Origin of the sequence: Bombella apis, assembly GCF_018221685.1 — a bacterium.
GTDB classification, from domain to species: Bacteria; Pseudomonadota; Alphaproteobacteria; order Acetobacterales; family Acetobacteraceae; genus Bombella; species Bombella apis.
Genome location: NZ_JAGJTM010000004.1, coordinates 784,316 through 839,043 on the forward strand (window position 1 = coordinate 784,316; position 54,728 = coordinate 839,043).

Genomic DNA, 54,728 nt, shown 5'->3' on the forward strand with positions numbered 1-54,728 from the left:
CGTGGCTAGTCAGCATGACCGGCTTGAGGGGCCGAATGTGCTTTCAGTCCGTACAGCCATGCATGATGTTACACCGGCCCGTCTGGAAGAAGCTGGCAAGCTGTGGAAGGATCGTATCCGGGCAGGGGCAGAAAAGGTGTTGGGGGTGCTTCTGGGGGGCTCCAATGGGCGGTACAGGTTGGAAGAGGCCGAAGCTGCGGTCCTGTCGGAGAAGCTGGCCGGTTTCATGCAGGTGACTGGTGTTCGCTGCGTGCTGACACCATCCAGACGGACATCACGGCAGGCTTTGGAGGTGCTGCGGGAGCGCCTGATGCCTCTGGGGGGTGTCGTGATGGAAGGAAAAGGGAATGAGAATCCTTATATGGGACTGCTGGCCTGCGCTGATGCTCTGGCTGTGACGCAGGACAGTGTATCCATGATCTCCGAAGCAGTGGCGACGGATCGCCCTGTCTGTATTCTGCCATTGCAGGGCCGGTCTTCAAGGCTTGAGAGGTTCGTCAAGATACTTGAAAAAGAGGGACGTGTGCAGTCTTCTTTAAGAAACGTTTCGTTTTCTCCTTGTAAAAGACTTGACGATACTTCTCTGGCAGCAGAAGAAATACATCGCCGTATTCAGTTCAATCAGGAAGGATGACCCAATGCTGGATATCAAGACATTTGGCCCGCAGGGGGGGAACGTCCTTTATAAGGCTTTGTCTCACCCTCTGGTTGTAGAGGGAATGAAAGAGCTGGAGCAGACGCTTCAGCACTGCTCTCTTGCTGTTTATGACCCGGAGGGGTACCTGCCGACAGTATGCGGGCTGTATCCTGCTCTTCAGCCTTCCGTCATCCTGACGCATGATAGCGAGCAGGTCGGGCAGCCTGATGGATTTGGCGGGCAGAAAAAGGCTGTCGTCCACATTGCCGAGATTGATGCGGATGCGGTCCTGGCCCTGTCTTTTGATGATGCCAGGATGCGGTCCCGTCTTGGGGGATTTCTCGGAGGGAAGCCTCTTCATACTCTGGGGGATGCGCGGTTGCCGGATAAATTTCTGCCTTACCGGCGGCCTTATCTGGACAAATGCAATTTTGCGACCAATTTTGCCTTTTTCCGGGAAACTGAACAGTTCAGCACCAGGCTGGTTACGGCGAATTATTGGTCGAATTATGGTGCAGAAACAATCCGCTATTGGTTGCGGCTTTTTGATGTTACTGGTCACGTTCTGGCTGAATGGTTTGAGGAGGTGGAAGAGGCTGATGCGGGTGTAGTGATTGACAGCCGCACGGTGAAGAAACAGTTTGGCCTGCCAGATTTTGTTGGACAGCTTTTCATTCATGTCATCGGGGCGAAAGGCCATGATGTCGTGAAATATGCGCTGGACAGTTTTGGCCGGAATGGTGATCCCAGCCTGTCTGTTACCCATGATGCCAATGCCTGGCCTTCCATGCGCTTTGCCACATTGCCAGCTCCAGACGACGAGGAGACGGTCCGCCTCTGGATACAGAACAGTCATGGCACGGCCATTCCGTCAGGGGCGATCACGCTGAACCCGATGGGCGAGGAAGAGCATCGTGCGGTAAGGCAGGTTATCGGACCTTATGAGACGGTCGCTGTTGATGTGGGAGCGTTGTTTCCTGATCTGGAATGGCCAGCCCAGCTTGAACTTCGTTCCGGGCAGCATCTGGTGCGGCCCCGCTACGAGGTTGTGCAGAGGGGCCGGACCCGTATTGCCCATATGAATGTTGAGCGTGCCGACCTGCTGCCGGACCCGGCAATCCGCACGATGTCCCCGTTGCTTGGGCGTGGTTTCGTTCTGCCTTTTCCGGTGCCGGACCCGGCCATCTATACGAGTTTCGTCCAGCCGACCCCCATGTCGGAAGCCCTGGAGAGCCTGCCGATGAGGCTGGATCTGTTTGATGAAGCAGGCCAGAGCTGTGGCAGTCATTTTCTGGGTAATCTGCCCCGGAATCATCAGGGAGCCGTGGCCCTGCATGAACTGATGAATCAGCCCGGTCATGCGGAGCTGGTCTATGATTTCCGTGATGGGGGGGAGGGAGATGGCTGGCCTCATGCGCTGATGCGTTATCGCCATATCGGGACAGATCATGCCGCCGAAACCAGTTTTGGCGGACATATTTTCAATACCATGATGACCTGGCGGAATGAGCCGCAGTCCTATGCAGGTCCACCGCCGGGCCTGACCACCCGGCTGTTCCTGAAGCTGGGGCAGAAGCTTGATGGTGTTACCCTGAAAAGCTTCTGCCATCTGATCTATCCCACGTCCCTGCGGGATGGGCGTCAGCCTTCCAGGACCTGTCTGCATCTTCACGCTGCCAATGGGGCTGAAGTGGCGCAGGAGACCATCAGTATTCAGCCTTCCGGTTCCTGGCTTCTGAAGCCTCATGAGCTTTTTGATGCGGAGCTGTTACAGAAGGCAGGAGAGGGGGGGTATGTTCTCATAAGGGACCTGACCTGCCGTCTGTTCGGGTATCATGGGCTGGAGAATGGCGTTGGGAGTTTCTCTCTGGATCACATGTTTGGTTTTTGAGAGGGTTATTGAAATAATCTGTACCGTTCTCCCTTATTGCTCTTGCAAGCGTTAGGGGAGAGCGGTATAAGGCGCTCATCCAAAGAGACGGATGCGTAGCTCAGCGGTAGAGCACTGCCTTCACACGGCAGGGGTCACAGGTTCAATCCCTGTCGCATCCACCATGGATTTCCCGGAAAACTGCCGTTTTTGACCGTTAGTAGCGGCAGCTGCGTCGTTCGTCATCGTTCATGAATGACCGTAAAAACGTGCGAGTCGTCATGAGAATTGGCACAAAACTGACACAGCGTTTTCAGGGATTTTTCCCCCAGCAGGCCGCATTTTCCCGCAGGGCATAATCGAGATCAGCCACCTGAATACGGAGGTTTTTCAGTTCAGGGTGGGCGATCAGCTCGGCATAGGCTCCCTGCTGCTGCTCAACTGTGGGCGTCCGCAGGTTCAGGCATTGCTGGCGGATGCGGACCTCGCTGCATCCTCCCAGCAGGGAGATGCCACAGGCCAGAACCAGAGTGCATGGGATGTACAGCCAGAGCGGGCTTTCCTTTTTCATCACTGGCCCTCCTTTCCGTCCCTCAGCTTTGCCAGCAGCTCGTCATCCGTCTGTGGCGCACTGGCTGCGGCCTCGTTCATGCGGGCCATGGTGGCGTTCTGGGCATTGGCCTCAGTCACGTTCTGCTGTTCAGACCGTACACGGGCGGCGTTGCGTCCGGCCCGGTACAGAACCCAGCCGAACAGGGTGAGGGCGGCGATTGCCGCCACCCCCAGCCCAGCATAAAGATACATCATGCCCGTTGCCTTTTATTTCCAAGGCCAAGGTCCGGCTGACCATTTAGCACTGCATCATTGTGCAATTTGATGATATGCCGCCCAATGCCGTCCATATAAGGGCGGGCCAGTTCGGCAAGGTAAAGCCATGTGCCCGTGCGAGCGCAGCGATGACAGACAATTCCCTTCTGCTTGGCAAGGGCAGATAATGCATTGCCGATTTTTCGGCGTGGTCCGTTGCGGCCTTTCTGGGTCAAACCGTATTCCTCGCACCATTCCTTGGCCGTCTTATCCGTCACGGCCGCCGTGCCAGCCTGATGCGTTACGACCAGATTGGTGATCCGACTTTCCATCTCGGCCAGCTCTTCACGCATCTGGGCACGGGAGATGCTCTTTATCATCCCGCCCAAGACCTTGCGGGTATCGGCAGAGAGGGAGGTCCCGGCAATGGCATACCCGCCCGTCTTGCGGATGGTGGGGATGACCTCGGAGGTCAGCCACTTCTTGAACCGCTTTGCCTCTGGCTTCCGGCTGGTGAGAACGAGTGACCACAGGCCGGACTCATTGATGATGGTCCTGTCAGCGTTCAGGTTTCCACTGTTGTTAATAACCACAGTGGATTTTTCATCATCATCGAGCCGTTTTGCAGCTGTTGGGGTATGAGAGATATCCAGAACAGCGCAAACATCCGCCAGCATCCACCACGGTTCATTATTCTGCTCGATGACCCGAACTTCATGCCCCTCAAAGGAGAATGGTATAACGTTGCTCATGCTGCTTCTCCCTTGCCAGAGAGAATATCCAGAACGCTCGGTTTCCATTTGAGCTGCTGCTGGCTGCCTGTGCCATGCTTCCGGGTTGTGTCGAACATGCGTCCGTAGGCTTTCCCGGCTTCCGTCATCGTCCAGTTGCTTCCGGTGGCGGAACCCGGTGTGCTGGTTTGCAGACCAGCTTCCGCTAGCATCTGATTGACCCGACGGCCAGACAGGCCCCCCAGTTTTTCACCCAGTTCAGTTGGCGTCAGGTAGTTGTCATTGTCCGGAGCGGCGAGAGAGGTCATCCCCATCATCTCCACCGGGCTTTCTCCGCACTTGTTCCGGCAGTAACGGTCGCCGTAGATCACGGCCTGATTTTTGTCGTAGCCCAGATTGAGTGCAATCTTGTAGCCAGTGTTGAAGGTGGACAGCACTGCCGGACGGCGTTTGCGAGCCGGTGTCGTGGTGCGGGTATGCGCCGCCTCTGTTTCCAGTTCCAGCCAACGATCAACAATTTTCAGTCGTAGGTCAGCCCGGTATCCTGCAATTAAGGTAATGGTCAGGTTTTTGGGGAGATTGTAGCATTTCCGCCGCTCTCCCTTGGCATCTGTGTACGTCCCAGCCAACCGGCTCAGATTTGAGCCGGTTAGATTGCAGTCGGTTGCCATTTTCTCCACGTCACGGACAACGTTCTTGTGCTGCTTCCCCGTCAGCTCCGCAATCTCACGGCTGGACATGGTGAGGGGAGTGTTCAGAAGGTTGCTCATGCCACTTCTCCTGCTGCGATGCGGATTTCCTGGACGAACTCGGCATGTTCATCGGTCTGATGCGCCAGAACCATCTGAATGAGGCCGGAGAGCGTCACGCCGTCATTATCCCGGTCAGGGATGGCGTCATCCACGATGTTGAGGGTGCAGCACAGCCGGTTAAGGTTTTGCTCCATTCGGCGGCAGGTAGTCAGAAGCCGGGCGAGCCGATCTTCTGGCGTTGCAACAGGAGAGGTGTTAGATTTGGCATCAGCCATGTCGAAAGTTCCTTTTTCGATTTTCGGTTAGGGCGGCAGCGGAACTCTCACCTTCCGTTGTCGCCTGTCTCTGGTGATATAACCATTCGCTCTTGCCTGCAAGAGGTAAAATAGGTTATTTCACCATTATGGCGATCAACAAAAAAACCACCGTTCAGAAATTGATAGCAATGCCACGATCTTTGGCAGAGAAGGTCAGTGAGTATCGTTACGATAATCGGCTTCCATCTGAAGCCGAAGCCATCCGCCGCCTCATCCAGCGGGGGCTGGAAGCGGAAGAAAGGGGGTAGCCATTTTGGCACCCCCTTGTTCCGTCATGTTGCGGAGCTGCCCTGCGCCGCATTCGGTACAGGTTTCTTCTCTTTCAGAGCAGCCAGCACATCATGGATGCCCCCTTCCACTTCGGATAGCCCACTCTCGACACGGCTGATGCCAGCAAAGAGGGCGGAGGTGTCAAAGCGGTCTGCCAGAAGAGAGGCGGCTTCATCGGAGATACCGCCAAGAATGGTGGAGGCCAGATGCAGCCGTGTTTTGGTTTTCACGCTCTCGCTGTCGCCCATTGCGCCCTCGATGAGGGAGAACAGGCCGTCAATGACGGAAGAGGCAGTGTTGGTGTCAGACATGGTGATTTCCTTTTCTGTGAGGGATGGGATGGCCGGGTTCAGTCAACCCGGCTTGTGAGGCTCCTTCCCGGCCATGGCGCTCTTTTCCAGAGCATCAACGGCGGTTGGAATGGCAGCTGAGGCGATGGCCCGTGCCGTGCTGTTGTCTGGCAGCAGCAGCGGGATGGCAGCCCCGATGAGGGTTGTGGCAAGGCCGCTGCTCAGCGCTCCTGTTCTTGCTCCGGCCAGACCGGCAATGATGAGGGACAGGCCCTGAAGCGTTGTCGGCTGGCGCAGCCAGTGCAGGGGCTTCATGCTGCGGCCTCCTGCACTCCGGCCACCCTGTCGACCAGCGGGCCATAGGGATTTTTCCCGTTTTCCATGAGAATGATGGCCCTCATCAGACCCGCCACGAGATGTGGCGTGAAGGGTCCGAGCTTCTGGTCCGGTGTGACGCCGAGGGCATGGGACACGCCTTCAATGTAGCTGGCCGTGTCGTTCTCGCTGGGAGGCGCCCATTTGCCGATGATGCCCGCCACCGTGTCCAGACCATCCCTCTGGTTGTAGCGCAGCAGCTGGCCTCGCAGGGCCATCAGCCCGGATTCAGGTGTGGCGAACACGGCAAAGCGTGGATGAACGCCCTTTTCGAGATGCGCCCCGGCCTGTCCGACATAGTTCAGATTGCCCGGATTGTTGTTTCGGATACCCCGTACTTCCATGGGTTTTACCCTCCGATGTGGAAAATCTTCATGATGATGGCAAGGATGATCCCTCCCGCTCCTGACCCACCGGCAATGAACATGCTGCGCCATGAGTTGCCGTGCCTGACCTGGGACAGTATCTGTTCCAGCATCTGCTGCTGGCTGGCCTGCCTGTCCTTGATGACGGCAATGTCCATTTCAGCCGCCCGAATATCCTGTTTAATCTCCAGCCCTTCGGCACGGGTCAGATACTGGTCATTCATGGATGTTTCGCTCCAGTCCCGGAGGCATCCACCCATGCACTTCCATTGAAGAAGACGGGCTGACCCGTCCCGGCGCAATCCGTGCAGAAGAAGGCCGTGCCAACTGGTACCGAAAGAGGCAGGGCGGAATAGGGGCGGGCGGTCAGGCTTACCCCACCAGCTGCCCCAAAGGTCATGATACCCCGAGCCGCCGGTGGGAGCTGGCCGCCATCAAAAATCCCATGCTGGGCAGGGGGAATGGCAATGCTGTCTGCAAAAGCCGTTCCAGCCATCAGGGATGCAAGAAGTGCTAGTGTGAAGCGCATGAATGTCCATCTCCATCATCATGACGGACAGATCATCATGCGTTTGTAATTCGGGCGTGTCTTCAGCGCCCATAGGGGCTCCATGTTGGCGATACGAGGAAGCCCTGCCCCTGATTGCGCTGGACAAGCTTTTCATAACGGGCCGTGTAGCCGGGATTTATCATGTCCTGCAGGCGGTAGATCACGCCATATTTCAGGGCTGCATTGATGCCCGGGAGATTGCCGAACGGTATCTGCCCGGAGGCAAAGCGGACGAGATCGGCCAGATAGGTGCGGGCCTTCTCGGCATCTGGACTACCTATCAGCTCATCACGGGTCGAGAAGAAGATGCCAGCCAGTTTCGTCAAGTCGGAAAAGGTCGGACCCGCCAGTGTTTCCAGCACCGTGTTCCCCATGCGGCTCATCTGGCCGAAAAGGAAATCCCCATAAATCCCGGCACCCCCGCCCTGGGCCATGGCCGACATCCATGTGCGGACATCACCTGCATCCCGTGGTTCTTTCCCGGCCAGTATGGCCTTGGCCTGCATGGCGACATAGCCCAGCACGGTCGTGGCGGCGATCATGTGGATGACACCGGGCAGGTCCAGCCCGTTGCGCTGTACCTCACGCTGATGGAAGCGGCGGATATGTGAGGCCGGGAAGCTCTTGAACTGGAGCATAAGCCGTGCAGCCTGTCCGAGTAATGGATTGATGTCATCAAGTCGGTTGCTGATGCCCCGGAAGGTCGCCTGCGTGCGGACATCGGGTTCCGTCATGCCCTCCCGGGTCTGGTCGGTGATGTAGGCATAGAGCTTTCGGGTCAGGCTGTCCCGCACGTCATCGGCTGTCTGGCCTTTTTCGATGAGGGGAGCCACGGCATCGTCAGACAGGCGTCCCATCTCGCTGGGCAGGATATGGTCTTCTCCAGCGGCTGTCCGCACGGCCTGCCGCATCACGTCCCATTCCGGCCGGGTGATGCCGAAGCGTTGCAGGCTGGCCCGCAGCTTTCCATCAAGGGCCTCATGGGACAGACCGGCATTCCGCCCCAGATTGTGGGAGAGCATCAGGCCGATGCCCTCGGACAGGCTGTCCGTCCAGTATTGCAGCCCGTTGATGCGGTAGAATTTGTTGATGAGGTCGCTCATCTTTCCCAGAGGGGCATCATTGGCGGAAAAGCGGCTCATGACGGATCCAAGATGCCCCTGCAGCCCCACACCCAGCAGCCGGGCGATCTCTTTGCGCTCTGCCGGGTTTTTGCTGCTCAGGCCCGGAGCAAGGGCTTTCAGGCTGTTCCAGTAGCTTTCCAGCAGCGGGACGCCATTGTGTCTCAGCACGGCGGCATTGATGGCCAGATCGGGCAGGGAGGAGATCATCACGCCGCCCAGTTTCGTAATCTGGTTCCACGCATGGGCGTAGGCCCCGATGGTTTCTACCGTCTTGTTGGCCGGCTGTCTGGCCCGGCCTGTCACGATGTCCAGCAGGGCACTGCGCTCCAGCCTGCGGAGCCTGTCCACCATTCTGGCATCAGCCCTCTCACGGGCGGCCTGCACGCTTTCCTCGATCATGCTGCGGAACATGTTCTCAGGGTTTGTGCCCAGATCGCCCATCACGGCAGCATTGCGTGCCCCGCTGATGAGGCCCTTGAAGATGCTGTCCACCACATGGCCCTGGCCGAACTTCCTGTTATAGGCCAGCCAGCCGTCAGCATCTTTGAAGTGCAGCACACGGTTCTGGCTGACCTTCTTGGCTTTGTTGGATGTGCCTTTGAAGCCGGAAAGCCAGTCCCGCCCGTTGGCATTGTCATGCTCCCCGGTGGAGAGGTTAAGCCAGACATTGCGGAGGAAATCTTCCTTCGACTGCTTGGCGGGCATCATCTCGAAAGTACGGTCATCCAGCAGGGGGAGGATGGTGTCCCGCCAGTTCTGGTAGGCCCGGTCCGACCCATCGCCCCGTATCTTCCACATGTCATGGCTCTGGCGGGTGACGTAATGGTCAGCCTTGCCAATCCAGGCGCCCTGCCTGTTCTGCATCAGTCGCACTGTGTCCTGATATTCAGACAGGATGCGGGCGGCCTCAGCAGCCAGCCTGTTGCCCGTTGGTGCCCCGGATTTCGGGTCATCCAGACGCCACATCTCACGGGCCACATCGGCATCAAACTGCTCATCACGCTTCAGCAGTGCCTTGAAGACGCCTGCCTTGTCCAGATCGTGCATGAGAGGACCGAGAAGCTGGGCAGTGCGGGCGTGGCTGCTGGCATCCACAGAGAGGGCGGCGCCATTCTCACCGGTCTGCTTCCCGGCAAGGATGCCTTCAAGGGATGCTGCTTCATCGCCGGGCACGATGCGGCGGCGCAGGGCAGCCCGGACGATGAGGTTCTTCTTGCGGGCATTGGCCTCTATGATGGCAGCCAGACGTTCCTCATCGGCCATGCGGGCACCGGCCTTCTCCAGTGCTTCCCGTGGGGACAGGCCCTGCTTCATGTAGCGTCCGGCTTCCTTCTCCAGCCGCCCGAACATCTCGTCAAGCTCTGCCTTGGACATTTCACGGCCAGCGGCTTTCTCGGCTTCGTTGTAGCACGGGTTCTCGTGGGTCATGGGGCTTTCCTTGTAAGGCAGGCGGCGGCGGAGGTGAGGGCATCGGCATTGCCATCGGAGAGATCCTTTTCACGGCGGATCTCTGCCAGCTCTTCGGGGCTGATCTGATCGCCCAGGGCGGCAAGCTGCCGGTCGATCTGGTCGGAATAGGACTGTGCTTCGGTGATTCCATGTCCAGTCTCTGGATCGGGGGCGTCCTCCCTCTGGGCTGCAAGACCGGCACGGCTCTGCGTGACCTCATGATCTTCATGACCATGGAGGTTTCTCATGATGGCTTCTGCCGCATCCTGCTGGATGGCATCGAGCCGCTGCCTTGCGTTCTGATAGGCCTCTTCCACATGGCCCTGCCAGCTGGCGTCGTGGCCTTTTCCCCGTTCTGCCTCGATGAGGCGCAGGGCCTGCTCCACGGCATCTTCCGGGCTGTCCTTCTTCAGGATGGAGCCAGCGAGATCGTAAAGGTCCAGCCCCTCAAGGCCTGAATCAAGATGCTGGGCATAGCGGCCCAGACGCTGGCGGGTGAGGGCATGGAGAAGCTCCTGCTTTGCCCCGATGCGCTCCATGTGGGTGGCACGGCCATGGTCCAGCATGTCCGCATACCGCTCCCATGTGGCATGGCGAGACACCCGCAGGGCATCCTCCATGGCGGCATCGGGGTGCAGGCCGGACAGGATGGCCTCCGTGGCATGGGCATGCTCTTCCGGTGTGAGGGTGATGTCTGCCGCCCGGGCAGCTGCATCAGCATCATCGGCAGCCTGTTCCCGGTGATGTTCCTCCAGGGCGGCAGTATCCGTTCCGTTTTCGGCCAGCCTGCCATCAGGGAACACCTTGCGCCCGTGGCTTTCTTCCACCATGGCATCCAGAAGGTCGCTGATGTCGGCATCGGGCCTGAGATAGCCGTGCTCTATGGCCCGTTCCCGTGCCGTATCCAGAGACATGCCCCCATTGCGGCGCACAAGGCCGATGCGCTGGCGGTGGATGTCATTGGCCTTCAGCTCGCCGCCTTCATCCAGCACCCCACCGTGGCGGGTCAGGAAGGTGAAGAGGGATGGAGCTGATGGCGGCTTCCCGGTCGGCATGGCAGGCTGGGGCGCAGAAGCATCTGGCGGCTCCGGCTCATCATCGGGACGCTCATACAGGGCCGCCTCATCCAGCGTGTCAGCATGGCTCTGCCGGAGCTGGGACAGGTCATCAGCAATCCTGTCCCGCAGGGGAGGCAGAGACACCGTTTCATCAGGCTCGGCACCATGCCCGGCCATGGTGCGGTCAAGCCCGTCTCTGGCGTTCTGGACCTCATGGATGTTCAGCAGGCTCTCGGCATTGCCGGGACTGTCGCTGGCCATGGAAGCGAGACCATCGGCCAGTACCTGCCCCCTGGCACTGGTTCCGGCCCGCTCGAGACGCCGGCCAAAGGCATGGCCCAGACCATGCAGGCCACCCCCCATGATGCTGCCGAAGCCGATGTCCCGGAGAGCCTGACCCATGCTCCAGTCATTGTGCTCGTCACGGTCCAGATACATGTTGAGCGGCTCGAGGGCCGCCATGCCGATGGCTCCCTGGCTGGCACCCTGCACCACACGTCCCGGAAGGCTGCCGGAGAGGGCTGCCCCGGCACGGCGGTTCAGCCCTTCGGCACTGAGCAGGCCACCTGCCACACGCTCCATGCCCAATCCCTCGGCACGGGCGGCGGCACTGCCAAGGGCGAGACCGATGCGCTCCTCCCCAAGGCCGGGGATCAGGGCGGCGGCATAGTTGATGGGGTCCAGAAAGGCAGGGGCAGCCCCGGCCACGGTATTCAGGGTGCCGCTGATGATGCCGTCAGGCCCGTTGCGGATGGTGTTCTGCCGGATGAGGTCAGCCTGCTTCTCATCATTGAGGGTCTGGGCAAGTGCAGAAGAAACAGGCCTGTCGAAATTGAGAACACCCCTGATGCCATAGCGGGCATTGGCATCTTCCGGGCTTAGGGTATCGCCTTCGGTGCTTTTCGTCTCATGGCGCAGCCAGTCACCGATGCGGGCGACCGGCATGTCATTGATACCCGCCATGACGGATGCACCAAGCGACTGTTCAAGGGACGACTGCTGCCCTGCCAGTCCTTCATCCTGAACGCTCCTGAGCGTGTTCAGTCCGCCTGAAAATAATGACATATGCCCTCCCTGTGGCGGGAGAGCATGTCAGGGGTTTGTAATTCTGGTGTATCTCAGCCCCCCAGCTCCACGTCCACGCTGATGCTGGTGACGGTCACGGGGAGAGGCTGGTCGGTCTGGAGGATGAAGCTGCCCTTCTGGGTCCAGTTGGGCGTTGGTATCCGCATGGTCAGGCCGGAGATGAGCGCAGGGCTGGTATCTTTCTTCTGGTAGGGATTGGGTGCTGACGGCCCGGCAGCGGCACCCTGACCGTCCAGCCCATGGAATGTCTTACCTCCGTCGGTGGAGACGCCCAGGCCGGAGCTGTTGTAGAGCGAGGCATAGACCTTGCTGACACGCTTGCGCCGGGCGAACTGTGGAGGGTTTCCGAGATCCAGCGGCAGGGTGGCGGCCCGTGCATGGATGGGCAGCCCGACCGTGACCACGCTGCCAGGCCGTGGCAGGGTGAGGGTGCCGTCATTCCCCACCGTCAGCCCCGCGAATCCCCGCCCGTCAATGCAGGCTGACACGGTTGCTCCTGCCAGATGCCCCAGCCCGGAGACGGTGCCGGTTTCCTTCCCCTCATAGCGCAGGCCGCAGTCCACGAACCATGAGCGGGTGATGTCGTCATTCTCCATTCCCAGTTGGCGGGACTGGATGCGCTCGATGGTGTAGCTCTGCCGCCCGGCAAGGCTGCGCTTCACCACCACATAGGGCGTATCCTCGATGGCACCGTAGCCATTCTCCTCCGGCACGACCGCAACGGACTGGAAGGCACCGCCCTCCGTCCTGTGCTGGTGCCATGCCATGACGTTCTGTTCCTTCAGGTAGGTCATGCCGAGCATCGTGCCGTCAGACCTCACGGCCCAGATCAGGTTGAAGGGGAACTGGGCGAAGGACCAGTCTGATATCGTGTAGCCATAGAAGAGATGGTCAGCCAGGACGGAGAGGTCATTGCCCTGATAGATCTGTGCGTACCAGTCATATTGCAGGTCACGGATATGGCTGCCCTTGTTCTCGATGAACAGCACGTCGGTATTGATGGGCAGGGGCTGCACGTCCGAGCTTCCCACGAACATCTGCGGTATGGCGGTGAAGTTGCTGGGCGTGATGGGCGTGCCGGTCTGGCCGCCGGAGATCTTCCAGATGCCCGTTCCGGTGAAGGCCAGAAGGTCGGCCATCGGCACCAGATGCTTGATTGTGTTGACCTGCTGGCTGGCGATGGTGGCCGTTATGGCATCATCGGAGACGACCGGCGTGTGGATGTCGAAATTGGTGTAGTTGGCAGAGCGGCTCATCCAGACGGTCTGGGGATAGGCGAGAGACCCGGCAAAGACACGCCGCTGCTGGAAATAGGTGACGGAAACCGGGTTGTTGCTGCCATCAAAGGGATTGCGATGGGCAGGCGGCCCATTCTCTGTATCGGGTGCATAATTCACGTCATCGAAGCTGAGGGACGTGGTGTTGCCAATCAGCCCCCACTGTCCGGCAAAGCGGCGATAGACGTTGTAATAGTCCGCTCCCGTCACGGCAGGCCATGAGAGCGTGTTGTAGTTCCCGTAATTCGTGTAGTAGCCGATGTTGTAGTTGGTCACGAACCTGCCGACCTCGACCGGTACCTGCGACGTGACCGTACTGGTTTTGCCAGTCACAGGGTCAGTGACGGTCTGGGTCTGGGTGGTTATTTCCGTCTGGGACGGTGCCAGCGTGGCGTTGCTCTCCGTGTTCCTCTCATTGGAGACGGAGGTTACGGCATATTCATATGTCACCTTTGATACGCCGGGTGTCGTGCCCGTATTGGCGGCATTGCCTTCCACGGCAGAGGCCAGAAGTGATGAAGGTGCCTCTATCCCGGCACTGTAGGAGATCACATCCAGCGTCCAGTCCAGCTCCCCATGGCGGGAGAGGTTCATGGCCGGATAGCCGGAATGGGTCAGGGTCATCACGTCGGCAGACTGGGCATGGCGCAGCCAGAAGGCATCCCCGATGCTGTAAGGTGTGGCCAGCTCGTAGGGGCTGCCATCGGCATTGGCCAGATAGGCCCCGTTGCTGATGAAGCGGAGATAGTGGTCGCCAAACTCCAGCACATAGGACTGGGTATTGTTGTAGATGAAGGCGATCAGCTTCGGTGGGGGACCTGAGGCATCGGCCTTTGACGTGCCGACATACTGTGTGCCGGGGCGGTTTGAGATGCCGCCCTGCACATGCACGAAGAAATTGGTCAGCTCGGCGGCACCGGAATGCCATTTCTCCATGTCGGCCCTGTATCCGACCAATGGAGCCATCACGCCGCCGCTGAAGGAGCTGAACCATGTCAGCCCGACCTGCGGGCCAGACGGAGCCTGTGACATCATGGTCTCCATCCGTAGAGGCTGACATCCTGCCCGGGGAAGACGACCCAGACCCGGTGCACACCTGTCGGGGACTGGATGATCTGTGTCTGGCTGCTGTCGACATTCCCGCCCTTTGACTGTGGCACGGTCAGCCTGGCCAGCACGGGTCCGTCCTGCCTGTCGAGACGGAACTCCATCACCCCGCCATGCTGGCTGTATGTGACGGCGGCCAGGGATGAGACGCCCTGTCCGAAGTCGATGCCATCCCAGTAGATGCTCCTGCCACAGCAGCCATGCACGGTTGCGGCCACACGCCCTCCCATGCCGTTGGGTGACCATGAGGGGGTACCGCCCCGGATGAGGTCACTGGCGGTGCCGTCCAGCGTCCAGTCCGTCCGGTTTTTCAGGGTGTTGCCCTCGACCCACGCAATGCCACTGGTCTTGAGGGACGGAATGGTGAACGTGGCCGTGTAGACGGGGTTGCCGAACCCGTCACTGCCGGACGTGCCCACGCTGTAGGAGAGGGGCTGCGGGAATCCATGATTGTAGTCCGGTGCGGCATACCATGCCTGCCCGGTCGGCCTGCCGCCATAGAGCTGCATGGTGACCCGGATGTTTTTCTGCTCGACCGGGCTGTGGGTTCCATCCGGGTCGTCGATGCGGTTGTCCTTCAGCCCGACCAGATTGGTCAGGGAGACACCTTCCGCCACGCCGGCCCTATCCCACGGGTGATAATAGACTTTCCCGGCATTGCCATCGGATGCCCCGATGTTCTGGCCGGAGCTGTCCGAGATGAAGACGATGTCCGGCGTGTCCACGGAATGGCCCCGCAGCAGGTCCCGGAAGGCGACGAACCAGTTGTAGTAATCCGCCATGAACTGCTGGAGGTCGGCTCCCATTTTCAGGGTAGGGCGGGGGAAGAAGGGTCCGGGGATGAGGTGGTCGATGTCCCCCAGCATCAGCTCCGACGCCCCCGAGACGGCGACCTGCCCCAGAAGGAGCTCGATGCCGGGACTGCTGGCCGGGCAGACCTTCTGGCCACCGTCATCCTCCGGGTTGCAGAAAGGCACGGTGTCGCCACTCAGGGCCTTGTCCGGTTCCAGGGATCCGCTCATGACCTGCTGGGGGTAATAGGCGACGATGAGGGGACGGCTGGTCCATTCATGCGCCTGCTCCATCAGCCCGTTGAAGGAGGGGAAATAGGCATTGTCTCCGAACTCCGGGTGAGGCTCGACATAGAGGTTGCAGCTGTTGCCCCGCACGGCCTCGTCCTGAAGGTTCCATGTGGATACCTGGTTGATGTCCGTGCAGACACCCGTTGCAGCCTGGACCTGATTGGCGAAGTCGGCGAGGTAGCTGCCGAAATCGTCGATCCGGCGGCCTTTTGCGTCATGGGCGGGCATGCCCGGGTCGCCGAGCGTGTCCAGATGGACCCCGTCAAAGCCCCAGCCCTTCAGGGCGGCGAGATACTGGCTGGTGATCCATTTCTGCCAGCGGCCATTGGCCGGGTTTTCCTGCACGATCCCGTCGATGGCCCAACCCCAGTCTTTCCAGTTGCCGCCGATGCTGATCTGGTCGGCGACCGTGCAGGTGCCTTTCAGGCCGCACCGGTTCCGGAAGGCACCCATGCCGATGGTGACGTTGGGGTTCCGGGAAGGCCAGTCCGCATAGGCTCCGTTCCAGAGGGTATAGAGCTGGGAGAAGATGCCATGTCGGCGGAAGGCCCCGACCAGCCCGGCCGTTTCCTCACGGGTGACGGTGACGTTCTGGAGGTTCCGCCATGAGGCTGCGTCGGTGTAGGGGGCATCATGGCGGGAACCCCAGTCATAGAACTGGACGATGTTGATGTGATACTGCGCCATGTTGCGGGCGACGGCTTCGTAATCGGTGACGGACTGCATGGCCTGCGGATCGACGAAGCCCTCGATGGGATCATCCTGGGCATGGTTGGCCACGTTGATGGCACCGCTTGCGACATCGACCGGGTCTGAGGAAGAGCTCCCCGTCCCTGTGCACATGGCGTACCCGCTGTCGGAAGCCTGGAGGGCATTGATGGAGAGCTGGTAACCGTTGGCCACGAGGGATGGCACCGTGATGGTGAAGGTTTCCGTCTGGCTGGCTCCATCCGGGATGCTGACATTGTGGGCGTCGATGGCCAGCAGATGGCCACGGGAGCATGTTGTGAGGTTGAGCTTGCCGTTGAAATCGGCTCCCGTGGTGTTGGTCATCTCGATGCTGATGGTGGCCCTGTCTCCGGGCTGATAGAAGGCCCTGTCATCAATCACCCTCCTGATGAGGGGGCCGCTCAGGATACCGGCATGGGCGGACCCGGCCATGCCCAGCAGCAGGGCCGTGGCGGTCAGTGTCTTTTTCATCAGTCTTCATCCTCAATCTGATACCAGCCGGACAGGCTGATGGAGGCGGCATCCTCCACGTCACGGTCCGTCACGGCGTTGGCCGGTTCACCGGTGTCCTGTCCCTTGAAAAACGAAATCACGCCGCCATTGAGGACGGCAGTCAGGCCCCGCCCGTCCGTGTTGACGCCGGTGGTACTGACCACCGTCACGCCAAACCGGGCATTGCCGAGAGGGGGCGGAGGAGGGCCGGTCAGCGTCATCACGCCCTCTGCTGTTCCTCGGGCTGTCAGGCTTGCTGTGATCCACCAGTCGCAATGATTTCCCAGCACCCTGTATCCCCCGGGACGGGTGCTCATCTCCTGCCCGGTACTGGCCGCCCCGAACAGAAGGCTCGGCGCCCATTCCTGCCAGTCCGGCATGATGAGTTGGTTGAAATATGACTGTAATGAAGTCTTCGTTTCACTCTCAATATCCTGCTTCAAGGCCAGCAGGGATGACTTGATCTGTTCAAATTTTTCAGAGATGTTTTTCTCGGAAGAGACTGTGTATTCATCAAAAAAATCAACAACCCAGTCCTGATCACATTTGATTGACCACCAGAACAGCCATTCATCGCAGGTTGGTATGTAATCATCCCTCCACTTTGGTCGCCTGAAGGGGCCTTTTGCCATGCTCATCGGTCATATTCTCCGGAAGCATCATCAGCATTCGGATTGATGGTGGTGGTGTGATAGGGGCGCCGCCAGCCGACAGGGCTGCGGCCAATGGTCAGGATGCCGACCCTTCCGTCAGGAGTATCCGCCGGGATGTATTGATGGTCACCTTCAGCAATATCCCGTGCGGTCAGGCCAGTGGGGATGACACCATTTGGCCCCATGGGCGGCGCATAAGGAGCCGCAGTCGGTGAAGGTGGCTGACTGCCACCCGCTACATAGCCAACAGCCATGGTATTGCTGGTCTGATGAATGTGATGCCCATAGCCAAGACCAGAGAAGCGTACATCCAGCCAGTCCGGCATGGTCTCGGTACTGACGACATCCACACGCTGGTCAGCCAGGCAGGCCCGTTCCACCTCACGGCTGGCCTCCTGCTCTACGGCAGCGATAGTATTGCCATCAATGCCGAGCGTGGTGGCGATGGCAGATGCAAGACAGAGCCAGAAAGCCCGACGGAAGGCGGCTGGCCAGTAGTCGATGTCCACGTTCCGGGTGATGTAGGTCACGCTGACGGTCTGGCTGTCCGTCAGGATGACAGGGCGCAGCACTGTGCCCCCAGCCTTGCCCATGCCCTCGCCAAAACTGTCCCGCCGGTCGAACATTGTCATGCGCTGGTCCACGGGCCTGACGGTCTTTCCGTCATCGACCCGCAGAACCCGCACGCTGTCCTCCGGCATGAGGATTTCATACCGCCATAAAGGGCTGTCACTGGCCACAGCCGTGCCTGTGCCCACGCAGCGGGGCCACTGCCATGTGTAGGCTGGTCCGCCAAAGCTGGCCGGATGGGCCAGAAGGCCGAGCAGCACGTCGTCATAATAGGCGGCGCAGACACTGGCCTCCACGGACCCATCATCAAACGCCGTGATGCCGCTCTGCGTGCCGAGGCGCATCAGTGCCCGCCTGCACAGGTCAATGGCTGTCGTCACTGGCCTTACCCTTTTGCGACTGTCTTCTTGCCAGCCTTCTCATCGGCAGCCGGTTCATCAGCTTTGGCCGCAGGCAGGTCTTCCTGCTGGGGTGGCGCACCGTCAGGGCGTGTCAGGTCTTCCTGGAAGGCCCGGCTGTTCACGTCCCTCCGGGCCAGCTGGCCAGCCTTTTCTTTGGCAGAACGGGCCTCATCATCCAGCGGCTCCAGATTGAAGCCGGGGATGCCTGCATAATCCACTTCCTCACCAACGGTCAGAAAATGACCGTTGATGAAGCTGTTCTGGATGACACGATATCTTGCCATGATCGCCTCACGCCACGTAGTTCTTGGGGTAGGCGATCTGGGCGGGAACATCGAGATTGATGCCAGCCGTCACCGTGCAGGATGTCATGGCCTGTGCCGGGTTGTAGGTCAGGCGCATGTAGCGGTAGGGCGTGTTGGAGAAGGCCGGTTTGGCCCGCACGGCAAACGGGCTGCCCGGCCCGATGAGGGAGAGGTCGATGCCAGGAAGCTCCTCCAGCGTGGTCCAGTTCTGGTTGTCCGTGGAGACCTGAATCTTCACATCCAGCCTGCCACTGTTCGGAGAGGGCGTGTTGGGGAACTCGACCCAGACCTTGAAGCCCTCGGTCGGCCCGAAGTCACGTGCCTGTGAGAAGTCGATGGCATTGGTGGAGGGTGTGTCCTGCCCGACGGGAGCCTGTGTCAGGTCCTGGGCGTTGGAGAAATTGAGAAGTCTGTCGGTAATCATGATGCGGCCCCTTACTGGATGGTGTCTTCAGTGTTCATGATGGCGTCCACCACACGGATGGGGATGCCGCGGAAGCGCAGTACCGGCTTGCCATCGAACTGGTCCTGCGTGAGCAGCACGTTCGTCTTGTTCATTGCCTGAATCGACAGGGCAGAGGCAATCGTGCGGTTCACATAGAAGACCGGGCGACCGAAGGAGAGCGGCGTACCGCCCGTAGCCCGTGTGGCGGACTGCACGTTGGAGGCGGAGCTGGGCATGGTCGGCGGCTTGAAGCAGGCTGCGGCCATCAGGGCGATCAGGTTGGCTGCATCGGGACCAGTGAGCTTTGACACGTCGATGTTGCCGATGCGGACGAAATACCGCCAGTCACGGATGGTCAGGCCGCAGTCCCATTTGTAGTGCATCTGGTAGGCCTGATACGGGTTGCCGTTCTCGTCCAGAATGGGCGCATCAGTCGTGACATCCTTCTGCTGGAGACCTGCAACGGATCCCTTCGGGAAGATGCCGAATCCCGCTGTAGGCCCCCAGCAGCAGAGCCAGATGGAGGTGTTGGTGCTGCCACGACCGCCCGCATCCATCACGTTGGCAGCGGATGGTGCTTTTCCGGTATCCAGCGTGTTAAAGCGGGGAGAGAGACCTGTGAAGGCCGCAACATCCTTCTGTTCGTTGCCGTAGAACAGGGTGCGGGCCATCTGCTGGTTCATGCCCTCAAGGAAGGCGAGGTCTTCAGAGAGGCGGAATGCGGCGACATCGCCTTCAAGGTTGGCGAGGTCCTTGTCGATGGTGGAATAGGTTTCCAGCATCCCGCATGTGTCCGTCACCTGTGCGGTGGTGGACTTGCCACGGGGCACACCGTAGTTGAGCATACGCCATGTGGCAGCTGGCAGGCCAGTGCGGACGGTCGTCTTGTTGCCTGTCGCCAGATTGCCTTCCTTCCAGATGAGGTCGTCCAGAATCTCGTTGGTCTGGGAGAGCAGGTTGACGGTATCGGCAATGCCACCATTCGGATCACGGCGGGCGGCCCAGTCGGCCAGTGTCAGAAATGTGCTGCTGTTGAGCGACATGGTTCAGTTGTCCTTGTCAGTTGGAGCCATAACGGCGGCGGGCGATGGCCTCGTAGCTGTTGTCTTTCAGCTCGCTGGCGGGTTTCCCCCGGTCTGGCGTCTGTGCAGCCCCCAGGGCCTTGCCGATGGCATTGAAGGCATGGATGACGGCAGGGTGATTGCCCGCCCCGGTCTCGACCAGAGCCTTGCGGAGGGCGTCTTTCTCACCCCCGAACTGGCTGAAGACATGGGCCACGTTCTGCATGACCTCTGGTTTCAGACTCTCACCATCGGAGAGCGTCCTGTCCTTCAGGGCCGTGTCCCGCCAGCCCTGCTGGATGGAGGCGTGCTGTTCGGCAAGTCCGGTCAGGCGGTTCTGGAAGAACTCCAGCCCGTGTTTCGTGACGGCATCGAACTGCTCCTGAGACAGCCCATGCTCACGGGCCAGAGCCTCATAGGAAGACAGGGCCTCCCTGTCGATCTCCATGCCCTCGGGCGGTGTGAACTCGTATTTTTCAGGGGCCTTGGGCTTGTCTTCGCCCTTGGCGTCTTCATTCTCTGCCGGTTTTTCGGCAGGTTTCTCGCCAGAAGCGGCAGAATTGCTCTTTTCGCCAGACGGGGCTTCATTGCCCGTCAGGCTGGTGTTGTCTGCCGCTTCTGTCGTGGTCTTACCTGCCTCGGCATCAGTCGCCGGTGCATCAGATGTCGGGGTTTCCGATGGCATACATGCACTCCATCATTCGTGATGGAGGCAAGCGTGGCAGGTGTTTGTAATTCTGGTGTGTGTTTATTGAGGTGGAGCTTCAAAAAAGGCTTTAAGGCGCAAGCTGGGAAGCATATAATACCAACACACGATAGCCGTGTGATCCTTAGTCGGGCATGGCTATCTGGGGTGGGATCTGCTCCAACAGGCCCGCCCACCATGCGATGGTTGATCCTAAGAAAGGTTCTTTTTTATGAGGTCGCCGTCAAGTAATTTTTTCATACAAGGTGAAAATATGTCTGATCTTAGGGAATTTTGCCTCGGAGCTGTATATTATCTTGTTACCGCAGGAAGTGATGATGTTCCTCTTCACGATAGAGCGGCCACTTTATCTGACATTTTAGCAAGAGTTCGTAATAATTATTTAAATGTAACAAAAGAAAAAATTATAAAATCTCTTGAAATCCTAGTAAATGATGGATTCTTTACTAAAGAAAGATTATCTAGTGATACTATTTATCGTTTAACGGATAAAGGAGAAAAAGAATTAGAAAGATTATTTAGATAATAAAAGGGTTGTTAGGGGGCGGAGCCCCCTGACCAAGGCCCGATTTTCATTTGGTACAGAAAGGAAATGGGCACCCGCTAAGGTGCCCCAATCCCCGCATGGGCGGGGAAAACATCCCATAGAATACTACTTTCTCATAGAGCCCCGTTCGGTCGCAGCCAATTCTTGATCCTGATACCAGTCAGGCGATTGGGGGCATACCGTCCGGCCATGATGTCACTGCGCTGGACAACAATCGGGTTGCCGTCTTTTCCCTGTAGGTACTGCCATTCTCCAGGCACTGTCTTGCTGGGGATGGCGAGGCTGTAGCCGCTGTTGTCCGACACCGAGACCCACTTGCCGGATGTTCTGGCATTGGCCAGCACCTGCTCGTTGGAGAGCTTTTCACTGACACCGGGCAGTGGCTTGACCGAGACATCATCAGGCGTCAGCCTGGACATGAAGGCAGCGAGGGCGTCCTGCGTCGTGTCCATCTCGCCCTTTGGGGTCCGCAGGTAGCCTGACGTGTCATACTTCAGGTCCACCATGTCCTTGCGGGCCTGAGCCAGGGCCTCATTCACGTTCATGCCTTTGCCCATATAGCCCAGAGCCTGCATCTTCACCGTGTCGTAGAAGTTCCTGTAGCTGGCTGGTCCGCCCTGCTGGAGGAGCATGGTCTGGCGCAGGTCGGCCAGACTGTTGCCCACAGGGTCGTTGCTGGCCGTGGCATTGAGCTGGGCGGCATCCGGCCCTGCCAGACGCTTGAGGTCATCCGTCCCGGTCTGGATATTGCGCTGGAGAACGGCCCGTGCGGCTCCCTGCTGTGGCGTGTCCATGTCGGCAATGACCGCATAGGGGGCGGGCAGGCCCTTCTGCACCAGCTCGTCCAGAATGCCATTCCATGCCTTGCCGTAATGCTGCTTCATGCCGTCCATGATGGGGGCGATTGCCTGTTTTGTCGGGTCGATGCCCGAAAGCCCGGTGATGATGCCATGTGCCTGATCGTCCGTCAGATAGCGGGGGCTGGCCACGCCCATCATCTGCTGCACGGCCCGCAGTTTCCCGGCATAGGTCTCAAAGGCTTCCGGCGTCTGGTTCTGCTGGTAGTCCTGCCATGCCTGCTGCACGGAGGGGTGACCGGCGGCATAGCCTGCCGGGTCATCCCTGAGGGCCTCTTCCCGTCTGGTCATGGCAAGCTGGAGATGGGCATTGATCTGGGCACGGGTTCCGTAGTCATCCACACTGGCATCGCCCAGAACATCCTGCGAGGCCTGCATGTAGGCCCCGACCTGCGCCGGGGTGGCCCATTTCAGGGCTTTGAGGGCCAGCCCGGCCTGCCGCCTCTCATTCAGGCCGGAGACGATGCGGTCAGCTTCATCCGGCTGGTAGAGCGACCTGATCTGTTGTTCGGGCACCTGATTTTGCGTGTTGCCATTCATATAGGCCGAAGACAGGTCATTGATCTGACCATGCAGGGACGCCCTGGCATCCCGTGTCTGGGCCTCCCACAGCGCATTGTTGTGCATGGCCCGGGACATGGCGTGATCTTCAATTTCCTGCCCATAGCCACGCTCCTGCGCCACCTGATGGATCTCTGCCAGCTTGGCGGAAAGGTCCGGCGGCGTGGCAGACGGGGCGGGAACATTGCGGGAGAGAGATGAGGCAACCCGGGAGACATAACGCTGTGTCTCATCATAGGGGATGGACTGCACGAACTGCTCGTCACTGATGGCCCCGGTGCGTGGGTCGCCATACTGCTTCAGCCATCTGTCCACCGTTCCCGGCCCTGCATTGTAGGCGGCACAGGCCAGCGTCTGGTTGTTGCCGTACCTGTCGCAGAGCTGGTGGAAGTAGGCCTGTCCCAGCGCACGGTTGTAATTCTCATCATGCAGGAAGCGGTTCTCATCCCACGGGATGCCGATGCGCCGGGCCGTTTCTTCTGCCGTGGCCGGGAGCATCTGGGCTATGCCGATGGCACCCTTGCCAGAGGTGATGGTGTTGCCGTCCCTGTCCTTCTGCCTGCCTCCGCTTTCGGCCAGCAGCATGTTCTGCATGGTGGCGGACGGGTCGGCATCGGCCGGCACGGCCTGCGGTCCACCATGATCGTTCCAGACCTCATTGGCGAGGTTGTCCCCGACCTGCCTGTTATATTCTGGCCTGATGGCGGCCATCGTCTGGGCGAAGACGGGAGCGGACATGTTCTTCTCGTTGGAAAGAAGCATGTTCCGGGCACTGATGGCGTCGCCCTTCTGGGCCGCCGTGATGATGGCCGTGTGAAAGTAGCTGTCATTCCACTGCTGGATGTTCTGTAGCGTGACAGGATGGTCCGCCCCGTAACCCAGAGTGGCATTGCGGGCGATGATGCTCTGCCTGCCCTGAGCGTAGGCATTGGCGAACGCTGCCGGGTTATCGCTGTTGGCGGCCCCGCTGCTGGCAAGGGAGGAGAGCGTGGCATCCTGCACGTTGTCCTGATAGCTCTGCCGCTGTCCGGCGGCGTGGGCGGCCAGACTGCCCAGCGCACCATTCATGAAAGGCTCGCTTTCCTGGGCGAAGATGCGCTGCTGTGCGGGTGTCAGGCCGTTCATGAGGGACTGCTGATACTGCCGGAAACCGTCAGCCGTTGGCTGCCACGCATCCAGTGCCGCCTTGTCCTTCAGGCCGAGAAAACCCGACTTCATCGGGTCTGACGGATCTCCGTACTGTACGACCTTGCCCTGTTCACGCAGGCTGTTCATGGCGTTCTGCACGGCGGTGATGTCATCCTGCCGTTGCAGGCGGAAGGCGGCATCTGCCACATCGCCTGCACCCTGCCCGAACTGTCCAAGACCACGGGCAATCATGCCGCCATAATTGGGGACGTCCAGTACCTCTGTTCCGCCCGCTGATACTCTGTCCGGCAGCTTGTAGAGGTCATCCGTATAAGGAACCTGCGGCATGGATTACGCTCTCCATGGGGATGGGGTGGCGGAGGAGGCTCCGGCTATTGTGTGGCCGTTACCACTGAATGGATCAGTGAATGAGGAGCGGGCACTGCTGGCCATGTCGTTCCATTTCGGGGCGAAGGCGGATACGCCCTGCGCCAGTGATCCTGTGGCACCAAGCGCACCGGAGGCCCATGCGGCAGGCGTTCCGGCTGCGGCAATGCGGGCCTGATTGTTGTAGGAAATCGCCTGATTGCTGTAGGCCGTGGACTGCGTGCTGGCATCATACTGGTCCGTCCCCACGGAAAGGCCGGTATTGCGGGCTGTGGACTGCTGCACGTCGAGAGCGGACCCGCTGGAGGTATCCACACCATTTGCCGCCATGAAGGCCCGCTGTGCTGCCAGATGCTGGTCGCCCTGCTGGTAATCCCTCTGTGCGTTCAGATAGCCCTGGTCGATGGAGTTCTGCGATGCCTGCGAGGAAATCTGGGCCTGCTGGCGGCTCTGTTCTTCCTGCGCTCTATTAGATGCTGCCTGCCCCTGAGCGGCAATAAGTGCGCCGGAGGCACTGGCAGCGGCGGAAACACCTGCTGCGATGGCGGCAATTGTGCCGGTGATGACGCACATCAGGCAAAACCTTTCATCTCAAAACGGCAGAACATGGCCCCATCAAGGCCGTGCGGCTGTGGTGCTCCGATGGTGAAGCCCAGCCATGAAAGCCAGCGTATTGCCCCGGTGTAACGGGCATCAACATGGTTCATGAGCAGGGCGTGCTGCTGCCGCCACTGGTCAACCCAGAAGCGTGTTTCCCGCAGAAAGGTCTTCTGGTGACGGTTGATGGCGTCTGTCCCGACCAGCCACGGGATGCCCACATCCATCCGTGGCGCAACGCCGAACAGCGCAACGGGCTGTTTATCATCCAGAAACAGCCCTGCCATGCCGCCCTGTCGTGATTCCTCCACGCTCCGGCGCATTGCGGGGAGGATGTGGCCATGCCCGGCCCGGATGACCTCGAGCGCATCATTCCGGCGGAGCATGGGGGCAATCAGGTCGGCATCGTCTGGTTCTGCAAAGCGGAATGTGAGCATGTCAGGCCTTTCTCACGGCGTCCGTCATCCAGTCTGTCAGCTGGATGCCGATGCTTCTCTGTCCCTCACGGTAGGCCGTTGCACCCGTATCTCCGGGCACGAATGAGGCACGGTCCCGGCCTGTAGCCTCGATGATGCGCCGGAGAAGACGTTGGCCCTCCGGCAGTTCCAGAACGGCCTGAATGTCAGCTTGTTCTTGCGTGGCTCGTGCCCGGCGGCGGCGTCCATGGTCCCTGATCTGTTCCTCATCATGCGGGTCGATCGTCATTCCCTGTTACCCCTGTGCTCCGGCTGCAAAACTGCCCATGATTGCCTGGAGGGCGTTCGTGCCGCCGCCCACATCCGTATCGGAGAGCGTCTTGGCCCCGGCTGCCATCTGTTGCGCCTGTTCTGCCATCTGCTGCTGTTGCTGCTGATAGGCCCGCTGCTGCCTCTGCTGGGCTACGAAATCGGGATCACGCAGGATGGACGGGTCCACGCCGAGAAGGTCGCCATACCGATCAATGGCGGCATCAAGGTCGAGATTGTCCATGATGGACGGATCAGCACCAGCCAGAGAGCCAGCGAAGCGGACGATCTGCTCGATGCCGGTCGTCTCCGTGGCCCGCTGGGCCTGTGCCATGATGGAGCTGTAGGCGATCTTGATGTTGTGGCCGTTCAGCTCATCAGGGCGGGGCAGGATGAGGCTATTGCGCTCCATGATCTCCAGCGTCGTGGTGATGATCGGGTCCAGGGCCTCGTTGTGGAAACGCTCCAGAACCGGGCCGAGAGTGAGCATCTTCTCCTGCTGCCGGACATTGATCTCAGCCGCCGTCACGGGCTGGGTCGTCTCCATGCCCTGCGAGACCATCAGGATCAGGTCATTCCGCAACGTCTTGCGTATCTGGTCCTGAAACTCGGCAATGCGCTGTTGCAGCGGCGTGACGTTCGGGCTGACCTGATAGACGGGCCGGATGCCCGCCCCGGAACCGGACGCATTGAGGCCCGGAATGAAGTTCAGTCCGCCGGGCAGCAGATTGACCATGCTTTCCTGCAATGATGCATCGGCCATCGTGGGAGGACGGGCATATTTGTCGATCGCCTCGGCCAGCCTGACCTGTGCCACCTGTAGCGACTTGATGTCCGGCAGGGCGTCTTCACCGGGGCCATGCCCGTACACGTCATTGCTGGCCGTGGACCAGCGGGGCGCAATGAAGGGCTTGCGAGGATAGGCCTCGATCAGCAGGGCAGGGTGCGTATCATTCCCATACTCGTAATAAATGCCGATATAGGGCGCACCCTGCCAGCCAAACGCCCCGGCAATGCGGGAACTGTTGGGCATGATGGCATGGACAATCGGCAGCTCCACCGTCAGCTGGCGGCTTTCCCAGAGGGATTGAACGGTTGGAGACACGTTCTCCAGCCCGAACCGCTGGACGATCTGGGCCACGTTCTGGACGTATTCACGGAACAGGGTATCGACCTCGCCCCGGTCATTCTGGGCAAGGTAGTATTCCCCTGCCGTGAGGGGATAGAAGCGAACGATGTCTTCATAGTCCTGAAGGATGATGCAGGCCGCCGTGCCGAATCCGGCAAGCTCCTCGTAGGTCTGGCTCATGGCCGCATAGAAATTGCCAGTCGCCAGCACCCGCTGGAGGCGGGACTTGGTGTCGGATAGCCAGCGCTTGATCCGGTCATCGTCATTCAGCTGGTCATTGTTCGTCTCCAGCCGGAACCAGTCACGGGCAGGGGACGTGATGCCCGCCATGAGGAAGGCCGCCAGATTGCCCAGCGCAATGCTTCCCGTCTTGTCCACGATCTGTGGGCCTTTGACACGCCCTCGGCTGGACTGGTTCGGCACATGAAAATAGCGGCCCCGTGTAGGGAGGATATAGTGGCTGATCTCCCGCCACGTGTCCCGCCAGACCAGCCTGTCAGAACGCAGCATGACGAGCCTGCGGTCCGCCTCGTCACGGAGGGACTGCATGCCTGCTTCATCACGCATTAACGGGTTATGCGTTGTGACGGGACGCTGGGCCATTTCAGCCGCCGAGCAGCGTCTTCGGTGCGCTGTTGTTCGTCTGGGTCAGGCCCTGCGAGCCTGTCAGCAGGGTGGAGCCGAAGCCGCCAGCCAGCTTTGCAGCATTGGTGGCCTGTTGCGACTGCTGTTTACCGGCCTGCGTGACCTGAGCAGCTGGGGACGGAGTAGGGAGCGGGGTGGAAAGATGTGGAGCAGATGAGCACATAATGGGCTATCGTGCAGGGTATTTGTAATTCTGGTGTGTATTTTTTATCCTGTCTTTGATGGCAACTTATGGAAGGTTTTCTCTCCAATATGTCTATATTTCATCCTATTGCAGTCTTTGCGATGATAATGGCTTTATTGTGTATCATCTGGGAGAGTGCTTATTATTTTCTGTGCAGTAAAAATTCTGAAGAGAAGGGATGCATGATCATAGTCCGCCTCCGTAGAGTGGCGGTGTTATCGTGCATTATTTCATTATCTTTTGTATTTATTGTGTTTTTAAATGAAGGAAATATCAATATATTAGGAATTAAAATTAATATTTATGACAAATTTAAAAGTTTTTCTTCTTTATTTAAAGAGGGTAACATAGGAATTTTATCATTTATATTTTTTGGTTCGGGGATGAGTACGGTTATAAAAATATTAATGGAGATAGATATTGGAAATAATTCAAGTAAAAATAATTTTAAGGTAGTTGTAGGTATTTTTAAAAAAAATATAGTAATTTCTTTTTATTATATCTACTTCCTCTATCAATTTTATTGCTCAGCATTTTTAATTATTGAAATAAGTCTTTTCTTTGATAAGGAATATGGCAAATATTTTGATATTCATCGAACAATAAAAATTTTTGATATTAATCTTTCAGAAAAAATGTATTTTTTATTATTGTATTCATTTTTATTTTTATGTTCTAATCTTTGGTATTTTGCTATTGTTTATCTATATTCAGACACTAGGAAGTGTATTTTTCATAAATATTTACGCACTAGGAAGCGTATTTTTTATCTATATTTATGCGCTAGGAAAATTATTGGAGATCATTCAGGATGCCGTCTTACGCTTTCCAAGGATCGTAATCCTGCATCTGCTGTGGACGTCCTCCCCAAGGTCCCCCAGCCTGATGGCTCTTCAGCACAGGATAGGCAAAAGTGAGGGCCAGCGCATCAGCCATGTCGGGGCTGGCAAGACCACGCTTCTTCATGTCTTCCTTGCGCTCCAGAACGATTTCGTTGCGGGGATTGAAGAAGTACCACGGGCCTGAGAGGTCAGTCATAAGCGTCTGGTCGTCCGGTATTCCGCCTGTCTTGAGCCATGTCCTCATGGTGCCCCACATCTCGGCCCGCTTGTTGGCGTAGCGTTCAGCATTGGTGTCGTAGTTGGCCCTGTCCGCCCTGGCCCCAAACTGTACTTCCATCAGGCCCCTGACATGCAGCTGGCGGCACCGGTCCACCACGCCAGCCCCGACACCACCACCATCAATAAACACGGCATCAGCCCCGTACCGCTGGGCCTCATCAGCCACACGGGCGGCCAGCTGCATCGTGTCCACTTTCCGCAGGCAGATGGGTGGGATCATGCGGGCATCACGCCCCTTGCGGAAGAATATCACGCTCTGGTCGTCCCCGTAGCGGGCCACATCCACGCCCATGACCAGCGCATCGGTGATGATGGCGGACACCTCACGCCGGGCTGCCTCTGCCACCGTGTCCGTGCCGATGAACTGCATGGAGCCTGCCCGTGGGAACTGGCCTTTCACACGCACCCGCATGAAGTCACTGTCCTCCCCGTAGGTCTCCGCCCATTGCTCGAACAGGGCCTTGTTGGTCCCGTCCACCGTCCGGCTGTCCACCTGCCTGCCGGACCAGCGATCCCGCTGCCGGTTGAAGCACTCGAAGAAGCGGCCGCTCGGTTGCGTGGGGTTCCCGAACGCACACCAGATTATTTCAGTCCCCTCATCGGTCAGGGCACCCTCTGCGACCTCCCAGACACGGTCTATGATGCCGCTGGCTTCATCAAAAATCAGCAGGATGCGCCGACCCACGTTGTGCAGCCCGGCGAATGCCTCAAGGTTCGTCTCGGACCACGTCACGGCGTCCGCCCGCCATGTTTTGCAGTGGCCCGGCATGGTGCTGTGGATGCTCATGCCATGCACCCTGAACCAGTGTGAACAGATGAGCAGTCGGAACCATTTTGAGATTTCCGGGAATGTCTTCGTTCGCAGCTGTGGTTCGGTATTGGCCGTGATGACGGCCTTGGTATCAGGGCAGGTACAGAGCGCCCATGCGGTGAGCATGGAGACGAGGGCGGACTTGCCGATCCCGTGGCCGGACGCCACGGCCTGTAGGGCAGGCATCAGCACGGAACCAGGTTCGTATCCGGCCCGTATCTTCTCCCCGATGGAGCGCAGAATGTCCCGCTGCCACGCACGGGGACCGTCAGCATCAGCCAGATCAGTCCCAGCCTGCCCCCACGGGAAGGCGAACAGCACGAACCCCTCCGGGTCCAGGGCGTAGGATGCCACGGCATCGGCAAGCTGGGCCTGTATGTCAGCCATCGTCACGCCCCTGCACCCGCTTGCGCCCTGCGTCAATCAGCTCTGCCAGATTGCCCGAGACGTTCATGTCCACGCTGGCCCGCTCCCTGTAGCGTTCAGGCCTGTGTGCCTTGAGTAGGGTGATGAGCAGCGTGTCAGAATAGCGGTTCTGTGTGACGGGCTTTCCATCTTTGTCCAGCACCAGACCTTTCCCGGTCGTGACGAACTCCGGCACGCCATCCCGTGCACGCCGCCATGCCTCTGCCTCTAGCGTGTCGATGGCCTTGTCCATCGCCTCATCCCACTCACGGGCGAACTGTTCATCACGCTCACGGCGAGCGTACAGTCCAGGGCGTGACAGGTCAGCCGCCTTGGCTGCCATGGAGATGTTGCCACATTTTGCCAGAGTATCCAGAAATACGCGCGTTGACCTGTTCATCCTGTCATCAGTACGGCTCATGCTACGTTCTCCACGGCAGTCATTTCACGCCGCTCATCAACCAGATAATATCCACAGTCCCGCTCGCATCGGATTGCACATTGGGATCCCACGGTCAGCTCCATGAAGCCCCGCAGCTTCTTGATGGAACGGCGTACGGCGACGTTGGAAAACTCAGGCTCATTGCGGGGATATTGCCAGACTTCTTCAGCAATCTCCGAGACCGATGCCAGCCGCCCGTTCCGACGCATGATTGCCTGCATGACAAGAAAGTCGTTCTTCGCCAGACGAACTGAACCCCTCGGGGTGCTGAGTATCTGTGTTTCACTGTCGAGCTGTATCTGTCCGAACGTCAGGCGTGGCATTGTTTCCTCCATAAAGCCACGCCTCAAAATAATGGGGTAGGAGAAGGGACAGAAGCCTTATAACCTTATAATTAGAGATACGCAGGGAATCTGATTTCGGAGATTTGTCATGAGGTTCAATTACGTTACCATTGTTCGCATATGGGCAATTATAAATATAATTTTTCTAATGAAGGTGATATTTGATATAGCATATATGTTAAGCTGCTCGAAAGGTCCGCATCACCTTGGGTATGATATAGTAATATTAATTATTGAGATATTTCTTATTATAATAACATTGTCGAAGTATATGAATATACAACCGAAAAATACAACATTTTCTGCAATTATTGATGCTTTTTACATACTTTTATGCGTTGCTTCTTCTGCTGTTAATCTCATTTATTATGTAAGTGTATGAGCGAATGTTTCTCCGTGACCATGGGGGAACTTTATGTCGCCTGTCTGTCGCCCGTCTGTTGCTCCTTTGTCGCCCGTCCTGTTGCCCGTAAAAACGGCTGAAAACTGCCATGTCGCCCCTGTTGCCCGTATTTCGCCCATCTTAACCATAAGAAGGATAATCATACTCTTATTAAGAAATTTCATGCCATTTCTTATAAATTAAGGGGCAACAGGGGCAACACAGGCAGAAAACTGCGAAAAAAATACGGGCAACAGGGGCAACAAAAGGGGCAACACGGGCAACATGTTTGATAAAAAAAATGGGCGGGAAATTGCCCATTCATTCCTTCTTGAACCATATTTTCTGGATACCTTTCCCCCTTATTCTCTTGTCCTTCTTTTCAAGTCCCAAAGCACGCAATACGTCTCCTGCCCGTCTCTGCTGGGCCATGGTCATGCGTTCGTTGGTCACACCGACACCATGAGCGAGAACCTCATGGATGGTCACACCTTCATCAACAAGCGAACCCCGCTGCTCCAGCCACTCCCTGATCGGCTCTTCCCACGCATCGACGACCATATTGTCAGCCTGCTTGCGCTCGGCCATCTGGCGGACGGCATCATCGTCCAGATACAGCTCCGTCTTGCCCTGCCTGAAATAATGCACCGCTTCCGCCCAGAGCTGTTCACGGTTGTCCTTTAGCCACTGCACGTCAGCCTTCTCACAATCCACCGGCCAGAACCTCCGGTTGCCCGTGCTGTCCGTCAGATAGCCATCTGAGTTTGTCGTCCCAGCAAAGACGCATTGCCGCTCACGCACGACCTCCAGCCGTCCGTAGGCCGGGCGGTACTTGTCCACCTGCCGGGAGAGGAAGGCCTTCGTGTCCTCAATGGAGGATTTCATCATGCTCTGAAGCTCGCCCAGCTCGACACCCCAGGCACCTACCAGCCCGGCTGCGGCGTCCTTGCTGCCGAGGTCCTTGTGCAGGTCTTCCTTGAACCACTCATCCGAGAACAGAACCCGTAGGGCGGTGGACTTCCCGATGCCCTGGGCACCCTTGAATACGGGAACATAATCGAACTTGCAGCCGGGCCGGTATATCCGTGAGACAGCAGCTACGAGAAATTTCATGCCGACATCCGCATGGTATTTGTCGTCAGGACAGCCAAAGACTGTTGATAGCCACCTTCGCAGCCGTGGCTCAAGGTCCCAGCACAGGGCGGAAAGCCATTCCCTGACAGGATGAACCGTCTGTGACGCCGCCATCGTGTTGATCGCCTGTGATATCACCGGGAATGTGAAATTGACCCCGCCACGTCGCTGAAGGAAGGACTGAATAGCCGTATAATCAGCCTCGGTTGCTAGCCGTGGGTAGGGTCCGGCAAGGGTAGGACCATCAGAAATCAGCGGAGGGGGGCTACGTGTCACCAAGGTCGCACAGGTGAACTCATTCAGCTGCATGACACCCGAAATCTCCGGAAGATGACGAAGAAACACCATGGCGTTGTTGACGTTGGCATGGGTTGTTCCTTTGTCAGAGCGGGTCAAGGCAGCCTGCCATTTCATACCCTGCTGCTCCGGCATTTTTGTCACATTGCTCATGCCGTGCGCTCCCTGTGTGGGTTTCTCATGCCGCCCCGCAGCCCGGAGCGTATCGTGTCTCTGGCCTCCCGGAAGGGGATGCCACGTGCCCGTGCCGCCACAAGAAGGCTCTCACGGGCCTCTGATGGGTCCAGCACGCCAGCACCACACCAGCGGCCTATGCGATATGACTGTTTGTTCAGCGTATCATTGCTGCCGCCAGACGGTGCCGTCTCGACCTCATGGACTGCCTTCATCAGCACCTGAAAGGCCCGGTCATTTGTGACGTAGAACGGGTTCCTGCGGTAATCCCGCTCAGGCTCCGGCGGGGGCCTCAGCATGTGGGCCAGCCAGTCGGGGATGGGGGGCGGCGCAACCTCCCATGGAGCGCATTCCCGCCGCCATGTGTAGGCCCCGCCCGTCACCGGGTGGCGTGATGGAGGGATGACGATGGCCTGTCCGTTGCGGTGCGGGTCCAGCCCAGGAGCCGGGCAGCCTGATGCGCCCCGCAGCTCTTCTCCATTGTGTTGGAAGAACAGCACTGCACCGCCAGAACCACCGGTGCGTGTCATGGGTCGTGGGGGCAGGGGGCCATGCTTGGCTACCAGACCACGCAGGGCCGCAAATCCGTCTGCCCTATGGGTCTGCCCGGCACGGTCCACATCCAGCGCAAAGAGCCGGGAAGGCCCCATCACCACACGCCAGTTGCAGCCGGGATACTCCCGACACCAGCGTTCGATGATGTCCAGATCGCAGCTGGCTGCGGCATGGGCTCCTTTGAAGCACCCTGCCTTTGTGCGGTTGTTCATCGGATACACATGCCATCCCAGCATGGCCACGTTTTCTATGTCTGGTGGGATGGGCATTACATTCCCTCCAGTTCCGTCATGACACCCGGAGCATCCCGCCCCACGATGTAGATGCCACCTGCCTCCACGAATGAATCCCGCCAGCGTTCCTGCTCCTTGCTCAGCCGTCCCCGTGCTGTTTTCACTTCAATGGCGATTGACCTCCCCCGGTAGGTCCCCCGGATATCCGGTGCCCCCGGTGTGCCAAAGCGGATAAGCCGGCCATTTGACCCTCTGGCTGCTCCCGTGTTGCAGCGTTCAAAGAAAGCGCAGGGCAGAGCAGTAACGGCGACAAGGATGTCGTTCATGATGATGGTTTCGGGGTTCTGTCTCATACCCGTGCCTCCTGCTGTGCAGGCTTCTTGGCAGCCTGCTGTTTCTCCCAGCGGTTCATGGGGATGTCGGCTCCAGCGGCACGGAGACGATGCCGCACCCAGCCGTGCTTGTAGCCACGGGCACGGGCGATCATCTCCAGCCGTTCCTTGTCTGCCCCGGCATGGGCAATCAGGGCAGTCAGCTCTGGCCCCTGGGCGACATACGGGTCGATGCCCTTGGCCCATGCCCAACGATCAGCAACCGCTTCCAGTGCTCCTTTCACCACATCAGGGGTTTTCTCCTCCGTCACCTTGGGCTCAGGCTTCAGGATGGCGCAGGGGGAGCGGTGGCACTCGGCACCGGCAATCTTCCGGGCCGTGCCTTCATGGAAGACCCTATGGCACAGCTTGCAGGTCACGACATTCTGGGCCTTGCCGTTCTGCTGCTCCGCATCCAGCGACCAGAGACGGGGGTCTGTTGGGATGCCATGCCGCTGAGCATTGCCCACATTGTCAAGAATTATCGCCCGGCTTCCATCTGGTTTCAGCCGCAGTGCACGCCCGACTTGCTGTAGATACAGGCTGGTGGAAACCGTGGGGCGCAGCAGGATGGCCCCCGCCACGGCAGGAATGTCCACGCCTTCACTGATGACGTCCGCCGCCGTGACGACCTGAAGGTCACCAGAGGCCAGACCAGCCAGCCGCTCACGGCGTAGGCTCATGTCCATCTTGCCATCCACGCCAGCCGCCTTGATGCCCGCCTGACAAAACATCGCTGCAACCTCGTGGGTGTGCTTCACTCCCATGCAGAACACGATGGCAGGGCGTCCGTTGAGATGTTGCCGGTAATGCGCCACGGCATCGCCCACGATGCGGGCCTTTGTCATGGCCCGCATGGCGGCATCACGCTGATAGTCCCCCATGCTTTTCCCCACGCCAGAAAGGTCCAGCTGGCGGGAGGGCATGTAGTAGTCGAACCCGGCCAGATAGCCACGCCGTATCAGCTCATCCGTGGTCGGGCCGCAGAACATCTGGTCGAAATAGTCACCAAGACCGGCCCCATCGGTGCGGATGGGCGTTGCGGTCAGGCCGGTAAGGGCAGCATTGGGCCACGCCTTGAGCATTGCTGTGTACTGACCGGCTGGCATGTGGTGCGCTTCATCGACCATGATGTCATCAAAGTCCCGCAGCGTTTTCAGCCGCCGTGAGACGGTCTGCACCATGCCGACCTGAACCGGGAAATCCATGCGGGGGTGTCCGGGCTGGATACGGCCATACATCAGTCCTTCATCATCCAGAGCCGCACTGATCTGGTCTATCAGCTCCGCCCGATGGGCAACGATGAGGACACGCCGTCCGGTCTCGGCCCGCAGTCTGGCCAGCCGTGGCAGGATGCGCCCCTTGCCGCCGCCAGTAGGCAGCTGGATGAGAACCCGCCGGATGTTGGACGCAAACGCCCCCTGCGCCTGTTTGATCAGGCGTTCCTGATAGTCTCGTAATGTGATCATTTTGTTTAAAGCTCAGTAATGAGAGGCCGTATTACACACGTGTTCTTGAGCGCATTCCATGCTTCTGCTGTCTCTCACTGTAAATTCGGGCATTGACTTCCATGTCCATTCCCCGCTCACGCCCCAATGATATGGCAGCGTCTATGCGTGAGATCGGGGCACCCAGCCTTCCAGCTATTTCATGCCGGTACAGGCCACGGTTGCGGAGGGTGGATACTTTGCGGATGAATGCTGCATTTATTTTGAATGCCTTGCGGGCTGGCGCATTCTCACGGCACAGCTTCCATCCCCAGCATATCTGGCAGAAAGTCAGTCCCATCCGGGCGGCGGTCTCATGATGCGTGAGACCAGCCTGCTTCAGGCGGATGAGCTGGCTGCGCAGTGCGTTGGTCCAGCTGACCCGTCTGGTCATCTGCGCCCCCTTCCAACGGGGAAACCACGCCGCTTGCACTCATCACGGGCGAGGGAACGATAGGCGGTTGGCACCTCGTTCTGGGCGAAGTACTGGATGTCATCATTACCCATCCCTTGGAAGAACCAGAGGATAACATCTGCGAAGGATACGCCCATGCTGTCCCGGTCCGGTGCCATGCCCATCAGTTCCAGCGGGTTCTCCAGCCCCAGTCTTTCGCAGTAGCGGGCGGCAGCCTTCTGGGCATGGCCTCCCTCAAGCCCGGCCGTCTTGGCCAGCTTCATGCCGGTCTGGAATGTGGTTGCCAGAGAGGGCCTGCGTGGCCTGGGGACGGCACGGCCTGCCGGAGCCGGAACATTGCCCCGCACCAGCACATCAAAGGCCCGGATGACCTTCAGATGAAAGGACGGACTGATCCACATTGCGTAGGCATAGACAAGCTCACGGCAGGCATAGGTGCCGGGAGAGTTGCCGCCACGGTTTGTCTCCAACGGAGCAAAGCGGAAATTACCACTTTGGCTGATTTCTGCCACCAATTCATTGGTTTTGACATTTCTTGCCCACTCGGATGGTTTTTTGCTGGGATCTCCCCCAGAAGCCCGGTGGCAGTCATTCAGGCAGAAGCGGCCCTCGGCATCCTGCTTGATGGCCGTGGAGATGATGGTAAGAGTGGTGGCGGTCATCGTGCATGTCCTTTTGGCAGGGTGGCTGTTTCGGCAGGGAGTGAGGCTGATGGAGTTCCACATCGCAGACATGAAGAGCGAGCGTGTCGGTCCGATGTTTCTGGTGACGCTGGAGGTGCGCCTCGTGGACACGCAGTACGACTGCACGGCCATTCCGGACGAGGTGATGCGGCGAACCACGAGAACAGGATGCGGCCCAGATGCCATACGCCTGAGCGTACAAGCCTTCTTTGATGACCTGCCAACCATGACCGAAGCCGAATGGCACGGCTGGCTCGTCGGGCGTCTTCAGCAGAAATGAAGCCCGTGCCCCGCACGATCCAGGCATGATATTGCAGGAAGCGGTCAAAGACCTGATTGCGGGGCAGGCCTTCATCCATATCCATGCAGGCCAGCCGTGCGGCCCGCAGGGTTCCGTTTTTACGTTTCATCACGCTTCCCTCCGGCGTTCGATTTCGTTGTAGGCAACCCGGCCCATCAGCTTCATGAGCGATGTCGGGATCACACCGGCATTGATGGCCGCAAGGTCAGCATCAGAGAGCCGTTTGATGAATGGGATGACGGACGTTTCCATCCAGTCATGGCTGTCCTGCTCTTCCAGCTCTGCCTGCTGCTCAGTGGAGACTGCTACGCTCCCTGTGCGCCCAGTGGAGTGTGAGTCCGCAGGGTGCTGTTCATCAGAAGAAGGAAATGAAGATGACAGCTCAACGAGCCACATATGTAAAATTTCTGTCCGCACGTCGCAGAACGAAAGATCACGCAGATGGCACTCAAGATGTGACAGAGATAAAGATATGCATCTCTTCACAGCATCATGGAGTTCCTTTGGAAGCGATTGTAAAAGTGGAGCTTCTTCCACAGCATATGCTTCAATTACAGAACCTACCTGAGCAAGGAACTGCCGCTTTTGCTCGTCTAGCTTACGAGACAGCAACTTATTCTCGCTGGCTCCAAGGGGCCGGGTATGAAGTTGACCTCCATTACGAGTGAGGAGCACCCCTTGACGGATTGCATAGGCAGCAACTCGTTCAAATGGATCGGAAAGGTAAACGTCTCTCATGATGCGCCTACTTCACCCTGCCGGAGCGCAAGTTCTGCTTCAGCACGTTCTTTGAACCACGGCTTGATGGTCCGGGATGTGATTTGCTGAAGTTCATCAACAGACAGGCCGGAGAGGGGGCGGGCTACGCTTCCTGTGCACCCGGCAGAGTGCGAGTCCGTACGGCGAACTTGTTTGATCGTATTTCGCTCGCTCAGCTCCACTGCTGGACGGCCATCCGCATCAAATGAGATTTCAGCTGCAATCGCTCCACACAGGTATCCGTCAAACATTGCGGCCACAGGAATTACCTTATTGTCGCTGAATTTACCGGCCTTTATGAGTTCGACGGCCAGCCGCAGGCTCTCTATTGTCGGCGTAACATTCATGATGCGCTCCTCTGGGTGGGGTCGGGCTGGTGCTCGGCACGATATTTTTTTATGTAGGATTTCACACGTTCAATCGTAGAAATCCTACAGTCACGCCCGCGCCGAATTGACTTCACAAGATTGGGGTCGCCAATGGCCAAAATCCCCAGTCTCGTGTCGCTCATCTGGGTTTCTTTGAGAAAACCCTCGATCATGTTTAGGAATTCTTTTCTCATAACGAGTTTAGGATTTATCTTAAAACCTCTTCCCAGTCAATCGTGTTTAGGAAATATCCTTATCTTTTTATGGAGAGGATATAAGGTTATGAAACTTCCTATTATGACTGTTTCGCCTGTTGCCCTGAGACTGGAAGAAAAACGCCTCGAGAAAGGCATGAGCCATCGGGCGCTTGGGATGAAATCTGGTGTCAATCACGCCTATCTAAAAAATCTACTGGAAGGGAAATCAAAGGAGCCACGCCGGAGCAAGGTTCAGGCCCTTGCGGCGGCCCTTGGTTATCCTGTGGATTATTTCTATGGAGAAGATGAAGGCACCTCAAAAAATCCACCATCTGTCGACTTGGCCCATCCTAAGCAAAGTCATCTGGACGGCACGCACGGCTTGGTGGCAATTCCCGAACTTGATGTCAGGGCGGCGGCTGGTGACGGTGTTCTGGTTGATGAAATGGGGGGACAAGAGCGTCAGTGGATGATACCGCTGATCGACCTTCTTGCTATCAGTAATAACCCCCGCTCTCTGCGGATTATCACCGTTGAAGGGGATTCAATGGAGCCAGATTACAGGCCCGGTGAGAAGATCGTCATTGACACGTCCCTGCGTAATTTCACGCACGATGGTGTGTATGTTCTGGATTTTGGTTTCGGTCTCGTTGTGAAGCATCTCCAGCTTGTTCTGGACAGTGATCCAAAGAAGCTTCTGGTGGTTAGCGCAAACCCGATTTATTGCCCGCAGGAAATTACGCTGGACAGGGCGGAGATAAAGGGAAAGGTCGCTGCCAAATGGCAGCGCAGATAACACGCCTGAAGGGCACTTTTTGAGGAAAGATAATATGTCAGATAATGAGAATCAAAAACCTGAGGATATGTCTTCTGACGAAGAAAGGAGAGAAATAGAGGAGTTTAACAGGAAACATCATAAATTCGTGGAATTCACGAAGAAGGTAGGTGTAAAGGATGAGTGCCCTTGCTGTGGACAGTCTGTAAATAAAATTTTCCTTGGTTACAGAAGTCAAATGCCAGTAGTTCCTGTTAGCACCCTTGGAAAGTATTATCCTGCTTATGCGGGAGCATGTACGAATTGTGGTTTTGTTTCTACATTTTTTGCGCCGGTAGTTGATAAGAAAATCCAAGAGGACGAATCCAGTGAGTAATGATCGTTCAGTCTTGAAAATCGATGAGCATCCAGAATTTCGTCCAGTGGGTAATAATTCATCAAACACCTTGCCTCCCGGTGGCGGGCCACCATATAATGGAGATATGGAACGGCGTGTATCAAATCTTGAAGATAAAATGGAGAATGTACAGAAGACATTATCGAGTATCCTTGTTACATTAGCTAAAATTGAAAGCTGTATGGCAACAAAGGAAGAAATTCATGCGGTGGAAATTTCATTAACAGAGGTTAAAGCCAGAGTTAATAGTTTGCCAACGTTAGCGAAAATATCTACGATTGCCGGTATAGCGTCTTTGGTTGTTCCATTACTTCTGGCCGTTTCCATGGCTCTCCTTCACCATTATACTAAGCTAATTTGAATTTCTTAAATAAGTTCTATTTTTTTTCTAAGCCGCCCTTCGGGGCGGTTTTTTGTGCCTTTTGCATAAGAAAATTATAGACAGGTTGTAGGAAAAATCATCTATATTGGAAATATCCTAAATTATTGCTTGACTTTAGGATATTTCCTAACCATATTCACCTCAGGCACCACACAAACACGGAGGTGATGAGGTGGATATTCTAAATCCAGAGAAGCAGCTTGAATACGCAGGGCAGCTCCTGCGTGACGAGGCACGCAGTGAGAACCCTAAGCGGTGCGTTGCTGCTATAAGTGCTGCTTATGAGATTCTTGAAACAGCCCAGATGAATCTTACGATGCAGAAAAACGTGCGCCTTTGTCTGAGGATTTCCCTTTGCGGGCTGTCCCACAGTTTCCTCATTCTGAGGGGGGAAGCATCATGAGCACAGAGACCAGACAGGCAGCCCTTTCCCGCATCAAAGCGGCCCATGACGAGCTGGAAATCGTCTCTGACGGAACGGGCCTGACACTGGCCGAGCAGAACGAGCTGACGAACACCATGCTGACCCTCGATAACCTGATCGACAGCCTGACCTGCCCATATGAGCGCAACGAGCCGATCACGGAGGCCTCGTTCCCGGCGATCGGGCCTTTCAACACGGCGGCACTTTCTGAGGTTCTGGCTGGCCTTTCAGTCGCTGCCCTTTCAGTACGTGCGGGGAATGAGCCATGAGCCTTATCTCCGAGCAGATCGCCCATCAGAACCGTCCGACTGACAACGGCCTGCTGGAGCGTGTCGAACGGGACCGTCATCCGTCATCATTCGCTGTGCTGGCCCTGATAAGCCGTGTAGCGGATATTCTGGAAAGAAATGACTATACCAGTGAGCGCATGGAAGACGAGCACTATGTGGCTTTCACGGCACTGGACACGCTCAGGGGGAAGATGTCTCAATCCCTTTATGAGGATGAAATGGGCATCACAGACATGAATAAACGGCAGGACGAAATCGGAGCTTATTACGACAGGCGCCTTGCCGAGGCCATGGGCAAGTAAAGCTCAAAAACGTCAAGTAAAACGAGGATTTTTTGAGATGCTGAAAGAAGCAAACGGGATGGCTGTGCCAAAATTTGACGTGTTCCTACCTGAATTTCCAGCAATTTCAGCAGAGAAGCAGAAAGAGCTGAAATCAACAGTTACCGGAGAACTCTTCTCTTTCCATGCATTCAGAATGATGGGCCGCAACGATCTGGCAGAACACTGCCAGAAACGGGTGATGGATGCCCTGGCCGAGCTGATCGAGGCGGGAGCTCTATGATGGCAAACCTCATTTCCATCATCAACGATAATCACGGCACGCTGAAACGGGCGATCGACGATTATATCCCGCTGCTGACACAGGCCAGACAGGCCAATGACATTCTCCCGGCAGCCGTACAGCTCCATGAAGTTCTGGGCCAGATCGAAGCCATTGCGAAGGCAGCGAGAACCGACATCAAGGCCGCCATTGTCAGTCGGATGCTGGAGGATGGCGAGTTTCAGGTGGACGCAGGACCATACACGGCAAGCATCCGCAAGGGCGCTACCCGTGCCGTGGTCATGGATGAAAAGGCCCTGAGAGAGACTGCTCCTGAACTGTTCAAGCCCCAGCCAGACAAGGTCGATACCCGCCTGCTGGGACAGGCCCTGAAGGTCAGACCAGAACTGGCAGGGGCACAGCTGGTCGAGGGCGAGCCGACAATCACAATCAAGGGAAAGACGAAATGAGCAATGAAATCATAACATCCACTCACGGCAATAGCCTGACCATCAACGGGATGGGGGAGGCATTCGAGCTGGCTAAGGCAATGGCTTCTGCAAAAATGGTTCCGCAGTGCCTCCAGGGCAGCCCCGGGGACTGCCTCATGGTCATCGAGCAGGCCATGCGCTGGCGGATGAGCCCCTTTGCCGTGGCGCAGGCAACTAGCGTGGTCAAGGGCAAGCTGTGCTTTGAAGGCAAGCTGGTCTCTGCCGCCATCCAGAGCAGTGGTGTGCTGGATGGGCGTCTGAATTATGAGTTCACTGGGGATGGGAAGGAACGGATGGTCATCTGTTCCGGCACGATCAGGGGAGAAAAGAAGCCCCGTACGGTTGAAGTAACCCTGGAGGCTGCCCGCACGGAAAATGTCTGGTGGAGCAAAACGCCTGACCAGATGTTGGCCTATCATTCCTCCCGTGTCTGGGCCAGACGGCATGCGCCGGAAGTCATGCTGGGCGTCTATTCTCCTGAGGAGTTTGATACTCCATCGAACCATAATCGGCAGCAGTCCGATGATGTCATTGATGTTGAAGAAGATCCACGCCCTCAGAAGCAGGCAACTCCCGAGAAGGACAAGGAAGAAAAGGAGAAGAATGCAAAGAATTTGGCTGATGAACTGATAAATCGTGTTCAGGCATCAAAAACATTGCCTCAGCTTGAAAACCTTATCGGCAGTCCGAACTACAATAAATATCTGTCTGAAGTCCGCAAGGTTCTTCCCAAATGGGCAAGCACTGTTGAAGACAATGTCGAGGTTGTCAGAACCCGCCTTCAGAATACGGATCATCAGAATGACGCCATGCAGGAGATGCCGGAATGACAGGCCTCATCATTTGCCTGCTGGCACTGTCTCACATTGGTGTTGGCTACTTCTGGCGCATCAGCCTTCTGCGGACGAGCAACGGATACCGCCCCGGCCTGACCAGCGCCGTGGTGTGCGTGACACTCTGGCCGCTGATTGGCGCCGCTGAACTGAAAGAATGGGTACGGGAGAGAATGGCGTGACGGCAACACCTGAACTTCTCACCATGAAGGACGTTCTGGCACGCCTTCCAGTGGGCAGGACACGTCTGCTTCATCACCTGAAAACGGTTCCCTCATATGAGGGAACGCCTACCCATGGAAGGTGGGGAAGCAAATACATCTTCACGGAACAGCAATACGAAGCACTGAAGCAGAGCCTGTCATGCCCCTCAAACTCATCAAACGCCCAGGTTCGCCGTTCTGGTATATCGTTGGTACGGTCAACGGACAGCGCATACGAGAGAGCACAGGCACTACTGGGAAAAAGCGGGCGGAGGAATACCGGGCCAAGAGGGAAAGCCAGGCGTGGCACGAAAGCGTGTATGGTGCCCGGTCGGTAGTTACCTTTTCCCATGCCGTGGCGGCTTATCTGGAAGCAGAGGAAAGATCAGAGACAACCAAGTTTCATCTTTCCCGTCTTCTGGAGCATTTCAAGGAAACGAGGCTTGTTGATATTGCCCAGCCCCAGCTTGATGCAGCGTATGGGAAAATTCTCAGGGATGGAACGGGGGCCAGTCCAGCAACGAAGATCAGGGGCGTCCTTACGCCGTTACGGGCCGTGCTTGAATTCGCCGCCATCCGTCGCTGGTGTGACCGCCCGGCATTTGACCGGCCCAAGGTGCAGAAAACCCGGACTGTCTTCCTGTTGCCTGAAGAGGTCAGAGATATCATCAGGAATGCAGATGATCATCTTCAGCCTCTGCTGGTCTTTCTCATTGGGACAGGAGCCAGAGCATCTGAGGCTCTGGAACTGGACTGGAACAAAGTTGACCTGAAAGGCCGACGTGCCACCCTATGGCAGAAGCAGGGGACAGAGAGGCGGGTTAAACTTCCATCAGTCGTGATGACCGCCTTACATTCATTGCCACATAGGCAGGGACGTGTGTTCCGCCCTGTCCATCATGGCAGGGTTACGGATGGATACAGCGACAACGGCAGGACCAGCGGCGGCCAGTTCAAGAAGGGCTGGGCAGGGGCCTGTCGTCGGGCAGGTATGCCAGGGCATGAACGTGTGTGGGTGCCTGTAGGCCAGAGCATCGAACGGAGGCAGTTCGTCCCTGACCATACACCGCATGACCTGCGCCATACATGGGCAACATGGCATTATTGCCTGCATCGTGATCTGTTGAGACTGAAAGAGGAAGGGGGATGGGAGAGCATCACGGTCGTGACCCGTTACGCCAAGACCATGCCTGACGTGTATGGCGATGAGATCAGGGCCTTTCTGGAGAGTGACTTCTCAGAATTAACTGATTGACGCACAACTGACACACTTTCATTTCCTCTTCTGCTGCAATCGGCAGAAAATAAAGGAAAATTAGGCTGTGGCTCCTGCCTTCACACGGCAGGGGTCACAGGTTCAATCCCTGTCGCATCCACCATGGATTTCCCGGAAAACTGCCGTTTTTCGCTATCCCGAGACAGAGCATCTCTTAGCGATTGACCCAAATTTGACCCAGGTTTAACCGTTTTTGTGGTCATAAGAGTGGGTCAGGGAGAAGCTTGGATGGCTTTTATTGCCCTGTCCGTGGCAGCTCGGAAGAAGCTGAAACGTCGTCTGGAAAAACATGCAGGGCTTCGCCTGCGAGGGAGTGTGACCATAGAAGCGCGCGTTAGCGTCCAGGGTCGGCGTCTTGCGAGGAGTTTTTCTGACAGTTCCGATATTTTCACCAACCTGGATGCCGCCATCGCTTGGCAAGCCGTTCAAAAGGCGTCTCAGGACGTTCCACAAGGTGTTTGCCAGCCAGTCGTTTCACCGCCTGATCCTGTTCCTGTGGAGACTGTTTCTTCGTCTTCCCCCTTTGCCGAATGGACAGTGGCTGATCTTCTGAGAAAGTTTGGGCAGTATCATATCGAACAGGGGAAAGTCAGTTACGTGTCCCATATTTCCTCGTTTCTCAAACGCTGGAAAAATCTTCCCCTTGTGCAGTGCAAGTTGGGCACATTGCGCGCGGTTCATATTCGCCAGTTTCGTGAGAGCATGAAGGAAAGGGGATTATGTGCTGCAACGATCAACAAACGGATCGGGTTGATTGAAGTTGCCATCAATTTTCTGAATCGCGAACACGATGCTGAGCTGACCAACTATGCTTCTTCAGATTACGTCGCCCATATCAAGAATGCCGACAAGCGCCGGAGCCGCCGCGTCAGTGATGAGGAGCTAACCCTCATCCTCCGCCATTTCAAAGGCCCTACAGCCAGACATGCAGCAGCCCTGATCCGTTTCTGCTTCCATCAGGGCACAAGACGCTCGGAAGCGTTCAACATGACCTGGGGCGACGTCGATTTTGACAACCACGCCATCCGCTTTCCCAAACACAAGACGATGAATTACGACCAGGAACTTGGCGGGCAGGTTCGTGTCATGACCGGCAAGGCGCGGGACCTGCTGTTACGGCTCAGGGAGGAGGCAGGCCGTGTTACCGCCTCCCAAAAGGTCTTCAATGCCTATGCAAGAGTGGATGGTTACAGCCTTGCCTTCAGGCGCGCGACCAAAGAGGCCGGACTGAAAGACATCCGCCTGCATGACCTCCGGCATGAGGCCACCCCGCGGATTGCCGCCCTCTGTGGCCATAATACCTCCCTCATCAAGCGTGTTACCGGCCATCGGGATGATGCCTCCCTGGCCCGCTATACCCATACAAGCACCAACAGCATAGCCATGCTCATGTCCAGGAATGCCATTCAGCATGAAGAACCATGAATGCGCATCCATTTCTTCAATAAACTGCAACGGAAATTTAGGGTAAACTGAAAAAAGTGCTTTTTTTGTAAGTTTATTATTCCATACCTTTGTCTCAAATAAAGATTTTGTCTGAGACAACTGGGGAAAAGCCTTGCCTGGACCTGCCAACAAATATGAAGGGACTGTTTTCCCCGCTGGTATGCGCCAGCGGGGGAAGACGGCCATTCAGGCACGGTTCAGCTTTCAGGGGAAGCGTCATGAGAGAACCTTCTCATCCGGACGAACCCTACAGGACAACCTGAAGACGGCCATGCGCTGGCAGGCTGCACAGAAAGAGGAATTGAAGCTTCGTTCATCCCGGGATCATGGCAGCGTCAAATTTTGCGGAATGACCCTGGAGAGCGGGCTGAGACTACTGGACCTTCATTATCGGGCTGAGAAAAAAACCAGCTATCAGGGCTATATCGCCTTCCTGCTTCAGAACCCGGAGCAATTTCCCCTTCTGCGCATCCCCCTGGAAGACCTGCAACGCAGTGACATCACGAAATTCAGAAAGGACATGCAGGCTCCCTATACGGTGCCTGCAGGGCAAGCCTTTTTACGGGGACGGGCCCGCGTGAAGGGTAAAAGACCACTCAGGGAAAAAACGCGTTCCCGGGCGACGGTCAATAAATACATCAACCTGCTTTCCGTCGTCATTGATCACCTCAATGAGGAGCATGACGCCGATTTTGAAAATGTCGTAAAGACCGTCAGGAAACTCAAGGGCGCTGACAGGAAACGAAAGCACCGCGTTAAGGATGACGAGTTTGCCGCCATCCTGTCCCACATCCCCGCGCAGGATGCTTCCGATATCGTGGAATTTTTCACCTTTTCCCTCAATCAGGGCACAAGGCGGCAGGAAACCTTCAATCTGACATGGGGTGATGTCGATCCTGCCAATTACAGATTGACGCTTCCCCATCACAAGACCGAGGCCCATGACGACGAGGAAGGCGGACAAATCCGCACGCTTACCCGGGCAGCGTGTGAACAGATTCAGCGTTTGAGACAGCACTATAAGGCAGTCCATGGCCGGGCACCCGACCCGGAAGCACGCATTTTCACCCGCTATCAAACCGAAGCCACATACAGCAAGATATTTGCCAGGGCAGCACGGGAAGCCGGGTTGCAGGACATTCGTCTGCATGATCTGAGACATGAGGCGACAACGCGCATTGCCCGTGACTGTCGCTATAACAGCACCCTGACCAAAAGCTATACCGCCACAAGGATGAACGCTCCCTGGCCCGCTACTCCCATGCCAGTCCCCGGGATATTCATGACACCGTGCAGCAGTTACAGGTCTAGAACGGCCGGGACGGACAGGCAGCGCAACAGGGATCGTCTCCTCCTTCCGATACTGCCGTGCTGGAAGCTGACCAGAAAGAGCAGACAGCTCTTGCGAACCTGATTGAGCGCATCAGAAATGATAAAAAATCCAAATCCCTTCTTGTAAATTTCTTCACATCTCTCTCTGACAGCCTGTGATTTTGAAGCTGCATTTCTCCTTCATGTAACGATGTTCTTCTGTTTCGTGTCCGACCTTCCGTAACTTTATGCCAGCGGTCTGATTTGTTGCACAAATCAGAGCTGACCAGGGGGGATACTCCCCCCGTGGACCCCCTGAACACGGAGGAACGGCATGAAGGGAATAAAAGAACAAAGCAGCAGCATGGGCATACGCATCACGCCCACGCAGGCCCGGCAATGGAGGATGGCGGCTCTCAGAGCAGGTCACAAAACCCTGTCCAGCTGGTTGAGGAGTCTAGCCAGTCAGGCTGCCCGAACTGGCGACACAGGCCGGGAGCTGGCCACGGAGCTTGCCGCCCTGCGTACGGAGCTGGGACGGATCGGCAACAACCTGAATCAGCTCACACGCTACAGCCACCAGCAGGGCCAGATGCAGGATGTGGAAGCCTGTCTGCAAGAGGTCCGGCAGGCAGCCCGGAGTGCCCATGCTGCATTGCAAAAACTGACCGGAACGCCTCGTGCCGGAACATCAGCCCATGATCATCAATAGCGATGCGCTCAAGGCAGCTCCCGGCCCTGAAGGGTTGATCCATCACCTGCTCGGCAAGCCGGAGGATAATGAGACGATCCGGCTTGTATCCGGCTCACGGGACAGCATCCGCTTTGCCTATGATGATGCCCGGTCCCACGGAAGCAAGCGGGGCGTGCTGCATATCAAGCTCTCCCCCGATACCACCCAGACACTTACGGCGAAGGACTGGCAGACCTGTCTGACACGACTGGCACAGGAATATCATTTTGAAGGTCGCGAGATCAGCATCATCGAGCACAGGAAAAAGGGCCGGGTGCATCGGCATGTTGTCGTGCCCTTTGTGGACCCGGTCACGGGCCGAAAGCTGGATATGGGGTTTTCCAAATTGCGGGACGAGAAATGCGCCCGGCTTCTGGAAATGCAGCTCGGCCACAAGCTCACCCCCATGAAGCTCGGGCACCGGAAAGCCGTCTGTGCCTATCTCAAGAAATCAGGCCAGAGGCAGGCCGCTGAATCTGTGGCTGTCTTGCCGGATTCCGGCATCGGCACCTCCCTCATGGCTCATCAGAAGGCCAAAAGACTGGGACGTGACCTTGCCGATGAGAAACAGCACATCAAGACGCTTTTTCAGCAGGTAGACGGCCCCGCTGCCTTCAGGGCAGCCCTAAAGACGGAGGGACTGGAACTCCGGAAGGGTGACAAGCCGGACCGTTACATCATTTGCCATTCCAGAGGCGGGCTGATCGGTTCGGCCAACCGGCTGACAGGATGGCGCGTCAAGGATTTTCAACATTACATGGAGACAGATCATGAAACTATTCGGCAGAAAGCCACCCAAATCTCAGAACAGGGTCAAAAGCACGAACAAAACAGCCCAGCCCGCCCGCAAGACACAGGACAGGACACCAGCCCCGGCACCCGCCTCAAGGACACCACCCCTCAGCGAGAGGAAAGGGCCGACAACCGGGGAGAGACTGATCGACTACTCCCAGAAGACACTCTACCAAAGCAGCCGGGCTGCCAGCGCTTCAGAAGAATTGCTCGGCCTGTTCAATCAGGACCAGGGAGAAAAGCAGGACGATCCTATCCAGCTTCTGCAAGAGACGCTGGCCCAGCTGGTGGAGCTGGAGCTGAGCAACGCCGAGAGGCTGACGCGGCTGGAAGAGGCTCTCTTGCGGAACAGGTCAGGCGGCTCCGGCAACCCGTCACAAAAAAAGCGTTACTGATTGCCCGGACGCGGCTGAGACGGGGCCTTGATCCAGCCTATTTTGCCGATCTTCTGCCCCGGAACGAGATCAGGGACCCTGTATCGGGCAACACCCTTTACCGGGCCAGGCTGATGCGTCGTTATTACGGCCTTTCGACAGAAGACCCCGTCGAGCCGCATGAAAGGCTTATCGAGCGGGCCAGGCAGATGGCATGGGTTGGCATCGGGGCGGACCATTTCCGCATCAGGCTGAAGAATGGCGAGCAGTTCAGGGATTACGGGGACCGCATGACCTGTCCTCCTGGCCCCATCCAGCCTGCCACGGCGCGGGAGATTGTGCTTTCGGCCATTGCCAAGGGGTGGGCAGGCATTGAGGTGACAGGCTCGCAGGACTTCAAGGACGAGATTGCCATCCATGCCAGGTTGAATGGCATTCCGTGCGATCATGAGTTGAGTGACAGGGCGCAACGTAAGTTTGTGGCGATCGTGAAGGAAAGGGGAGTGCCGCTCCGGATGGAGCAAGAGATGGGTTCGCCTGGACTTTAGGGCCTGTTAGGTCTTGAAGAGAGGCATTTTTTTCTTATCTATCTGGCATGAGTATGATGCAGTCAGTTATGTCAGATCAGAGCTGGTCTTTCTGGGAACCACTGATCAAAGACATTCGCCCCAAAGGAAAGACACCACCAAAGAACCTCCGACGGACGATATAAGCCATTTTCTGGCGACATCGCAACGGAGCGAAATGGCGTTCTGTTCCTTCTGAACTGGGCCCTTGGTGGATTGCGGCCCAGTTGTTCATTCGCTGGTCAAAACTTGGCGTGTGGCAGCGTCTCTTTGACCTGGTCAGCCGTAAAAACCAGGCTCTGGGCATGGTATTCCTTGATGGAACAACCATTCGTGCGCATCACAAGGCAGCTGGGGCTGCCAAAAAGGGGGATGCAGGGAATGTCCAAAAGGTCGTGAAGCTCTTGGCCGCTCACGTGGAGGATTAGCACCAAGGTCTGCGTAGCGGCCGATGGCCGCGGTAAGGCCTTGTCTTTCACCCTCGCACCCGGGCAGGCGCATGAATTGTCAGCCGCCTGTGCTCTCCTTGATGATCTTCCCCACACGCCAGGTTATGTTGTCTGCGATCGCGGCTATGCTTCCCACAAGTTCCGTGAAGATATCTGGAACCGGGGGGCGCGTCCTGTCATTTCATCCAAGCGAAATGATACCCAAGTCAGTTGTCCAGAATGGGCTTACAGACATCGCCATTTGGTGGAAAATCTCTGGGCAAGGCTCAAGGAATGGCGGGCTATGGCAACCAGATATGAAAAGACCGCATCCTCTTTTCTTTCCGTCATCCTCATCTCTGCAATCTCTGATTATATCAAGACCTAACAGGCCCTAGTCCTGTTGAAATAGTCAGTGCGGTGGCAGCGGAATTTTAAAGGTCGGATACTCCAGAGCCTCCACGACCTGTTGGAGGTTCTGCACGGCAATGCCGCTTGTGTAGGTTGTGGTGCCCTGCGATTGATGGCTGGCTTCATGGCCCAGCAAGGTATCAATCCAGAGTTCTCTGATATTGCCACTTTGGTTCCGCAGTTTGGTCGAAACCGTATGCCGGAAAGAGTGGAAAGTCACAGTTTTCGGCAGGCCAGGGCGTTTCTTGAATTTTGAAAAGGCCTGCGCAAAGTCCGTTCCCCGCCCTCGGGCAGAGGGGTTCAGGTCTGGGAACAGGTAGTGTTCTCCTTTCTGCACAAGGTCGAGCACACCCCATTGCAACAGATGACTATGGATAGGAATAAGCCGTGTCCCGGCTACTGTTTTCGGTGACCAGTTATCCTCGGGGTGGGGGCGGACATGAAAGCAACGAATACCATTGACGGTCACAATATCCTGTGTGCGTAGGTTACAGAGTTTCCCAAGGCGCATTCCGGTATACAGGGCGATGGTAATGAGACCGACATAACTGCGCAAAGAGGTTGTGGTGCTTGTCCATTGGGCTGTGGAAAGCTGGGCCAGTTCGCGGTCTGTCCAATCTCGACGGTCAATCTTCTGGGTCACATCGTAGGTCCACCCCGCCCATGGATTACGGGCCACGATTTCGCGTTGCACAAGATGCCCCCAGAGGGCCGAGAGGCGGGAGAAATGGTTTTTGACTGTCTTGCCGCTGAGTGTTTCAAGTTCTTCCTCTTTGGCCCGCAAAATTGCGTCATGAATGCCAAGAGAGTTCTTATGTTTGCCGTGGGTAGAGGGCAGGGCAAAGAGCATATCCCGGAACTCCCCAGCCACCCCGCCGGTAATCTGGTCAACAGGCTTGTCATCAAAGGCTTCCACGAAGAGACTGATGGTCTTGCCGGTATCGCGGATAATGCCGGGGCTTTTGGTTTTATCGCGATAAATGAACTGGTCCGCCATTGCCGTGATGGTCGGGCCTGTCTTTTTCTTGGGGCCGGGTGTGGCTTTATTGGGAGTAGGACAAACAGAAGTCTCCTCCTGCACAGGCATAAAAGCCGCCTGTGTTTCCTGCCCGGCATTTTTGATAGACACCACGATGGCGCTCAGGTTGGCAATCTGCTCCCGCAGCATGGTTTTTTCTGTGGCGTTGCGTAGATAGTCCTTGGTGGCCGTGGCGTGCAGTTTCTGGAAGCCTGCCATGAGACTATCGAGGCCGTCATTGGATATCTTAATAAAGTCTTGCAGTTGCTTCAGGCTCTCCATCTTCTCGAAGTAGAACCGTGCCTTTTCATAGGTGCGTTCAGCCTCCACCCGCTCCTCTTCAATCGCAATCATGCGTTTTGTGTCGCGCATGATGTCCTTATAGAGGGCGAGAAGCTTTCTCAGTTCTTCTGGGGAGGCATCTTCGTACATGACTTTGGCTTTACTAAAGAACTGTCCGGTTCTGGCATAAAGCCCGGCTGCGCGTTCGCGTGCAACCCGCTTGCTGCTGGTCTGAAGGGAAAGAGAGATTTCCGTGCGGCCCAGCAGGGCACGAAGGGGGAAGGGGATGGTGCGGCGGAAGTGGCAGTGTGCGCCAAGCAGACGGAGCATGTCGGTTCCCATTATGGGAAGGTGAACGGGACACGGTCCTTTTGTCCTGCCAAGCAGGCACTTTACTCAATATTTTCAAAAGATTAGTGGTGCGAACTGCGGGACTCGAACCCTGAGAAGCGGGTGAGTTGCGTTCGAAACCTTACTGATTTCATCAAGCAAAACGCTAAAAGACGTCCTTCTTGGTAACGATTTATGAGAAGCACTTTGGAGAAGAAGTGAGTTCTCGTCAAGAGACTTCCCAAAACGTTCAAAAAGGTGAGGGGGTGGCAGAGGGGCGCGGTGTGGTCTGCGGGTTCGGTGCGGGTTTTTGCTGGGTTTCGGTCTCTTTTTCCCGCTTGAAAAACTCGTTTTGAGGTTCTGCTGTTTTAGAGTGGTCTGCCTGTAAAATCATAAGAGCCTGCTCAAGCTGCCCTGTATACTGAGCATGGAAGAAGGCTTTTCGTGTGACCTCATCAAGGTCTTTATGCAGGCCGGGGAGTTGCCTGAGGTGGCGTAAGCGGTTTTGAGCGGCTTCGAGGGTTGGCCTATAGGCAATCTCAGCGTTCTTTTGCTCCTCTTTCCGCTGTGCCATGGATTTTTGATAAAGTGTTCGTAGTAAAGCGAGAGTTCTCTCTTTGTTGAGCAGGGCGGACACATGCTGTCTTTTCTGGTCATAGTAGTTTTCCAGAGACCGTTCCCGCGCTGTGGGCACAGGCAAGGTTAGGGGCCGGGGTGGTTTTTCTCTCAGGCCAAACAGGTAAAGTAAGGTCTCAATGAGGTAACGGAGTATTTCAGCAAGGATAAGTAGGGCTTTTTCAAAAGCCTCATCAGCTTTGTGCCGTCGTCCAGTTAAACCACCTAACAAGGAAGCAGAAGCCGCTTCACGTTCCTGATGCGCCAAGTCAAGTGTTTCCTTGGCCTTTTTGAGTTTTATCCGAATGGGCTTTATTTCTCGTAAGATGTTTTGAAAGACTTGGTCGCGTGTTGGCACAGGGCCGTACAGCGATAAGGGGTTCTGGCGTATGATGTGTTCACATCGGGCTACCTCCTTTTTCCAGTCTCTCAGGTAATGGGCAAAACCGGGGTTAAGGTTCTGTGTCTGAGTGAGAGAGGTCACTGTTGGACGATATCTTGGCTCTCTACGCAGGGGCATAATCGTGGCATCCGGTGGCAAGACGCGCGGCGGTCTGGCGCTCAGTGGGCTTAACCGGCGGGCACGGGCTGCGACCGGGCGTACTAGGCGGGGTTCGTCTGCTGGCAGAGCTTCCTGCATGAGCAAAGCATGGAAGTCTTTCATGCGTGTTTTGGTCAGGCGGGTAAAAGAGCCAATCAGGGTGCCGTCTGCTGTTTCAATGATATGGGCTCCCGGTCTGGTGGCGCTTTTATCGCCTTCTCGCATCACGAACCCTTGTTCCTGTAACAGACGGCGGAAGGCAGGGAGCTTTTCGCCTGACTGTTGCCAGAGAGTGGTAATCTCTTTCTTCAAGGCTGGTAAATCCACAGCCTGTCGTTCTGTTATCCGGCGTGCCTGAGAGGTGTACGCAGCGCGGGGAAGGGAGGCATCCTCAGCTATAAGGGCTTCTACCAGTTGGGCTTCGCGATGCTTGCCCTCCTTGCGCAGGGCATTGGCAATAGCCGTATCATGACGCCCTGCTGTTAACGGGTGTCCCAGCCTGATTTCTTCTAACCGGGCGACCTTTTCCAGTCGCATGTAAGAGAAGCGACTACTCAACACATGGTCATGCTGCCATTCAGGCAGAATAAGATGCCCGTGTCTTTTGCCGTCTTTCTGGTGAAAGATAAGGGTGCGAGAAGCTTTATCCGCCCCAAGTTCCTCACAGAGCCGGTCGGCAAACTCTGACAGTTCTGCATCTGTCATGGCCTGTTCAGGATTGAAGGCGATATGACGCAACAGCCTGTCAGTTCTCTCTTTCAGGGCGTTTATGTCGTCCAGGGTGGCGGCGCAGGCCACTGCCTCGCCGCTATTGGCGACGTGGGCCAGTTGGTTGAGGTTGTTGCCAATGCGGGCAAGGTCTCCCCGTAGGCCTCTGAGTTCAGCAAGGAGCTGGTCGCCCTCTTGGCCAGTGAACTCGGCATCACGCAAGAGAGCGCGTATCCAGCCAGAGGTGTTGTGGTGTCCGGCCCGTCTGGCCACGACTTGCCATCGGTCAAGTTCGTCGGGTCTGGCCCTGACGGAAAGGCGGGACGTTCGGATTTCAGGCATGGTTTCAGTCTCCCTCTTTGTGGGGGTCAACGGGGGAGGCACTCCCCCTTGCCAGCTTGTCCAAGGTTACCCAACGGGTAGCCATTGGACACTGCTGGCTCCTGACTCCTGACACAAACCCCATGGAGACTAAGGTAATCTATTTCCATGAAAGGAACAAAAAAAAGAACAAATTCTTAATTCTTAGGAGAAGCATTCCCTAAGTATGGGAAGTTATACGGTCATGAGGCCTCATTCATAAACAGAGTGAGAAGGCTTTCCAGCGTCGCGAATGTTTCCGGGTCTCCAAACCGGACATCGGCGCACTGCCCTCCACTTCGTCCCCGGGCGACGTGAAGTTAAGTGGGGTTTCTTTTACGGCCAACAGGCGGAGCCGCTGGCAACAGAGCCCATCCCAAGGCTGATTGCAAAACCAAGTCCTTAAGGGTAGTCGTTGAAGGACTATTGCCCTCGCATCAACTTTTGAGGCCTACATTGAACCAGACGTCCCACAGCAGCCTTGTTTCCTTCATCTGGCGCATTGCCGACGATTGCCTCCGCGATGTGTATGTACGGGGCAAGTATCGCGATGTGATCCTGCCGATGGTTGTGCTGCGCCGCCTTGACACGTTGCTTGAGCCGACCAAGGACGCTGTTCTGAAAGAAGTCCGGTACCAAAAAGAAAACATTGACGCGACGGAGTTGGACGATGAGCCGCTCAAGGGTGCCTCTGGTTACGTCTTCTTCAACACCAGCCGCTGGACCTTAAAGAAGCTGTACAACACCGCCACCAACGACCAGCAGATCCTCCTAGCTAATATTGAGGATTACCTCGACGGCTTCAGTGACAACGTCAAAGGGATCATCGATCGCTTCAAACTGTTCGAACAGATGCGCCATATGGCGGAGAAGCAGGTGCTTCTCGACGTCATTGAGAAATTCGTCTCCCCCTGGATCAACCTGACCCCGAATGAGATAGAGGATCCGGAAGGCAACACGCTTCCGGGTCTCTCTAACCTAGGTATGGGATACGTCTTTGAGGAACTGATCCGTAAGTTCAACGAAGAGAATAACGAAGAAGCAGGGGAACACTTCACCCCGCGCGAAGTGATCCACCTCATGACGCACCTGCTTTTCGACCCGATAAAAGGCCGTCTGCCCAAGATCCTGACGATTTACGATCCGGCTTGCGGCTCGGGCGGCATGCTGACCGAGGCTCAGAACTATATCACGGACGCAGATGGCCCTTTCCATGCCCAAGGGGACGTTTACCTCTATGGCAAAGAGATCAACGACGAGACTTACGCGATCTGCAAATCCGACATGATGATCAAGGGCAATAACCCTGAAAACATCCGCGTGGGTTCCACCCTTTCTACCGATGAATTCTCCGATGACCGTTTCGACTTCATGCTGTCCAACCCGCCCTATGGCAAAAGCTGGAAGAGCGAGGTGAAGTACATCAAAGACGGCAAGGACGTCATTGATCC

General features: G+C 56.9%; 59 protein-coding genes, 1 tRNA gene and 1 pseudogene (2 of these 61 running past the window's edge). 22 read left to right on the top strand and 39 right to left on the bottom strand.

Annotated features, from left to right (window positions below; all coding sequences use genetic code 11):
* The 3 genes from J8Z04_RS06695 to J8Z04_RS06705 form a co-directional block, all read left to right on the top strand.
* Window positions 1-634: the 3' portion of a mitochondrial fission ELM1 family protein gene (locus J8Z04_RS06695; RefSeq protein WP_244978047.1), read on the top strand. It extends 281 nt beyond the left edge of the window; 634 of the gene's 915 nt are visible here — the last part of the coding sequence; the start codon falls outside the window, past its left edge; its stop codon occupies window positions 632-634.
* A 4-nt stretch (window positions 635-638) separates the two neighbouring features.
* On the top strand, window positions 639-2,528 hold the full coding sequence (locus J8Z04_RS06700; protein ID WP_192848109.1) for a hypothetical protein: 1,890 nt from the start codon (window positions 639-641) through the stop codon (window positions 2,526-2,528).
* An 89-nt stretch (window positions 2,529-2,617) separates the two neighbouring features.
* Window positions 2,618-2,692, top strand: a tRNA-Val gene (locus J8Z04_RS06705).
* Window positions 2,693-2,820: 128 nt separating this feature from the next.
* Here the strand turns inward: J8Z04_RS06705 and J8Z04_RS06710 are convergent.
* From J8Z04_RS06710 to J8Z04_RS06805, 20 genes are all read right to left on the bottom strand, one after another.
* Window positions 2,821-3,078, bottom strand: coding sequence for a hypothetical protein (locus J8Z04_RS06710; RefSeq protein ID WP_192848110.1), 258 nt, complete (start codon window positions 3,076-3,078; stop codon window positions 2,821-2,823).
* The gene (locus J8Z04_RS06715; protein WP_154981527.1) at window positions 3,078-3,314 is read right to left on the bottom strand and encodes a hypothetical protein; all 237 of its coding nucleotides are present in this window, start codon (window positions 3,312-3,314) and stop codon (window positions 3,078-3,080) included. Before J8Z04_RS06715 ends, J8Z04_RS06710 begins: the two co-directional genes overlap by 1 nt.
* On the bottom strand, window positions 3,311-4,066 hold the full coding sequence (locus J8Z04_RS06720) for a BRO-N domain-containing protein (protein ID WP_192848111.1): 756 nt from the start codon (window positions 4,064-4,066) through the stop codon (window positions 3,311-3,313). The genes J8Z04_RS06715 and J8Z04_RS06720 overlap by 4 nt, the downstream gene beginning before the upstream one ends.
* A complete protein-coding gene (locus J8Z04_RS06725) occupies window positions 4,063-4,815 on the bottom strand; it encodes a Rha family transcriptional regulator (RefSeq protein WP_192848112.1) in 753 nt (250 codons plus the stop codon). Before J8Z04_RS06725 ends, J8Z04_RS06720 begins: the two co-directional genes overlap by 4 nt.
* Window positions 4,812-5,072, bottom strand: a complete 261-nt coding sequence (locus J8Z04_RS06730) for a hypothetical protein (RefSeq protein WP_192848113.1) — start codon at window positions 5,070-5,072, stop codon at window positions 4,812-4,814. The genes J8Z04_RS06725 and J8Z04_RS06730 overlap by 4 nt, the downstream gene beginning before the upstream one ends.
* 314 nt (window positions 5,073-5,386) lie before the next feature.
* Complete coding sequence (locus J8Z04_RS06735; protein WP_192848114.1) at window positions 5,387-5,695, bottom strand: hypothetical protein; 309 nt, start codon at window positions 5,693-5,695, stop codon at window positions 5,387-5,389.
* A 42-nt stretch (window positions 5,696-5,737) separates the two neighbouring features.
* Window positions 5,738-5,989 (bottom strand): hypothetical protein, encoded by a 252-nt coding sequence (locus J8Z04_RS06740; RefSeq protein WP_086441137.1) that lies wholly within the window; start codon window positions 5,987-5,989, stop codon window positions 5,738-5,740.
* Window positions 5,986-6,393 (bottom strand): structural protein P5, encoded by a 408-nt coding sequence (locus J8Z04_RS06745; RefSeq protein WP_192848115.1) that lies wholly within the window; start codon window positions 6,391-6,393, stop codon window positions 5,986-5,988. Before J8Z04_RS06745 ends, J8Z04_RS06740 begins: the two co-directional genes overlap by 4 nt.
* A gap of 5 nt (window positions 6,394-6,398) precedes the next feature.
* Window positions 6,399-6,638: a hypothetical protein gene (locus J8Z04_RS06750; RefSeq protein ID WP_192848116.1), complete on the bottom strand. Its 240-nt coding sequence runs from the start codon at window positions 6,636-6,638 to the stop codon at window positions 6,399-6,401.
* Window positions 6,635-6,943 (bottom strand): hypothetical protein, encoded by a 309-nt coding sequence (locus J8Z04_RS06755; RefSeq protein WP_192848117.1) that lies wholly within the window; start codon window positions 6,941-6,943, stop codon window positions 6,635-6,637. Before J8Z04_RS06755 ends, J8Z04_RS06750 begins: the two co-directional genes overlap by 4 nt.
* A gap of 62 nt (window positions 6,944-7,005) precedes the next feature.
* Window positions 7,006-9,516, bottom strand: coding sequence for a hypothetical protein (locus tag J8Z04_RS06760; RefSeq protein ID WP_192848118.1), 2,511 nt, complete (start codon window positions 9,514-9,516; stop codon window positions 7,006-7,008).
* Window positions 9,513-11,660 (bottom strand): hypothetical protein, encoded by a 2,148-nt coding sequence (locus J8Z04_RS06765; RefSeq protein ID WP_192848119.1) that lies wholly within the window; start codon window positions 11,658-11,660, stop codon window positions 9,513-9,515. The genes J8Z04_RS06760 and J8Z04_RS06765 overlap by 4 nt, the downstream gene beginning before the upstream one ends.
* A gap of 53 nt (window positions 11,661-11,713) precedes the next feature.
* Window positions 11,714-13,993, bottom strand: coding sequence for a hypothetical protein (locus J8Z04_RS06770; RefSeq protein ID WP_192848120.1), 2,280 nt, complete (start codon window positions 13,991-13,993; stop codon window positions 11,714-11,716).
* Entirely contained in the window at window positions 13,990-16,347 is a 2,358-nt protein-coding gene (locus J8Z04_RS06775; RefSeq protein WP_212125602.1) for a glycoside hydrolase family 66 protein, read from the bottom strand. The genes J8Z04_RS06770 and J8Z04_RS06775 overlap by 4 nt, the downstream gene beginning before the upstream one ends.
* Window positions 16,347-17,006, bottom strand: coding sequence for a hypothetical protein (locus J8Z04_RS06780; RefSeq protein ID WP_192848122.1), 660 nt, complete (start codon window positions 17,004-17,006; stop codon window positions 16,347-16,349). The genes J8Z04_RS06775 and J8Z04_RS06780 overlap by 1 nt, the downstream gene beginning before the upstream one ends.
* The gene (locus J8Z04_RS06785; protein WP_192848123.1) at window positions 17,003-17,971 is read right to left on the bottom strand and encodes a hypothetical protein; all 969 of its coding nucleotides are present in this window, start codon (window positions 17,969-17,971) and stop codon (window positions 17,003-17,005) included. The genes J8Z04_RS06780 and J8Z04_RS06785 overlap by 4 nt, the downstream gene beginning before the upstream one ends.
* 5 nt (window positions 17,972-17,976) lie before the next feature.
* Window positions 17,977-18,276 carry a hypothetical protein gene (locus tag J8Z04_RS06790; protein ID WP_192848124.1) on the bottom strand — a complete coding sequence of 100 codons (300 nt, stop codon included), beginning with the start codon at window positions 18,274-18,276 and terminating at the stop codon, window positions 17,977-17,979.
* A gap of 7 nt (window positions 18,277-18,283) precedes the next feature.
* Window positions 18,284-18,721, bottom strand: a complete 438-nt coding sequence (locus J8Z04_RS06795; protein ID WP_154981516.1) for a Bbp16 family capsid cement protein — start codon at window positions 18,719-18,721, stop codon at window positions 18,284-18,286.
* 11 nt (window positions 18,722-18,732) lie between these two features.
* The gene (locus tag J8Z04_RS06800) at window positions 18,733-19,785 is read right to left on the bottom strand and encodes a major capsid protein (protein WP_192848125.1); all 1,053 of its coding nucleotides are present in this window, start codon (window positions 19,783-19,785) and stop codon (window positions 18,733-18,735) included.
* Between the two features lie 16 nt (window positions 19,786-19,801).
* Window positions 19,802-20,488 carry a hypothetical protein gene (locus J8Z04_RS06805; protein WP_192848126.1) on the bottom strand — a complete coding sequence of 229 codons (687 nt, stop codon included), beginning with the start codon at window positions 20,486-20,488 and terminating at the stop codon, window positions 19,802-19,804.
* Between the two features lie 274 nt (window positions 20,489-20,762).
* Here J8Z04_RS06805 and J8Z04_RS06810 point away from each other — a divergent pair, with 274 nt between their 5' ends.
* Window positions 20,763-21,035, top strand: coding sequence for a hypothetical protein (locus J8Z04_RS06810; RefSeq protein ID WP_192848127.1), 273 nt, complete (start codon window positions 20,763-20,765; stop codon window positions 21,033-21,035).
* Between the two features lie 134 nt (window positions 21,036-21,169).
* Here the strand turns inward: J8Z04_RS06810 and J8Z04_RS06815 are convergent, their stop codons facing one another.
* The 6 genes from J8Z04_RS06815 to J8Z04_RS06840 are packed head-to-tail and all read right to left on the bottom strand — an operon-like array spanning window position 21,170 to window position 27,248.
* Window positions 21,170-23,950, bottom strand: a complete 2,781-nt coding sequence (locus J8Z04_RS06815) for a transglycosylase SLT domain-containing protein (protein ID WP_212125605.1) — start codon at window positions 23,948-23,950, stop codon at window positions 21,170-21,172.
* A 3-nt stretch (window positions 23,951-23,953) separates the two neighbouring features.
* Window positions 23,954-24,562, bottom strand: coding sequence for a virion core protein, T7 gp14 family (locus J8Z04_RS06820; RefSeq protein ID WP_192848129.1), 609 nt, complete (start codon window positions 24,560-24,562; stop codon window positions 23,954-23,956).
* Window positions 24,562-25,023 (bottom strand): hypothetical protein, encoded by a 462-nt coding sequence (locus tag J8Z04_RS06825; protein ID WP_154981511.1) that lies wholly within the window; start codon window positions 25,021-25,023, stop codon window positions 24,562-24,564. The genes J8Z04_RS06820 and J8Z04_RS06825 overlap by 1 nt, the downstream gene beginning before the upstream one ends.
* 1 nt (window position 25,024) lies before the next feature.
* Entirely contained in the window at window positions 25,025-25,291 is a 267-nt protein-coding gene (locus tag J8Z04_RS06830; RefSeq protein WP_086431867.1) for a Bbp19 family protein, read from the bottom strand.
* 6 nt (window positions 25,292-25,297) lie between these two features.
* Window positions 25,298-27,007, bottom strand: coding sequence for a portal protein (locus J8Z04_RS06835; protein WP_192848130.1), 1,710 nt, complete (start codon window positions 27,005-27,007; stop codon window positions 25,298-25,300).
* A 37-nt stretch (window positions 27,008-27,044) separates the two neighbouring features.
* Window positions 27,045-27,248, bottom strand: a complete 204-nt coding sequence (locus J8Z04_RS06840; protein WP_086431865.1) for a hypothetical protein — start codon at window positions 27,246-27,248, stop codon at window positions 27,045-27,047.
* Window positions 27,249-27,337: 89 nt separating this feature from the next.
* On the opposite strand from J8Z04_RS06840, the gene J8Z04_RS06845 reads away from it, so the two are divergent.
* Complete coding sequence (locus J8Z04_RS06845) at window positions 27,338-28,186, top strand: hypothetical protein (RefSeq protein WP_192848131.1); 849 nt, start codon at window positions 27,338-27,340, stop codon at window positions 28,184-28,186.
* On the opposite strand, the gene J8Z04_RS06850 is transcribed toward J8Z04_RS06845, so the two are convergent.
* The 9 genes from J8Z04_RS06850 to J8Z04_RS06890 form a co-directional block, all read right to left on the bottom strand.
* On the bottom strand, window positions 28,089-29,588 hold the full coding sequence (locus J8Z04_RS06850; RefSeq protein ID WP_192848132.1) for a terminase: 1,500 nt from the start codon (window positions 29,586-29,588) through the stop codon (window positions 28,089-28,091). The two genes, J8Z04_RS06845 and J8Z04_RS06850, sit on opposite strands and share 98 nt — an antisense overlap.
* Window positions 29,581-30,027 (bottom strand): hypothetical protein, encoded by a 447-nt coding sequence (locus J8Z04_RS06855; protein ID WP_192848133.1) that lies wholly within the window; start codon window positions 30,025-30,027, stop codon window positions 29,581-29,583. Before J8Z04_RS06855 ends, J8Z04_RS06850 begins: the two co-directional genes overlap by 8 nt.
* Window positions 30,024-30,371 (bottom strand): winged helix-turn-helix domain-containing protein, encoded by a 348-nt coding sequence (locus tag J8Z04_RS06860; RefSeq protein WP_192848134.1) that lies wholly within the window; start codon window positions 30,369-30,371, stop codon window positions 30,024-30,026. The genes J8Z04_RS06855 and J8Z04_RS06860 overlap by 4 nt, the downstream gene beginning before the upstream one ends.
* A 724-nt stretch (window positions 30,372-31,095) precedes the next feature.
* Entirely contained in the window at window positions 31,096-32,358 is a 1,263-nt protein-coding gene (locus tag J8Z04_RS06865; RefSeq protein WP_192848135.1) for a virulence-associated E family protein, read from the bottom strand.
* Window positions 32,355-33,203 (bottom strand): bifunctional DNA primase/polymerase, encoded by an 849-nt coding sequence (locus tag J8Z04_RS06870; RefSeq protein ID WP_192848136.1) that lies wholly within the window; start codon window positions 33,201-33,203, stop codon window positions 32,355-32,357. The genes J8Z04_RS06865 and J8Z04_RS06870 overlap by 4 nt, the downstream gene beginning before the upstream one ends.
* Window positions 33,203-33,520 (bottom strand): VRR-NUC domain-containing protein, encoded by a 318-nt coding sequence (locus J8Z04_RS06875; protein ID WP_192848137.1) that lies wholly within the window; start codon window positions 33,518-33,520, stop codon window positions 33,203-33,205. The genes J8Z04_RS06870 and J8Z04_RS06875 overlap by 1 nt, the downstream gene beginning before the upstream one ends.
* Window positions 33,517-35,007 carry a DEAD/DEAH box helicase gene (locus J8Z04_RS06880; protein ID WP_192848138.1) on the bottom strand — a complete coding sequence of 497 codons (1,491 nt, stop codon included), beginning with the start codon at window positions 35,005-35,007 and terminating at the stop codon, window positions 33,517-33,519. Before J8Z04_RS06880 ends, J8Z04_RS06875 begins: the two co-directional genes overlap by 4 nt.
* 31 nt (window positions 35,008-35,038) lie before the next feature.
* Window positions 35,039-35,419 carry a hypothetical protein gene (locus tag J8Z04_RS06885; RefSeq protein ID WP_192848139.1) on the bottom strand — a complete coding sequence of 127 codons (381 nt, stop codon included), beginning with the start codon at window positions 35,417-35,419 and terminating at the stop codon, window positions 35,039-35,041.
* On the bottom strand, window positions 35,416-36,102 hold the full coding sequence (locus tag J8Z04_RS06890; protein ID WP_192848140.1) for a KilA-N domain-containing protein: 687 nt from the start codon (window positions 36,100-36,102) through the stop codon (window positions 35,416-35,418). The genes J8Z04_RS06885 and J8Z04_RS06890 overlap by 4 nt, the downstream gene beginning before the upstream one ends.
* A 49-nt stretch (window positions 36,103-36,151) precedes the next feature.
* Here J8Z04_RS06890 and J8Z04_RS06895 point away from each other — a divergent pair, with 49 nt between their 5' ends.
* Complete coding sequence (locus J8Z04_RS06895) at window positions 36,152-36,403, top strand: hypothetical protein (protein ID WP_192848141.1); 252 nt, start codon at window positions 36,152-36,154, stop codon at window positions 36,401-36,403.
* Between the two features lie 129 nt (window positions 36,404-36,532).
* Here J8Z04_RS06895 and J8Z04_RS06900 read toward each other — a convergent pair whose 3' ends face one another.
* Complete coding sequence (locus J8Z04_RS06900) at window positions 36,533-37,162, bottom strand: hypothetical protein (RefSeq protein ID WP_192848142.1); 630 nt, start codon at window positions 37,160-37,162, stop codon at window positions 36,533-36,535.
* Entirely contained in the window at window positions 37,159-37,530 is a 372-nt protein-coding gene (locus J8Z04_RS06905; protein WP_192848143.1) for a hypothetical protein, read from the bottom strand. Before J8Z04_RS06905 ends, J8Z04_RS06900 begins: the two co-directional genes overlap by 4 nt.
* Before the next feature lie 303 nt (window positions 37,531-37,833).
* On the opposite strand from J8Z04_RS06905, the gene J8Z04_RS06910 reads away from it, so the two are divergent.
* The 15 genes and pseudogenes from J8Z04_RS06910 (at window position 37,834) to J8Z04_RS06980 (ending at window position 49,400) form a co-directional block, all read left to right on the top strand.
* On the top strand, window positions 37,834-38,544 hold the full coding sequence (locus J8Z04_RS06910; protein ID WP_192848144.1) for an XRE family transcriptional regulator: 711 nt from the start codon (window positions 37,834-37,836) through the stop codon (window positions 38,542-38,544).
* A gap of 34 nt (window positions 38,545-38,578) precedes the next feature.
* Window positions 38,579-38,899 carry a hypothetical protein gene (locus tag J8Z04_RS06915; protein ID WP_192848145.1) on the top strand — a complete coding sequence of 107 codons (321 nt, stop codon included), beginning with the start codon at window positions 38,579-38,581 and terminating at the stop codon, window positions 38,897-38,899.
* Window positions 38,892-39,281, top strand: coding sequence for a hypothetical protein (locus J8Z04_RS06920; protein WP_192848146.1), 390 nt, complete (start codon window positions 38,892-38,894; stop codon window positions 39,279-39,281). Before J8Z04_RS06915 ends, J8Z04_RS06920 begins: the two co-directional genes overlap by 8 nt.
* Before the next feature lie 420 nt (window positions 39,282-39,701).
* Window positions 39,702-39,995, top strand: coding sequence for a hypothetical protein (locus J8Z04_RS06925; RefSeq protein ID WP_192848147.1), 294 nt, complete (start codon window positions 39,702-39,704; stop codon window positions 39,993-39,995).
* Window positions 39,992-40,318, top strand: coding sequence for a hypothetical protein (locus J8Z04_RS06930; protein ID WP_192848148.1), 327 nt, complete (start codon window positions 39,992-39,994; stop codon window positions 40,316-40,318). Before J8Z04_RS06925 ends, J8Z04_RS06930 begins: the two co-directional genes overlap by 4 nt.
* A 37-nt stretch (window positions 40,319-40,355) precedes the next feature.
* Complete coding sequence (locus J8Z04_RS06935; protein ID WP_192848149.1) at window positions 40,356-40,580, top strand: hypothetical protein; 225 nt, start codon at window positions 40,356-40,358, stop codon at window positions 40,578-40,580.
* Window positions 40,577-41,029 (top strand): hypothetical protein, encoded by a 453-nt coding sequence (locus J8Z04_RS06940; RefSeq protein WP_192848150.1) that lies wholly within the window; start codon window positions 40,577-40,579, stop codon window positions 41,027-41,029. The genes J8Z04_RS06935 and J8Z04_RS06940 overlap by 4 nt, the downstream gene beginning before the upstream one ends.
* Window positions 41,026-41,880, top strand: coding sequence for a recombinase RecT (locus J8Z04_RS06945; RefSeq protein WP_192848151.1), 855 nt, complete (start codon window positions 41,026-41,028; stop codon window positions 41,878-41,880). Before J8Z04_RS06940 ends, J8Z04_RS06945 begins: the two co-directional genes overlap by 4 nt.
* Window positions 41,877-42,065, top strand: coding sequence for a hypothetical protein (locus J8Z04_RS06950; protein WP_192848152.1), 189 nt, complete (start codon window positions 41,877-41,879; stop codon window positions 42,063-42,065). The genes J8Z04_RS06945 and J8Z04_RS06950 overlap by 4 nt, the downstream gene beginning before the upstream one ends.
* A gap of 181 nt (window positions 42,066-42,246) precedes the next feature.
* Window positions 42,247-43,341 carry a tyrosine-type recombinase/integrase gene (locus J8Z04_RS06955; protein WP_192848153.1) on the top strand — a complete coding sequence of 365 codons (1,095 nt, stop codon included), beginning with the start codon at window positions 42,247-42,249 and terminating at the stop codon, window positions 43,339-43,341.
* A 618-nt stretch (window positions 43,342-43,959) separates the two neighbouring features.
* Window positions 43,960-44,787, top strand: coding sequence for a tyrosine-type recombinase/integrase (locus J8Z04_RS06960; RefSeq protein ID WP_212125607.1), 828 nt, complete (start codon window positions 43,960-43,962; stop codon window positions 44,785-44,787).
* 133 nt (window positions 44,788-44,920) lie between these two features.
* The gene (locus J8Z04_RS06965) at window positions 44,921-46,222 is read left to right on the top strand and encodes a tyrosine-type recombinase/integrase (protein ID WP_192848155.1); all 1,302 of its coding nucleotides are present in this window, start codon (window positions 44,921-44,923) and stop codon (window positions 46,220-46,222) included.
* Between the two features lie 231 nt (window positions 46,223-46,453).
* The gene (mobC, locus tag J8Z04_RS06970) at window positions 46,454-46,831 is read left to right on the top strand and encodes a plasmid mobilization relaxosome protein MobC (protein WP_192848156.1); all 378 of its coding nucleotides are present in this window, start codon (window positions 46,454-46,456) and stop codon (window positions 46,829-46,831) included.
* On the top strand, window positions 46,818-48,566 hold the full coding sequence (locus J8Z04_RS06975; protein WP_192848157.1) for a relaxase/mobilization nuclease domain-containing protein: 1,749 nt from the start codon (window positions 46,818-46,820) through the stop codon (window positions 48,564-48,566). The genes mobC and J8Z04_RS06975 overlap by 14 nt, the downstream gene beginning before the upstream one ends.
* Window positions 48,567-48,622: 56 nt before the next feature.
* Window positions 48,623-49,400: pseudogene (locus J8Z04_RS06980) on the top strand (IS5 family transposase).
* Window positions 49,401-49,424: 24 nt separating this feature from the next.
* On the opposite strand, the gene J8Z04_RS06985 reads toward J8Z04_RS06980, so the two are convergent.
* Together J8Z04_RS06985 and J8Z04_RS06990 are read right to left on the bottom strand one after the other, a co-directional pair.
* Window positions 49,425-51,053: a tyrosine-type recombinase/integrase gene (locus J8Z04_RS06985; RefSeq protein ID WP_232086325.1), complete on the bottom strand. Its 1,629-nt coding sequence runs from the start codon at window positions 51,051-51,053 to the stop codon at window positions 49,425-49,427.
* 250 nt (window positions 51,054-51,303) lie between these two features.
* Complete coding sequence (locus J8Z04_RS06990; RefSeq protein ID WP_408610204.1) at window positions 51,304-53,259, bottom strand: MobC family plasmid mobilization relaxosome protein; 1,956 nt, start codon at window positions 53,257-53,259, stop codon at window positions 51,304-51,306.
* A 474-nt stretch (window positions 53,260-53,733) separates the two neighbouring features.
* Between J8Z04_RS06990 and J8Z04_RS06995 the strand changes: the two genes are divergently transcribed.
* Window positions 53,734-54,728: the start of a type I restriction-modification system subunit M gene (locus J8Z04_RS06995; protein ID WP_192848160.1), read on the top strand. Its footprint extends 1,399 nt past the window's final position; 995 of the gene's 2,394 nt are visible here — the first part of the coding sequence; the start codon lies at window positions 53,734-53,736; the stop codon falls past the right edge of the window.

What these genes read in the sequence shown, in the direction of transcription:
- J8Z04_RS06885 (WP_192848139.1), bottom strand. Translation starts at nt 35,419, where the DNA reads ATGACCAGACGGGTCAGCTGGACCAACGCACTGCGCAGCCAGCTCATC.
- J8Z04_RS06795 (WP_154981516.1), bottom strand. Translation starts at nt 18,721, where the DNA reads ATGATTACCGACAGACTTCTCAATTTCTCCAACGCCCAGGACCTGACA.
- J8Z04_RS06895 (WP_192848141.1), top strand. Translation starts at nt 36,152, where the DNA reads ATGGAGTTCCACATCGCAGACATGAAGAGCGAGCGTGTCGGTCCGATG.
- J8Z04_RS06700 (WP_192848109.1), top strand. Translation starts at nt 639, where the DNA reads ATGCTGGATATCAAGACATTTGGCCCGCAGGGGGGGAACGTCCTTTAT.
- J8Z04_RS06850 (WP_192848132.1), bottom strand. Translation starts at nt 29,588, where the DNA reads ATGGCTGACATACAGGCCCAGCTTGCCGATGCCGTGGCATCCTACGCC.
- J8Z04_RS06945 (WP_192848151.1), top strand. Translation starts at nt 41,026, where the DNA reads ATGAGCAATGAAATCATAACATCCACTCACGGCAATAGCCTGACCATC.
- J8Z04_RS06755 (WP_192848117.1), bottom strand. Translation starts at nt 6,943, where the DNA reads ATGCGCTTCACACTAGCACTTCTTGCATCCCTGATGGCTGGAACGGCT.
- J8Z04_RS06825 (WP_154981511.1), bottom strand. Translation starts at nt 25,023, where the DNA reads ATGCTCACATTCCGCTTTGCAGAACCAGACGATGCCGACCTGATTGCC.
- J8Z04_RS06865 (WP_192848135.1), bottom strand. Translation starts at nt 32,358, where the DNA reads ATGAGCAATGTGACAAAAATGCCGGAGCAGCAGGGTATGAAATGGCAG.
- J8Z04_RS06730 (WP_192848113.1), bottom strand. Translation starts at nt 5,072, where the DNA reads ATGGCTGATGCCAAATCTAACACCTCTCCTGTTGCAACGCCAGAAGAT.
- J8Z04_RS06940 (WP_192848150.1), top strand. Translation starts at nt 40,577, where the DNA reads ATGATGGCAAACCTCATTTCCATCATCAACGATAATCACGGCACGCTG.
- J8Z04_RS06870 (WP_192848136.1), bottom strand. Translation starts at nt 33,203, where the DNA reads ATGCCCATCCCACCAGACATAGAAAACGTGGCCATGCTGGGATGGCAT.
- J8Z04_RS06855 (WP_192848133.1), bottom strand. Translation starts at nt 30,027, where the DNA reads ATGAGCCGTACTGATGACAGGATGAACAGGTCAACGCGCGTATTTCTG.
- J8Z04_RS06835 (WP_192848130.1), bottom strand. Translation starts at nt 27,007, where the DNA reads ATGCGTGATGAAGCAGGCATGCAGTCCCTCCGTGACGAGGCGGACCGC.
- J8Z04_RS06745 (WP_192848115.1), bottom strand. Translation starts at nt 6,393, where the DNA reads ATGGAAGTACGGGGTATCCGAAACAACAATCCGGGCAATCTGAACTAT.
- J8Z04_RS06925 (WP_192848147.1), top strand. Translation starts at nt 39,702, where the DNA reads ATGAGCACAGAGACCAGACAGGCAGCCCTTTCCCGCATCAAAGCGGCC.
- J8Z04_RS06710 (WP_192848110.1), bottom strand. Translation starts at nt 3,078, where the DNA reads ATGAAAAAGGAAAGCCCGCTCTGGCTGTACATCCCATGCACTCTGGTT.
- J8Z04_RS06875 (WP_192848137.1), bottom strand. Translation starts at nt 33,520, where the DNA reads ATGAGACAGAACCCCGAAACCATCATCATGAACGACATCCTTGTCGCC.
- J8Z04_RS06905 (WP_192848143.1), bottom strand. Translation starts at nt 37,530, where the DNA reads ATGAATGTTACGCCGACAATAGAGAGCCTGCGGCTGGCCGTCGAACTC.
- J8Z04_RS06790 (WP_192848124.1), bottom strand. Translation starts at nt 18,276, where the DNA reads ATGGCAAGATATCGTGTCATCCAGAACAGCTTCATCAACGGTCATTTT.
- J8Z04_RS06890 (WP_192848140.1), bottom strand. Translation starts at nt 36,102, where the DNA reads ATGACCGCCACCACTCTTACCATCATCTCCACGGCCATCAAGCAGGAT.
- J8Z04_RS06735 (WP_192848114.1), bottom strand. Translation starts at nt 5,695, where the DNA reads ATGTCTGACACCAACACTGCCTCTTCCGTCATTGACGGCCTGTTCTCC.
- J8Z04_RS06930 (WP_192848148.1), top strand. Translation starts at nt 39,992, where the DNA reads ATGAGCCTTATCTCCGAGCAGATCGCCCATCAGAACCGTCCGACTGAC.
- J8Z04_RS06720 (WP_192848111.1), bottom strand. Translation starts at nt 4,066, where the DNA reads ATGAGCAACGTTATACCATTCTCCTTTGAGGGGCATGAAGTTCGGGTC.
- J8Z04_RS06910 (WP_192848144.1), top strand. Translation starts at nt 37,834, where the DNA reads ATGAAACTTCCTATTATGACTGTTTCGCCTGTTGCCCTGAGACTGGAA.
- J8Z04_RS06760 (WP_192848118.1), bottom strand. Translation starts at nt 9,516, where the DNA reads ATGACCCACGAGAACCCGTGCTACAACGAAGCCGAGAAAGCCGCTGGC.
- J8Z04_RS06775 (WP_212125602.1), bottom strand. Translation starts at nt 16,347, where the DNA reads ATGAAAAAGACACTGACCGCCACGGCCCTGCTGCTGGGCATGGCCGGG.
- J8Z04_RS06975 (WP_192848157.1), top strand. Translation starts at nt 46,818, where the DNA reads ATGATCATCAATAGCGATGCGCTCAAGGCAGCTCCCGGCCCTGAAGGG.
- J8Z04_RS06915 (WP_192848145.1), top strand. Translation starts at nt 38,579, where the DNA reads ATGTCAGATAATGAGAATCAAAAACCTGAGGATATGTCTTCTGACGAA.
- J8Z04_RS06715 (WP_154981527.1), bottom strand. Translation starts at nt 3,314, where the DNA reads ATGATGTATCTTTATGCTGGGCTGGGGGTGGCGGCAATCGCCGCCCTC.
- J8Z04_RS06900 (WP_192848142.1), bottom strand. Translation starts at nt 37,162, where the DNA reads ATGAGAGACGTTTACCTTTCCGATCCATTTGAACGAGTTGCTGCCTAT.
- J8Z04_RS06770 (WP_192848120.1), bottom strand. Translation starts at nt 13,993, where the DNA reads ATGATGTCACAGGCTCCGTCTGGCCCGCAGGTCGGGCTGACATGGTTC.
- J8Z04_RS06800 (WP_192848125.1), bottom strand. Translation starts at nt 19,785, where the DNA reads ATGTCGCTCAACAGCAGCACATTTCTGACACTGGCCGACTGGGCCGCC.
- mobC (WP_192848156.1), top strand. Translation starts at nt 46,454, where the DNA reads ATGAAGGGAATAAAAGAACAAAGCAGCAGCATGGGCATACGCATCACG.
- J8Z04_RS06990 (WP_408610204.1), bottom strand. Translation starts at nt 53,259, where the DNA reads ATGCCTGAAATCCGAACGTCCCGCCTTTCCGTCAGGGCCAGACCCGAC.
- J8Z04_RS06830 (WP_086431867.1), bottom strand. Translation starts at nt 25,291, where the DNA reads ATGACGATCGACCCGCATGATGAGGAACAGATCAGGGACCATGGACGC.
- J8Z04_RS06725 (WP_192848112.1), bottom strand. Translation starts at nt 4,815, where the DNA reads ATGAGCAACCTTCTGAACACTCCCCTCACCATGTCCAGCCGTGAGATT.
- J8Z04_RS06820 (WP_192848129.1), bottom strand. Translation starts at nt 24,562, where the DNA reads ATGTGCGTCATCACCGGCACAATTGCCGCCATCGCAGCAGGTGTTTCC.
- J8Z04_RS06950 (WP_192848152.1), top strand. Translation starts at nt 41,877, where the DNA reads ATGACAGGCCTCATCATTTGCCTGCTGGCACTGTCTCACATTGGTGTT.
- J8Z04_RS06750 (WP_192848116.1), bottom strand. Translation starts at nt 6,638, where the DNA reads ATGAATGACCAGTATCTGACCCGTGCCGAAGGGCTGGAGATTAAACAG.
- J8Z04_RS06765 (WP_192848119.1), bottom strand. Translation starts at nt 11,660, where the DNA reads ATGTCATTATTTTCAGGCGGACTGAACACGCTCAGGAGCGTTCAGGAT.
- J8Z04_RS06805 (WP_192848126.1), bottom strand. Translation starts at nt 20,488, where the DNA reads ATGCCATCGGAAACCCCGACATCTGATGCACCGGCGACTGATGCCGAG.
- J8Z04_RS06985 (WP_232086325.1), bottom strand. Translation starts at nt 51,053, where the DNA reads ATGCTCCGTCTGCTTGGCGCACACTGCCACTTCCGCCGCACCATCCCC.
- J8Z04_RS06840 (WP_086431865.1), bottom strand. Translation starts at nt 27,248, where the DNA reads ATGTGCTCATCTGCTCCACATCTTTCCACCCCGCTCCCTACTCCGTCC.
- J8Z04_RS06880 (WP_192848138.1), bottom strand. Translation starts at nt 35,007, where the DNA reads ATGATCACATTACGAGACTATCAGGAACGCCTGATCAAACAGGCGCAG.
- J8Z04_RS06955 (WP_192848153.1), top strand. Translation starts at nt 42,247, where the DNA reads ATGCCCCTCAAACTCATCAAACGCCCAGGTTCGCCGTTCTGGTATATC.
- J8Z04_RS06935 (WP_192848149.1), top strand. Translation starts at nt 40,356, where the DNA reads ATGCTGAAAGAAGCAAACGGGATGGCTGTGCCAAAATTTGACGTGTTC.
- J8Z04_RS06815 (WP_212125605.1), bottom strand. Translation starts at nt 23,950, where the DNA reads ATGCCGCAGGTTCCTTATACGGATGACCTCTACAAGCTGCCGGACAGA.
- J8Z04_RS06740 (WP_086441137.1), bottom strand. Translation starts at nt 5,989, where the DNA reads ATGAAGCCCCTGCACTGGCTGCGCCAGCCGACAACGCTTCAGGGCCTG.
- J8Z04_RS06780 (WP_192848122.1), bottom strand. Translation starts at nt 17,006, where the DNA reads ATGAGCATGGCAAAAGGCCCCTTCAGGCGACCAAAGTGGAGGGATGAT.
- J8Z04_RS06810 (WP_192848127.1), top strand. Translation starts at nt 20,763, where the DNA reads ATGTCTGATCTTAGGGAATTTTGCCTCGGAGCTGTATATTATCTTGTT.
- J8Z04_RS06860 (WP_192848134.1), bottom strand. Translation starts at nt 30,371, where the DNA reads ATGCCACGCCTGACGTTCGGACAGATACAGCTCGACAGTGAAACACAG.
- J8Z04_RS06845 (WP_192848131.1), top strand. Translation starts at nt 27,338, where the DNA reads ATGTCTATATTTCATCCTATTGCAGTCTTTGCGATGATAATGGCTTTA.